The sequence below is a fragment of the Phenylobacterium sp. genome, from assembly GCF_046290725.1.
In the GTDB taxonomy this organism is placed as follows: Bacteria; Pseudomonadota; Alphaproteobacteria; order Caulobacterales; family Caulobacteraceae; genus Phenylobacterium.
Genome location: NZ_JBKBUH010000006.1, coordinates 1 through 40,818, shown reverse-complemented (window position 1 = coordinate 40,818; position 40,818 = coordinate 1). Strand labels below are relative to the sequence as shown.

41 protein-coding genes and 2 pseudogenes are annotated in these 40,818 nt (G+C 66.4%); 19 read left to right on the top strand and 24 right to left on the bottom strand.

The window, feature by feature from the left end:
* Positions 1-115: 115 nt before the first annotated feature.
* The 3 genes from ACK41C_RS20370 (at position 116) to ACK41C_RS20360 (ending at position 3,827) form a co-directional block, all read left to right on the top strand.
* Complete coding sequence (locus ACK41C_RS20370) at positions 116-454, top strand: restriction endonuclease (RefSeq protein ID WP_409658450.1); 339 nt, start codon at positions 116-118, stop codon at positions 452-454.
* Positions 455-566: 112 nt separating this feature from the next.
* Positions 567-839: a hypothetical protein gene (locus tag ACK41C_RS20365; protein ID WP_293467820.1), complete on the top strand. Its 273-nt coding sequence runs from the start codon at positions 567-569 to the stop codon at positions 837-839.
* 102 nt (positions 840-941) lie between these two features.
* A complete protein-coding gene (locus ACK41C_RS20360; RefSeq protein ID WP_409658447.1) occupies positions 942-3,827 on the top strand; it encodes a M16 family metallopeptidase in 2,886 nt (961 codons plus the stop codon).
* Between the two features lie 222 nt (positions 3,828-4,049).
* Here ACK41C_RS20360 and ACK41C_RS20355 read toward each other — a convergent pair whose 3' ends face one another.
* Together ACK41C_RS20355 and ACK41C_RS20350 are read right to left on the bottom strand one after the other, a co-directional pair.
* On the bottom strand, positions 4,050-4,385 hold the full coding sequence (locus ACK41C_RS20355; RefSeq protein WP_409658444.1) for a hypothetical protein: 336 nt from the start codon (positions 4,383-4,385) through the stop codon (positions 4,050-4,052).
* A gap of 199 nt (positions 4,386-4,584) precedes the next feature.
* A complete protein-coding gene (locus ACK41C_RS20350) occupies positions 4,585-4,908 on the bottom strand; it encodes a hypothetical protein (RefSeq protein ID WP_409658441.1) in 324 nt (107 codons plus the stop codon).
* Between the two features lie 64 nt (positions 4,909-4,972).
* On the opposite strand from ACK41C_RS20350, the gene ACK41C_RS20345 reads away from it, so the two are divergent.
* From ACK41C_RS20345 to ACK41C_RS20320, 6 genes are all read left to right on the top strand, one after another.
* A protein-coding gene (locus ACK41C_RS20345) for an IS3 family transposase (protein ID WP_409658438.1) occupies positions 4,973-6,141 on the top strand; the annotation gives its coding sequence in 2 pieces (ribosomal slippage) (positions 4,973-5,231 and positions 5,231-6,141; 1,170 coding nt in all).
* 39 nt (positions 6,142-6,180) lie between these two features.
* On the top strand, positions 6,181-6,528 hold the full coding sequence (locus ACK41C_RS20340; protein WP_409658453.1) for an ATP-binding protein: 348 nt from the start codon (positions 6,181-6,183) through the stop codon (positions 6,526-6,528).
* A gap of 543 nt (positions 6,529-7,071) precedes the next feature.
* Entirely contained in the window at positions 7,072-7,305 is a 234-nt protein-coding gene (locus ACK41C_RS20335) for a hypothetical protein (protein ID WP_409658435.1), read from the top strand.
* Between the two features lie 91 nt (positions 7,306-7,396).
* Entirely contained in the window at positions 7,397-7,600 is a 204-nt protein-coding gene (locus ACK41C_RS20330) for a hypothetical protein (RefSeq protein ID WP_409658433.1), read from the top strand.
* Positions 7,601-7,783: 183 nt separating this feature from the next.
* Complete coding sequence (locus ACK41C_RS20325) at positions 7,784-8,116, top strand: hypothetical protein (protein ID WP_409658430.1); 333 nt, start codon at positions 7,784-7,786, stop codon at positions 8,114-8,116.
* Between the two features lie 14 nt (positions 8,117-8,130).
* The gene (locus tag ACK41C_RS20320) at positions 8,131-8,712 is read left to right on the top strand and encodes a hypothetical protein (RefSeq protein ID WP_409658427.1); all 582 of its coding nucleotides are present in this window, start codon (positions 8,131-8,133) and stop codon (positions 8,710-8,712) included.
* A gap of 727 nt (positions 8,713-9,439) precedes the next feature.
* Here the strand turns inward: ACK41C_RS20320 and ACK41C_RS20315 are convergent.
* The 9 genes from ACK41C_RS20315 to ACK41C_RS20275 form a co-directional block, all read right to left on the bottom strand.
* A complete protein-coding gene (locus ACK41C_RS20315; protein WP_409658424.1) occupies positions 9,440-10,054 on the bottom strand; it encodes a DUF3800 domain-containing protein in 615 nt (204 codons plus the stop codon).
* Between the two features lie 34 nt (positions 10,055-10,088).
* Positions 10,089-10,727 (bottom strand): helix-turn-helix domain-containing protein, encoded by a 639-nt coding sequence (locus tag ACK41C_RS20310; protein ID WP_409658421.1) that lies wholly within the window; start codon positions 10,725-10,727, stop codon positions 10,089-10,091.
* 199 nt (positions 10,728-10,926) lie between these two features.
* Positions 10,927-12,861 carry a DUF3732 domain-containing protein gene (locus tag ACK41C_RS20305; RefSeq protein ID WP_409658418.1) on the bottom strand — a complete coding sequence of 645 codons (1,935 nt, stop codon included), beginning with the start codon at positions 12,859-12,861 and terminating at the stop codon, positions 10,927-10,929.
* A complete protein-coding gene (locus ACK41C_RS20300) occupies positions 12,858-13,370 on the bottom strand; it encodes a three component ABC system middle component (protein ID WP_409658415.1) in 513 nt (170 codons plus the stop codon). Before ACK41C_RS20300 ends, ACK41C_RS20305 begins: the two co-directional genes overlap by 4 nt.
* A 1-nt stretch (position 13,371) precedes the next feature.
* Positions 13,372-14,577 carry an ABC-three component system protein gene (locus ACK41C_RS20295; RefSeq protein ID WP_409658412.1) on the bottom strand — a complete coding sequence of 402 codons (1,206 nt, stop codon included), beginning with the start codon at positions 14,575-14,577 and terminating at the stop codon, positions 13,372-13,374.
* A 381-nt stretch (positions 14,578-14,958) separates the two neighbouring features.
* Positions 14,959-15,633 carry a hypothetical protein gene (locus ACK41C_RS20290; protein ID WP_409658409.1) on the bottom strand — a complete coding sequence of 225 codons (675 nt, stop codon included), beginning with the start codon at positions 15,631-15,633 and terminating at the stop codon, positions 14,959-14,961.
* A gap of 30 nt (positions 15,634-15,663) precedes the next feature.
* A complete protein-coding gene (locus ACK41C_RS20285; protein WP_409658406.1) occupies positions 15,664-17,499 on the bottom strand; it encodes a DUF4209 domain-containing protein in 1,836 nt (611 codons plus the stop codon).
* Between the two features lie 568 nt (positions 17,500-18,067).
* Positions 18,068-20,407: a S8 family peptidase gene (locus ACK41C_RS20280; RefSeq protein ID WP_409658403.1), complete on the bottom strand. Its 2,340-nt coding sequence runs from the start codon at positions 20,405-20,407 to the stop codon at positions 18,068-18,070.
* Positions 20,408-20,417: 10 nt separating this feature from the next.
* Positions 20,418-21,407 (bottom strand): AAA family ATPase, encoded by a 990-nt coding sequence (locus ACK41C_RS20275; RefSeq protein WP_409658400.1) that lies wholly within the window; start codon positions 21,405-21,407, stop codon positions 20,418-20,420.
* Positions 21,408-21,651: 244 nt separating this feature from the next.
* Here ACK41C_RS20275 and ACK41C_RS20270 point away from each other — a divergent pair.
* From ACK41C_RS20270 to ACK41C_RS20260, 3 genes and pseudogenes are all read left to right on the top strand, one after another.
* Positions 21,652-21,774: pseudogene (locus ACK41C_RS20270) on the top strand (hypothetical protein); the annotation flags it as partial.
* Between the two features lie 113 nt (positions 21,775-21,887).
* Positions 21,888-22,115: a hypothetical protein gene (locus ACK41C_RS20265; RefSeq protein ID WP_409658397.1), complete on the top strand. Its 228-nt coding sequence runs from the start codon at positions 21,888-21,890 to the stop codon at positions 22,113-22,115.
* A 337-nt stretch (positions 22,116-22,452) separates the two neighbouring features.
* A complete protein-coding gene (locus ACK41C_RS20260) occupies positions 22,453-22,608 on the top strand; it encodes a hypothetical protein (RefSeq protein WP_409658394.1) in 156 nt (51 codons plus the stop codon).
* Between the two features lie 70 nt (positions 22,609-22,678).
* On the opposite strand, the gene ACK41C_RS20255 is transcribed toward ACK41C_RS20260, so the two are convergent.
* Positions 22,679-23,191 (bottom strand): DedA family protein, encoded by a 513-nt coding sequence (locus ACK41C_RS20255; protein WP_409658391.1) that lies wholly within the window; start codon positions 23,189-23,191, stop codon positions 22,679-22,681.
* 104 nt (positions 23,192-23,295) lie between these two features.
* On the opposite strand from ACK41C_RS20255, the gene ACK41C_RS20250 reads away from it, so the two are divergent.
* The 4 genes from ACK41C_RS20250 to ACK41C_RS20235 all read left to right on the top strand — a co-directional run bounded on the left by ACK41C_RS20250 (position 23,296) and on the right by ACK41C_RS20235 (position 26,761).
* A complete protein-coding gene (locus tag ACK41C_RS20250; protein ID WP_409658388.1) occupies positions 23,296-25,038 on the top strand; it encodes a PHA/PHB synthase family protein in 1,743 nt (580 codons plus the stop codon).
* A gap of 2 nt (positions 25,039-25,040) precedes the next feature.
* A complete protein-coding gene (gene phbB / locus ACK41C_RS20245) occupies positions 25,041-25,754 on the top strand; it encodes an acetoacetyl-CoA reductase (RefSeq protein ID WP_409658385.1) in 714 nt (237 codons plus the stop codon).
* A gap of 80 nt (positions 25,755-25,834) precedes the next feature.
* Positions 25,835-26,590: a Bax inhibitor-1/YccA family protein gene (locus tag ACK41C_RS20240; protein ID WP_409658382.1), complete on the top strand. Its 756-nt coding sequence runs from the start codon at positions 25,835-25,837 to the stop codon at positions 26,588-26,590.
* Between the two features lie 39 nt (positions 26,591-26,629).
* A complete protein-coding gene (locus ACK41C_RS20235) occupies positions 26,630-26,761 on the top strand; it encodes a hypothetical protein (protein ID WP_293396551.1) in 132 nt (43 codons plus the stop codon).
* A 132-nt stretch (positions 26,762-26,893) separates the two neighbouring features.
* Here the strand turns inward: ACK41C_RS20235 and ACK41C_RS20230 are convergent, their stop codons facing one another.
* The 6 genes from ACK41C_RS20230 to ACK41C_RS20205 form a co-directional block, all read right to left on the bottom strand.
* A complete protein-coding gene (locus ACK41C_RS20230; RefSeq protein ID WP_409658379.1) occupies positions 26,894-27,409 on the bottom strand; it encodes an Hsp20/alpha crystallin family protein in 516 nt (171 codons plus the stop codon).
* Positions 27,399-28,118: an SMP-30/gluconolactonase/LRE family protein gene (locus tag ACK41C_RS20225; RefSeq protein ID WP_409658377.1), complete on the bottom strand. Its 720-nt coding sequence runs from the start codon at positions 28,116-28,118 to the stop codon at positions 27,399-27,401. The genes ACK41C_RS20230 and ACK41C_RS20225 overlap by 11 nt, the downstream gene beginning before the upstream one ends.
* A gap of 47 nt (positions 28,119-28,165) precedes the next feature.
* Positions 28,166-28,372: a hypothetical protein gene (locus tag ACK41C_RS20220; protein WP_409658374.1), complete on the bottom strand. Its 207-nt coding sequence runs from the start codon at positions 28,370-28,372 to the stop codon at positions 28,166-28,168.
* A gap of 48 nt (positions 28,373-28,420) precedes the next feature.
* Positions 28,421-30,478, bottom strand: coding sequence for a response regulator (locus ACK41C_RS20215; RefSeq protein ID WP_409658371.1), 2,058 nt, complete (start codon positions 30,476-30,478; stop codon positions 28,421-28,423).
* Between the two features lie 567 nt (positions 30,479-31,045).
* Positions 31,046-32,689 (bottom strand): alpha-D-glucose phosphate-specific phosphoglucomutase, encoded by a 1,644-nt coding sequence (locus tag ACK41C_RS20210; RefSeq protein WP_409658368.1) that lies wholly within the window; start codon positions 32,687-32,689, stop codon positions 31,046-31,048.
* Positions 32,690-32,894: 205 nt separating this feature from the next.
* Positions 32,895-33,143 carry a hypothetical protein gene (locus tag ACK41C_RS20205; RefSeq protein ID WP_313454219.1) on the bottom strand — a complete coding sequence of 83 codons (249 nt, stop codon included), beginning with the start codon at positions 33,141-33,143 and terminating at the stop codon, positions 32,895-32,897.
* 216 nt (positions 33,144-33,359) lie between these two features.
* On the opposite strand from ACK41C_RS20205, the gene ACK41C_RS20200 reads away from it, so the two are divergent.
* Positions 33,360-33,779, top strand: a complete 420-nt coding sequence (locus ACK41C_RS20200; protein WP_012520306.1) for a response regulator — start codon at positions 33,360-33,362, stop codon at positions 33,777-33,779.
* Between the two features lie 158 nt (positions 33,780-33,937).
* Here ACK41C_RS20200 and ACK41C_RS20195 read toward each other — a convergent pair whose 3' ends face one another.
* The 4 genes from ACK41C_RS20195 to ACK41C_RS20180 form a co-directional block, all read right to left on the bottom strand.
* Entirely contained in the window at positions 33,938-34,537 is a 600-nt protein-coding gene (locus tag ACK41C_RS20195) for an HdeD family acid-resistance protein (protein WP_012520305.1), read from the bottom strand.
* Positions 34,538-34,567: 30 nt separating this feature from the next.
* Positions 34,568-35,227, bottom strand: coding sequence for a hypothetical protein (locus tag ACK41C_RS20190; RefSeq protein WP_012520304.1), 660 nt, complete (start codon positions 35,225-35,227; stop codon positions 34,568-34,570).
* The gene (locus ACK41C_RS20185) at positions 35,224-35,961 is read right to left on the bottom strand and encodes a sensor histidine kinase (RefSeq protein ID WP_299004660.1); all 738 of its coding nucleotides are present in this window, start codon (positions 35,959-35,961) and stop codon (positions 35,224-35,226) included. Before ACK41C_RS20185 ends, ACK41C_RS20190 begins: the two co-directional genes overlap by 4 nt.
* Before the next feature lie 73 nt (positions 35,962-36,034).
* Entirely contained in the window at positions 36,035-36,697 is a 663-nt protein-coding gene (locus ACK41C_RS20180; protein WP_012520302.1) for a BON domain-containing protein, read from the bottom strand.
* A 181-nt stretch (positions 36,698-36,878) separates the two neighbouring features.
* Between ACK41C_RS20180 and ACK41C_RS20175 the strand changes: the two genes are divergently transcribed.
* Positions 36,879-37,808 (top strand): YfdX family protein, encoded by a 930-nt coding sequence (locus tag ACK41C_RS20175; RefSeq protein WP_409658361.1) that lies wholly within the window; start codon positions 36,879-36,881, stop codon positions 37,806-37,808.
* Positions 37,809-37,955: 147 nt separating this feature from the next.
* The gene (locus ACK41C_RS20170) at positions 37,956-38,654 is read left to right on the top strand and encodes a Crp/Fnr family transcriptional regulator (protein WP_409658358.1); all 699 of its coding nucleotides are present in this window, start codon (positions 37,956-37,958) and stop codon (positions 38,652-38,654) included.
* Positions 38,655-38,729: 75 nt separating this feature from the next.
* On the opposite strand, the gene ACK41C_RS20165 is transcribed toward ACK41C_RS20170, so the two are convergent.
* Both ACK41C_RS20165 and ACK41C_RS20160 read right to left on the bottom strand, forming a co-directional pair.
* Positions 38,730-39,434 carry a purine/pyrimidine phosphoribosyl transferase gene (locus ACK41C_RS20165; RefSeq protein ID WP_409658355.1) on the bottom strand — a complete coding sequence of 235 codons (705 nt, stop codon included), beginning with the start codon at positions 39,432-39,434 and terminating at the stop codon, positions 38,730-38,732.
* 634 nt (positions 39,435-40,068) lie between these two features.
* Positions 40,069-40,725, bottom strand: a pseudogene (locus ACK41C_RS20160) (AAA family ATPase); the annotation flags it as partial.
* Between the last annotated feature and the right edge of the window lie 93 nt (positions 40,726-40,818).

The window sequence follows — 40,818 nt, the reverse complement described above, 5'->3', positions numbered from 1 at the left end:
CGTTACGGTCTACAGCCTAGATAGGCGCGGCCGCCGGCGTGCAAAACCTACAGTGCCGAACAAGGGATGGTGAGAACAGGATTTTCGCCGGAAAGGCGGGGGGACGAGCGGCGTCGTGGAGCAGATCGACGGCGTCGTCGAGATCGATAACGACCTTTACCTGGTGGAGATGAAGTGGTGGGGCGTCGATCTGGGCCCCGGCGACATCAGCCCGCACATCACGCGGCTGATGATGCGCAACAGCGTCTCGGGCATCTTCATTTCCGCCTCCAACTTCACGCCCGCCGCTCTGGAGACCTGCCGCGACTTCCTGCAGCACCGCGTCCTGGTGCTCTGCACCCTGCGGGAAATCGTGGCGCTGCTGGAGAGGGAAGGGGACCTGCGGGACTTCATCCGCACCAAGGTGCGGGCGGCGAAGCTCGAGCGGACGCCGTTCAAGGAGATCCTCAACTGACCCAGTCCGTGTGAGGGCTCCCAACGTCCCCGGCCACGATTGAGCTTCTTGAAGAGGCTGACAGACGCCCCAGCTTACTTGGGACTCCGAGGCAAGATTCTGGAGAAGGCAGATGCTGGAGCCGCGAGATAGCGCTGCGGGCGGGCACGCCCGGTTCCTGTTTCTCACGCAGCTGATGCGCCCGCCGATCGGCTTCAACCGACCTGAAGACGTGGTGAAGGATCCGGGCCTGACGGCGGCGGAGAAGCGCGAAATCCTCGCCGCATGGGCCTCCGACGCCTTCGCGCCGGCGGATCACCCCGGCCTGCGCCAGCTTCCGGGGTCCGACGAGCCGGTTCCGCTCCTGGAGATCCGTGACGCGCTCCGTCGCATCGAGGAGGCATGACTCGCAGACGAGTCTTCCGCGCCGCTTCTTTCGCCCTACATCGCCGCCTCGGATGCGCGGCGTCTTGGCCGCCGTTTCAGATACATGTGCGGACGAGGTCGGATGCGCCGCTTGCTTATGGGATTACTGATGGTTTCGACAGTGATGGTCGCTGGCTGCGCGACGGCTTTAGCAGCCGAGGCTCGGCAGGCGCCGGGCGTCTCGATCTCCGATCCGCCGCCCGCGGCGGTCGCGGAGCTCTTGCGAAAGGTGGATATCCCTTACGAGCAGTTCACCCTGGCCAACGGGCTGAGAGTGATCGTGCACGAGGACCGCAAGGCCCCGGTGGTGGCGGTGTCGGTCTGGTACAACGTGGGGTCCAAGGACGAGGCGCCAGGGCGAACGGGCTTCGCCCACCTCTTCGAGCACCTGATGTTCAACGGCTCAGAGAACGCGCCCGGCGACTACTTCGAGCCGCTGCGTGAGGTGGGGGCGACGGACTTCAACGGGACCACTTGGTTCGACCGAACCAACTACTTCCAGACCGTACCGCGACCGGCGCTTGAGCGCGTGCTGTTTCTCGAGAGTGACCGGATGGGCCACCTGCTCGGAGCAGTGAACCAGGAGACGCTCACGAACCAGGTGGGGGTCGTCCAGAACGAGAAGCGCCAGGGCGACAACCAGCCCTTCGGCCTGGTCGAATATGCGCAGCTGGCGGCGCTGTTCCCTCCGGGACATCCATACCGCCACGCCACGATCGGCTCGATGGCTGACCTCGACGCCGCCTCGCTCGAGGACGTGGCGTCGTGGTTCCGCGCCAAGTACGGACCGAACAACGCCGTGCTGGTGCTGGCCGGCGACATCTCGGCCGCGGAGGCGCGGCCGCTGGTCGAGAAGTACTTCGGCGACATTCCTCGCGGGCCCGAAAACCGGCCGGCCGAAGCCCCGGTGCCGACCCTTCCGCGGCCCGTCACCGAGGAAATGAAGGACCGCGTCGCCAACACGCGGCTCTATCGCAATTGGGCCGTACCTGGGCTGCTCGATCCTGACAGCGCCGCCTTGACGGTGGCCGCCGGGGTCCTGGGCGGTTTGTCCAGCTCGCGGCTGGACAACGAACTCGTGCGCAAGGACCAGACGGCGGTGCGGGTGTCCGCCGAGAACCAGGCGTTCCACCGAGTGGGCATCTTTGAGGTTCAGGTGGACGTGAAGTCAGGCGTCGACGCAACCGCCGTGGCGCGCAGGCTCGACGCCATCATCGCCGAGCTTCGCGACAAGGGACCGACGGCTGACGAGGTCCAGCGGGTTGTCACGACAGAGGTCGCCGGTCGGATCCGCGGGCTGGAGCAGGTCGGCGGCTTCGGCGGGAAGGCCACGGCGCTCGCCGAAGGGGCGCTGTATGCGAACGATCCGGAGTTTTACCGCAAGCAGCTCCTGGCGCTCGGCCGGGTGACGCCGTCAGACGTGCAGCGGGTCTTGCAGAAGTGGCTGGCCCGCCCGGTCTACGCCCTCACGGTGGCGCCCGGCGAGCGGGGGCCGTACGAAGAGGCGGCCGCCGCCGGCGCTCTCTTGCGCGCAAAATCGTCTCAAACGCAGCGGGAGGCGGCCGCTGCGAAGCCGGCCGGGAATGGGGCGAACGGCGCTGTGCGCGCACGGCGGACACCGCCAGCGGTGGGCCAGATCGCCAATCTCGACTTCCCCGCGGTGGAGCGCGCGCGTCTCTCCAACGGCATAGAGGTCGTCTACGCCCGTCGGCAGACTGTGCCGGTGATCCGCCTCGCTGCGGAATTCAACGCGGGTGTCGCCGCTGATCCGCGCGATGGTTCTGGTCAGCAGACCCTCATGCTGCGGCTGTTGCCGGAAGGCACCACGACGCGTAGCTCGGTCCAGATCGCCGAGGAGCAGGAGCGGCTCGGCGCCCAACTCCAACCCGTGGTCACCCGGGACCGGTCGGCGATCATGCTCACGGCGCTGACGCCGAACCTGGGGCGCTCGCTCGACCTTCTGGCCGACGTCATCCGCAATCCGGCGTTCGCGCCGGCCGAAGTGGAGCGGCTGCGGGCCCAGCAGCTGGCGCTGATCGCCGAGGAGCTGACGCAGCCGTCCGGCCTGGCGCAGCGGGCGCTGCCGCCGCTCATCTACGGTCCGGATCACCCTTATGGACGCCCGCCGAGCGGCGTCGGAAACACGGCGGCGATCAAGGCTGTGACGCGCGACGACCTTGTCCGATTGCATCAGAGCTGGATCCGGCCTGACACGGCGACATTCTTCGCGGTCGGCGACGTCCCGTTATCGACGCTCGTGGCGGAGCTGGAGCGCCGCTTCGGCGACTGGCGGGCGCCCGCCTCGCCCATGGGCCGGAAGAGCTTTGCGGTCGAACCTCCAGTCGCCCGACCGCGGGTGGTCCTGGTGGATCGGCCTCAATCGCCGCAGTCGTACATTTACGCTGGGCAGGTTCTCCCTGTTCGCGGCGCCGATGACACGCTGCATCTGCGGGCGGTGAACGAGGTCCTCGGAGGCAACTTCCTCTCGCGGATCAACATGGACCTCCGCGAGACCAAGGGATGGTCCTACGGCGCCCGGAGCAGCGTCGACCTGCTCGAGGATCGATCGAGCCTGCTGCTGATTGCGCCGGTTCAGGCCGACAAGACTGGCCCGGCCGTGCAGGCGCTTCTGAGTCACGTCCGTGATCTCGTCGCCGAGAAGGGCGTGACGCCGGCGGAGCTGCGGCAGGTGGTGAATGCCAACACCCGCCAGTTGGCCGGGCAGTTCGAGACGTCGGCCGCCGTCCTTGGCGCGCTCCGGAGCAACGCCCTTTACAAACGGCCCGATGACTATTGGGAGAGGGTCGCGGAGCGCTATCGCGCCATGACGGCGCCGCAGCTCGACGCCGCGGCGCGCGCAATGATCGATCCGGGTAAGATCGTCTGGATCGTTGTCGGGGACGCCGCCCGCGTGCGCCCCCAGTTGGAGGGCCTCGGCCTTGAAGTGGAGGCGGAGCGGGTCGAGTGAGGAAAAGTAGAGCGCCTTGAGCACTTGCGCTCATCCCTCATAGCAGGCGACGGTCCGCGGCGCCGGGGCGCCGCGGACCCTGGCCTTTGCGCCCGTTGGTTGGGCCGCTTGAGCACGAGACCGGTATGTCCGCTGCGGGGCTACACGTCGCGTGGTCCGCCCGCCTGAGGAGCTAAGCGCAACTGACCTCGTTGCGCACAGCATCGGGTCAGGCGTTAGCGGTCAGGGTGCGCTGGGCACCGGGAGGCAAGGCATCACCTCGACGCCTAGCCCCGGGAAAATCCGGAAGTGGGGGTGGTCGATGAACATCTGCGCCGCCGTTTCGTGATCTTCAGCCTCAACGATGACGTAGGCCGCCATTGCGTTGTGCGTGTCCTCCACGCCGGCAGACGTGACCTTCTTCGTTGCGCCCAGGGGGCCGCCGGCATCGATGATCCGGCTCGCATAGCGGGCCATCCAATCGCCCCATGCCTTCATGCCTTCTGCGATTACCTGGTCGTCGGGTCGCGCACCGGGCTTGTCCGGCTCCCCCGTATAGATCGCCAAGAATTTCGGCATGCTGTTCTCCTCTGCCCGCGAAACGGTGGCTTTCGTCTGAAAGGACGCACGATACCCATGACATCCGACAACATCCGGTGCGCAGGTGACAATCGGGCTGGCCACCCCGAGGTGCGAAGGCGTGCCGAGCGCCCCCGCGGGACCGCTCCCGGGTTGCCTCCGGCCCGATCCCGCACCTCGGCGCGGGCACGAGGCCTGGTCAACGCATTGGCGCGCGCAGCCCGCGCCGCAAAGCCCAGATCAGCAGCAGGAATCCGGCGGACCAAAGCACAACATCTGCAGCGAACGGCGCCCAGTCGAGCTTGTCGCCAGCAAATATGACTTCGGTGATGTCGGCCGAGTTCACGACCGACATGCCGGTGTAGTCCCGAACGAACACGAACGGCCAGCCAGTCGCCACGACCTCGCAGCTCACCTCACAGCCCATGATGTCGGGATATGTGGCTTGAGCCCGGCGTTCGCCGACGAACGTCGACAGAAGCGTGGCCGTCAGACCTTCACCCGACGCGCCGAGCCCATGCAAGATGACCTGCCCCCTTCCTGATCCCTCGTTCTGAGTGAGAGTCCGTCCATGCAAGGAGACGGACGTGAAGAAGAGCAGGTTCAACGAGGCGCAGATCATCGGCGTGCTGCGGGAGCAGGAGGCCGGGAGCCCGACGGCGGAGGTGTGTCGGCGGCACGGGATCAGCGAGCAGACCTTCTACCGGTGGAAGGCGAAGTACAGCGGGATGAGCGTGTCGGACGCCCAGAAGCTGAAGACGCTGGAGGACGAGAACCGGCGGCTGAAGAAGCTCTTGGCGGAGTCGATGCTGGACGTGTCGGCGCTGAAGGATCTGCTGGGAAAAAACTGATCGGGCCTGCAGCGCGCCGGGAGGCCGTGCTTCGCCTGATGGCGGAGCGCGGCTTCTCGCAGAGGCGCGCCTGCGGGCTGGTCCAGGTCGATCCGAAGACGGTGCGTCGCGTGGCTGAGCCGGGCGATGTGGCGGTGCGCGAGCGGCTGCGGGGGCTGGCGGCGGAGCGACGCCGCTTCGGCTACCGGCGGCTCGGCATCCTGCTCGAGCGTGAGGGCGTCAGCATGAACAAGAAGAAGCTCTTCCGGCTGTACCGCGGGGAGGGCCTGGCGGTGCGCAGGCGCCGTGGTCGCAAGCGCGCCACAGGCACGCGAGCGCCCATGGCGCTGCCGGATGGCCCGAACCGGCGCTGGAGCCTGGACTTTGTCGCCGACACGCTGAGCTGGGGCCGGCGCTTCCGGATCCTGTGCATCGTCGACGACTTCACCCGCGAGGCGCTGGCGCTGGTGGTCGACACCTCGATCGGCGGCCATCGCATGGCCCGCGAGCTGGACGCCCTGATCGCCCGGCGGGGGAAGCCGGCGACCATTGTCAGCGACAACGGAACCGAGATGACCAGCCGGGCGATGCTGGAATGGACCAACCGCACCGGGATCGACTGGCACTACATCGCGCCCGGCAAGCCGCAGCAGAACGGCTTCGTGGAGAGCTTCAACGGCAAGCTGCGCGACGAATGCCTGAACGAGGAGGTCTTCGCCAACCTGGCCGAGGCCCGCGCCGTGATCGAGCGCTGGCGGCTCGACTACAACCACGTGCGCCCGCACTCGGCGCACGGCGGACTGACCCCGGAAGCCGTGCGGCTGAACCCCGCGGCCGGCCGGCTGCGCAACGTGATCAGCTCCACCGGCCGGCCGCTACCGCCGACGCTGGAGATCAACTATCAACCCCCAGGGCTCTCACAATGATCGAGGGACCGGCGGGGGGTAGGTCACTCGGTCGAACACATCGCCTTCGACCTGCACCTGGATCGACTACAGGTGTCGATCGAACAGGCCCTGCCGTTGGGCCTCATCATCAACGAAGCGATCACCAATGCGGTGAAGCATGCCTTCGGTCCCGACGGGGGGATCATCACGGTGGAGCTTCGAGCCACCAAGAACGAGAAGGCGCTGCTGCGGATCTCCGACAACGGCAAGGGGATCAGCGAGAAGGCGCCCAGCGATGGTTCTGGGCGCAAGCTGATCCGGGCGTTGACGGACCAGGTGCGCGGGCGGTTTGACTTGAGCAGCACGAGCGCTGGGACAACGTTGGAGGTCCAGTTCTTCCCGAGGCATGCGACCCTTCCGTCTTAGGGTCGCCCCAGCCGTATTGGGTTGCCGTGTCGCGGCCACCTTGGCCGCCTCTGCCTAAACCAGGCTAAACGCGGGGGGGGGTCGGGTCAACCTTCAGGCGTCGCCGGGCCACCTTTGCGGGCCCCCGCGCCAGAATGCGCGAGCTGGCGCCACAGCTCGGCGATCTTCATCAGGTGAGCGCGCTCCCCCGGCGTGCGAGCAAGTCGCGCAAGATGCTCGGCTTCATCCGCTCGCTTGACGTAGTCAACATCAGTCATCGACGGCCGACTTTATAGAGCTGAACCGCGACACCCGCTAAAGCCGTCACGGCTAAGGACGGTGACGATCTCGCCATCTCGCCAGACCTCGAAGCGCGTGCATGTGCCGTGCTCCCGAAGCAGCGCGTGGCCCAGGCGGATCGCCGTTTGATCGTCCAAGGCCGGGCGGAGATCCATGACGGGAACGCCGCCATCGGCGCGGACTCCCAGGAAAGTATAGAAGCGTTCGGTGACCTCGCACGTCATGGGAGCGTTATAGACAAGTCGCCAAGGTGAGGTTGTCGGGATGACTACACCTTGCGAGGGCCGGCTGGGCGTACAGCGCACCACGATCGCAGCCTCGATCTCCTCGCTGCAGAAGCGCCGCGTGATCAAGAGCGGTCGGGGGGTCGAGGTGCTCGACGCCGACGGCCTCGCCGATTCCGCCTGCAGCTGCAGAGACACCCTTGCCTTCCTCTGTTCTGACATCCAATCCGCGGCCGATACGGTGTGCGAAGCGGAACTGGTGATGCGAGGCTGAGGGCAGGGCGCGCCGCTGAGGGGTTGGCCCCGGTTGAAATCTACGGGTTGGGACGGTCTACGCGCCAAGGCGCGTGCCGGAGGTTGCGGGCGTGTTTGGGTACAGACTCTACTTCCTCAATGGTGCGGGACACATCACGAGCAGCGACGAGTTCATGGCATCCACCGATCACGCCGCCATTGAGCTCGCCGAGGAGCGGCGCGCCAACCAATCGGCGGAACTCTGGCAGGGGAAACGCCGGATCATCGTGTTCGAGGGCAGGGCGGCCACGGGACTTACGCTCTTCTCAGAGTAGGCGCCGTTGGCCCTCACCGAGTAGCCCCCTTCGCAAGCGAGAAGGATGGCGCCAGAGTGAGCCTGAGCGAAGCGCGAATGGAACCAGTCGACAGACGTGGATGCGCTCCTGACAAGCGAGCCGGACCCAAGGCCTTGTGGGGGCAGCAGTGGCGATAAGGCGACTATAACCGGGTCCGGTCGGGTGAGCTGGTTTCAGCTCGTCAAGAAATTCACCTTAATGGAACTGGAGGACGGCTCCGGCGGCACCTTCCTGCACGTCTCCGTCCTGAAACCGGCCGGGTATGTTTCTGTACCAGCAGGGACCACCATGCGAGGGCGCATCCAGGAAGATCGAAGAAATCGCCGAGTGGCTAAGGTGCTCCATGTGGACACCTCCGCCGCCTACGCCTTAGAGCCGCCGGCGGTGCTCAGGAATCGGACGGCGGAGCAGCCTGATAGTCCATTGATAGAATACTGCATTTCGATCGCTCTGAAACGTCCGTCGAACGTGGTCGGGACGGTCGAGATGCGCTAGGCGCAGAGGGATCGATGTCGGACGTAGCGGAGCGCACGAAGTACAAGGCTCAGGTTTACGACGTTCTCCTCAACGCCTTCTTCAGGCTGAGGGACTTTGATTCCGCGGTACTGGGCGAATCTCGCAACGAGGTGGGCTGGGACATCGCCGAAGCCTTTGTCGCCGCGGCTGTCAGTGGGCCAACCTACAAAAGCCGCAGCCAAGACCGATGGTTCGAGGCGGCGAGCCTGCTCCGGTCAATGGCCGATCGGGTTGAAGAAGACGGCCTTGCAAGTCTGGAGTGGGGCTACCACGGCAACCTCGATGCCCGGCACGCCTGGCGTCCTGACATCCGCTCTCCTGCAGGCCTGGCGGAGCTGGATCAGCGTACCGACGCCGTCATCGAGGGCATGATGCGCCCCTTGCGCGCGCTCACGTCGGCAGAGCGCCGCGCGATCGTCTGCATGTCATTCGTGAGGATGGCGCTCGCCCATGTCGGCGACCTTATCGCGCAGCATCCTGAGGAGGCGCAGGCGTTGAAAGCCTATGCCCAAGGAATGCTGAAATCTTCGTCGACCATGATCGGCTGCCAGGTCGCATGTGTCAAAACTGACTAGCCTTGGCAGCAGTGCCGGACCTGCGGGCTTGAGCTCTGGAGTTCTAGTTCATCCGCCCGCGCTATATCTATAGCTGTTCGCGCTCGGGCGCCTGCGCCCAGCTCTCAAACCTCTTGAGCGCCTGGCGGGGGCAGGTGCGGCGGATGAGTTCCGCGAGGTGGGGGTTCGGGACTACAACTCTGGCTTTCTAACGGATCAGAGTTGCTGTCCGCGGGCAGACCCCAACTACCCCTTGCCGCGAATTTCTGTCCGCAAGAAGAGCTCTTTTCTGGCTAGCGTGCTGCAAGTTGATGTCGCGGAGGCGAAGTGATTGCACGCAGACCCGCTCGCCGAACCGCCACTCGTGACTCTTAGCTGACGTTGGGAAGGTCGGCTCAAGTGAAGGGGTTGGGTTCGACCTTTGGCCGTCGTCCAAGCGTTGAAGCTTCGAACTTGGGTTGCCAGCTAGGCATTTGAGCACCATGTGAAGGGATGCAGACGCAACTTTGCGCGCGCTCCGATCGTTTGGCGCCTGGAGTGGTTTCGCCGCCCCACGAGACATCAGTGACCGGGCAAACTTGATTTTTCAGGCCCGTTTCGCTAGATTGGGAATGCAGGAAGTCCTGCAGGCGACTTGTCCGGCCGTGTGTTTGGCAAGCGCCGTGGTTACCCGAAGCCAAAAGCCTCGGTTGCCGACCACCGACTTCCTACACCTTTTCAAGGGCCGCCTTTGGGCGGCCCTTCTCGTTCACGGCAATTGGATTCCGAACTGCTCGCGCAGGGCGCGGGCGTCGAATGCGCCTTGATCGACCCATTTGCGCGCATAGCCCACGACGTCGGCAAGTTGGAGCAGGCGCGAGGCCGCCGAGTCCACTGTCACCACGCGCTTGACGCCCTTGAAACGGCCATCGTGCTGCTGCGAGCGTGCGATCTCCCGCCGGAAGTCGTCATTATCATTGTGATGGTTCTGATCGGTGATGACCTCAACGTTGCCGATGGTCCCGCGCTTCAACACGTCTTTCTGAAACCGCTTCAGGCCGATCTTTACGGTCTCCACCACCGCCTGCGCGTAGATCAAAGGCCCGGCGCCCTCTCGTGGCCCGATCCATTGATTGACCATGACAAGGCGGTCGGCCGGCGCGGTCTCCCGGAAGCGGTGCAGCAAACCTTGCAGGTAGCCGTCGTCCATGTCCGCAGCATGGATTTCGTTGGCGTTGGCTTCGAGCAGGCCAGTGAAGCACCGGTCGATGCGCCCTGCGTCGCGAGCCAGCACCAGCACTGCGCCTAGCGACAGGTCGCCGGCGCCGGCGGTGCCGTACTCGTCGATGAAGCACAGAACCTTCTTGTTGAGCGCGGCGGTCACGGCTGGGCGTGCCCCGCTTTCGGCATGAGCTGGGTCACGCCGCGTCTCCGGCCACGGGCTCGGCCTTCGCCTTGGACTTGGGCTTCGGCTTGTACCCCGGCGTCGACACTGCCTTCTTGCGCGCCTTGGCCTCCTCGGCCACCTCACGGAACTGCGGCTCCAGCACCTTCAGCTTCTCGACGAGACCCGACAGGTCGTACTCGTTGGAGATCTTCCCGCGGCGCCCGTAGGTCCGCTCGATCCGCTGGACAAAGCCGCCCTTCTCCAGATCGGCGATGTGCCGTTGGACCTGGCGCTCACTGAGCCTCAGGCGGGCGGCCAAATCAGCCTTTTTGGGAAAGGGCTTTCGCTCAGGCGACCACCAGAAGTCCGCAAGCTGAAGCAGCACCGCGAGTTGGGTCGGGTTGAGGCCGAGCCGCGCCTGGGCCCGCAGCAGCAGCGACGGCAGGACGCAGAAGCCGAGCGCCATCACCTCGGCACCCCACTTCTCTTCCGACTGCCGCGTGGTCTTCGCCCGACCGGTGGGGTGGGGCGTGACTTCTTCATCGCCTGTGTTAGTGTCTTCACTCATCGGGATCTCCTTGTCGCCCTGGACAATGTTGATCCCGGACAGGCATTTCAATGGTGGTCGACCGGTCATCAATGTCCGGTTCGACAGGACGTATATGTCCACTCCTGGTCCGGACGTCAACGTCCTGACAGAATCAGGATGCACCGGGAAGCCGGATAACCGGGAAACGCGGATAACGAGTAACGGGGTTGGACCGGTCACTCGCGACCGGTCGAATTCGCCCAAATCCGTCGTTTACGTAGCCCCATGCTGCTGCGCCGGCTTCGGAGGAGCGCCGACGCAGAAGATATCGGGGCGCGGCCTAGCGCAGCCAGTCGATGGGAACGAACTTGATGCCGTCGCGCCAGCGCTCACGGATCGACTCGCGGAACCACGGCTGAAGCAGTTCGACGTGGTCGGTGACGATCACCTGCATTTCGCCTTTCAGATCGGCCGCGAAATCGAACAGGGCCCGGTATAGCCGGGCCACCGCGCGCTGATCTTCGTTGTCAGCGCCGCTGATCTGCCCGACGTCGCTTTCGGGTGGGTAGTGAGCCTGAGACGGCTGGTCGAGCATCAGGAATGCCGGGATCGGCCGGTGGCGCAGCCGGAACAGCTTGTGCAGGGCCATGTGCGCGGCCAAGTGATAGCCGACCCAGTTTTCGCCGCTGCCGATCTGGGTCAACGGCAACGGTCCTTCCATCGTATCGGCGACGACGGTGAGGTTCTTCCGGTCCAGGCGCAGCGGGTTCTCGCCATGCTCTAGGGCCAGAACGCCGGCGTATCGCGTCAGCTCGCGAGCGATCACGCCGAGCGCCGTCGCCACACGCTCCTCCATCGCCTCACGGTCGATGGCCTTGGCCAACTCGTCGACCTCGGCGCCCGTTCGCGCCAGGGCGAGCCTCAAGCCCTCGTCTGCGGCGACGACCTGCACCTTCTCCAGATAGTAGCCGATCCGCCCGCGGACCCGCGCCTGCTCTGTGAACTGGGCCTGCTCCGTCCGCAGCCGTTCGTTCTCGGCGATACGCTGCGAGATGTCGCCCTGGATGGTGCGAAGGTCCTCCTCCAGCTTGGCACGCTGGGCTTCGAGGTCCTGGAGCCGGCCCTGCAAGCGCGGGCTGTCGCGCTCGACCGTCAGAAGCTGCGTCTCCAGGTTCCTCAGGGAGCGCTCGACATCCTCCACCGATGGCACTGGTGTCGCCAGGTGGCTGTCGCAGAGAGGGCAGACATCGTTGGCGGCTGCGTCGCCGGATACGAGGCCGATGGCCGCCAATCGCGCGCGCTGCTCGCCCGCTTCCTTCTCGAACTCCGTAGCCTCGCGCTGCAGCCTATGCAGGTCGTTGATTTCCTCCCGGACATCGCCGAGCTGCGCTCGGACGGCGCGGCGGCGCTCCTCCAGATCCGAAAGGTCCGCCGCAGGATCGTCTAACCCAGCGGTGGGCAGGGCGTTTCCAGCCGCGACGGTCGACAGCAAGGCGCGGATTTCCGTTACGCTGTCCGGCGCGCTATCGGCCGGCACAAGACCATGGCGCCGGGCCTCCGCGAGAAGGTTTCGGCCTGTGCCGGCCTGCTCGTCCGTCAGCGCCTTTGCTTCCTCGTACTGACGGGTGAGCCGCCGCAGGCGCAGCCGCGCGTCCTCGTATCGCTTCAGCTTGAGGAAGTGATCTTCCTCCATGGCACCCATGAAGTAGGGCAGCGAGTCCTTGATCGCGGCCGGCACGTAGTCGTCGCTCTGGCGGTGGAAGAGCAGTCGCGGATTGGCGATTTCATACTGGAACTGCAGGCAGAAAAGGATGGCGTGGCGTGAGGAGACCTCTAGGGGCAGACGCGTCGCGCCGGACTCCGGCTGGTAGAGGTTCTCGGAGATGCCCAGCAGACTGGATAGCCGCAGTTTCAGGCCATCGGCCGTGCAGTTCTTCGCCAGGCCAGAAGCGTCCACTGGCAGGCCCGCCACGCCGCGTTCGAAGTGAATCTCGTCGCTGACCTTCGCCGAACCTTCCGGGTTGCGGCGGGCGATCAGAACGTTTTCACCGTCCCGGTCGAGCAAAACAGCGAACCAGGAAACGGACCGGCGGATTTCGCCACGCGGGATGGTGCATTCGTCCCGTCCCCAGCAGTAGTCGAGGATGTCGAGCAGGGCCGACTTCCCCGTCTGCGACCCGCCGGTGACGATGTTTAACGCCCCGAGCTCGAACGTGACCTCGCGGCGCTCACCTGTGTGGGAATAGATCGCGATAGCGCGAAGTTGCAGCGTCAAGGTCTCACTCCTAGAGCTTGGAGTACGGCTGCGGCGCCGCCCTGGTTCGCGAACCAGCGTCCGAGCAAACCGGCGGCGCGGCGGATCTCCTCGGACTCAGGGGTCGCCGCCGGGCGCTTAGCCGACAATCTGAGTGGGGCGTCACCACGCTGAAGTCCGGCCGCTGTGACCGCCAAGGCCCCGGCCTGGGTCATGAACAGCAGCGCCTCGCGCGCGATTGGACGGAGCGCGAGCACGCGGTCGGGCAACTCCGCAAGATGTGGTCCACGCTCCGCCGCCCAGGTGACTAGGGTCGCGTTCGCTCGTCCCGGCAGGATGACGCGGGTCGCCGGATGCAAGGTCAGGGGCAGGACGACGAACGCCAGGGCGAGCGGCATGGGCGTCGCCCGGATGCCCTCGTACTCGAAGACGCAGCGGTAGATGAGCTCGCCGCAAAAGGCCGGATTAAACAGGGCCGCCTCCTCGGACGGCCGCTCGTTCCATCTCAAGCTCCAGCGGGTCTCAGCCACCTCAGTCCTCGTCCCGGCCGATCTTCTGGAAGTCGCGATGCCATCCGACGCGGAGTGCGTTGGCGAGCATGTGGTAGGAGCCGACGTTGAGGAAACGCTTCACGAGCGTGCGGAATGGGAAGCGGGCTTCGGTCTCTACCCAGTGATATACTTCCTGGCCGGCCTCCAGGAGCGCCTGGTCGTCCGGCGGGGTCGCCGGATGGCGATCGCACATGGCGTTGAACCGAGGCTCCCACTCCTCGACGAGGGTCGCCTCGAAGCGGGCCATCTCGCCGTCGAGGACTGCGTGCTGGCGGACCCAATGAGAGCGTTGCGAGAACGCTCGATAGTAGTCGCGTTTGGCGTGCTCGATCCGGTTGCCGCCGATGCCAATGGCCCGGAGCTGACGAACGAACCCATGACCCTCGTACGCCTTCAGTTCAGCGTCCGGCGGTGAAGCGTCCTCGAACTCCGTCGTCAGAGTCGTGCGTTGGAGGGTCTCGCGGATTTCGTCCAGCTTGGTTTCGATCTCCAGGATCGAGATCGGCTGCACTGGCGTCTGGACCAAGGCCTCGATGATCCGCGGCCACCACCAGCCCTCGAGTAACTCCCGCGCTCGACCCGCCTGACCACGTGGGGCGGCCATGCGAAGCGCCGCTTCAATCACCTCACCGACCTCGGCGACCATTGGCTGCCCGTCCAGAACTTGCACGGCGCTGATCAACGCGGCGCGCATACGAGGCGTCAAAGCCAGATAGGCGTCGAAGGAAGGCTTCAACGCGGTGTTCGCAGAGGACTCAGCGACAAGCGTCAGGCGTTCAGAGGCCTCGCGCGCCGTTTCGCCCGAGATAACGCCTCCGGGCTCCGCCGGCCGCAGCAGAGCGGCAATTGCACCGTCATCAACCACGCCGGTTGTCATGAGCACCAGCCGCGTTCGACTGGGCAGGGAGGGATCGGCCTTGGCCTGCTCACTCCAGATTCGCAGCGTCTTCCAAAGATCAGCCGAAGCGTCCGACAGGTCGCTCCTGCGCGTTAAGCGATGCTTTGTCTGAAGTAGTTCAATTGGCAGGCCGTCACTCTCGAAAGAGACGTCGTCCAGGCGCTCGACCGCCACTTCGACGCTTCCTTCGACATAGGCGTAGCGCAGGCATAGAGCGAGCGCGACACGGGCTTGGTAGAGGTAGCCCGCGAGCGACGGGGCAGCTGCGAAGGCGCTGTTGTCGATCAACCCCCAGCTCCATCGAATCGTGAAACATCGTTCTGAAAACGAGCTTAGCCACTAACAGGGGTTGCGCCAAAATGGATCGCTTCGAAGTTGTGCCCGTCTAGCTTGACGGTTCCACTAGTTCGGATCCGTTGTTTGCGCTTCTTACTTCACGGCCGGTCGACGTGCTCCCTTGCTGCCAGACGCTGATTGCGCAGGTCTCCATCGGCGGCTACCCCAAAAACTTTGACCTGTTAGAGGCTTAGAAGTGAATCCGCCTACCTGAAACTATTTGCGCCTAATATATCTTATCGGAAATATTGACAGAATCTCTTGATAATCTCAGGCAATGCTGATGAAGTCCTGGTATACCATTAAGCATGCCAGATCTTCACTGTCCGCGACTCATCCGCCGTGGCGGCTGCAGTAGCCGCCTTTTGCCTTAGCCTCTTTCCAAGCCTTCACAGGAAGCTGGCTCGAAACGCCGACGACGCCAGCCTTGCACCTGGCGCCGGTCAGAGTGACGCCCTCGCAGCGGATCGACCCCTCCGAAGAGAGCCACTCGACGAAGTCCTCGCGGCTGAGGCCAGCTTGGCGCGCCATGGCGCCCGTCGGATCCACCAGGTATTCCTCCGCCACTTGAGGCTCGAGGGCGATCCTGACGTTCCCCCATCCAAGGCCTTTATCGATCCAATAGGCTTGTCCATGTGCGATGTGGGAATGGATGAGCTCCCTCTCGAGCGCATCAGGCGCCGGCCACTCCGTCATCGGCTCCGCAGGTTGGACTGAACCGCCGCCGTGTCCCTTGGGCTGGTGCTCCTTGCGCCCTGCGCGTACGAGAAAGGTGGATTGGGCGCGCCGGCCTGGCAGACCCGTCGCAGCTTCAGCGAGCTGGAGGCTGAGCCCCTTCCCGAAATTGGCGTAGGCGAACAGCGCCGCCTGCCACCGCTCAGCCTCATCTTCAATTTCGGACAGCTGTAGAGCGCAGGCGCGCCTTTGGTCCTGGGCGGCCTCCAGCGCCTGCTGGGCCTTTGTCACTTCGGCGTTGGCTTCGATCAGCCGTTTCAGAGCAGGATGCATCAGGACCTCGATCGTCCGCTGAAGCTTAGTTCAGCCAGTGATTCGTGCCTCCGTGCCTGAGGTCGACGATTCTAACGATTGGTTGGCCGTCGCCGCGGCGCCAGGAGCCCGCCACAGGCCGAGGAGCACGACGGTCTGGACCAGCCAAAGGACTGTCTGTTGCTCCATCTGATCGCGAGCGAGCAGGCCATGGGCGACTTCGTTGCGTAGGTTCGGGCCGCGCGGATCGGCATAAAGGGTTGCGAGATGCACCGCGAGGTCGGGTCCGTGCCGGCCGAGCGCCGCCACGGTCTCCTTGCTGTAGAGCCCGTCCCCCATCGTCACCGCCACCTGCGCGCCCTTGAACTTGGGGTGCGGCTTGCTCGTCGGCCGACCAACCAGGCCCATCAGGTTGCGGAAACCGCGTTCGATCTGCGGCACCAGCACATGCACCGCCTTCACGTGGTCGCCCTCGAACCAAGCCTCCAGTCCGTCGGACAACAGCGCGCCGTCGCCAAACAGCCCGCCCCGATTGCTCCAGGCCACAAAGTAGCCAGCGTGCAACCGGTAATGCTCGATCGCGGCTTCGAACGCCCACCCCAGCCAGGGCGTATTCATGCTGAGGCTGAAATGGGCGTGCCGAAGGACGCGGCCATAGGGGTCGTCTTCGATGCTCCCGACGGTGGCGACGACGTGGTCCTCGCCGATGATCTGCTGCGGGATCATCGCCATAAGCGGCGCGGCGTCTCCGATGGTCGACAGCTGCTCCTCGAGCTGAGCTCGGCGCAGCATGAACTCAGCGCCGATGCGAGCGAACGCATCCACGACCGAGCCTTCGACGATCCGCGCCTGGAAGGCCTCCACCTCGTCGAACGAGATGCGGACCTCCTGACTGACTTCCGCCATCTGGTCGCGTGCTTCGCGGACCTTGGCCTGCATGAGGCGGCGGACCCGCTCGACGTCGTCGGCGAGCCCGGCCTTCCGATAGGACTCCATGCTGTCGTTCAGCACGCTCGAGGCGGCGAGCGCCTCGGTGCGACTGGCATGGTGTTCGCGGGCGCGGGCGATGATCGCGTGAATGCGCTTCTCCTCGGAGCCCTGCTTTGCCTGACGGTAGTGCTTGATAAGCCGCTCGCCCGTGCGTTCGACGAAATGAACGTCGAAGCGCTTCGGGTCTGCGGCGTCGGCGTAGCCGGCGAGCACGGTTTCCAGGTCCGCCACGAGTTGCGCCCTCTCCGCCTCGGTCAGGCCGGACTTCCGCTGCTCCGAGAGGATGTCATAGGCCTGCCACCAGAGCTCGCCTTCGCTCAGCGCCACCCCGTGGAGCTGCAGGATCTCGGCCCGGATCGCGTCCACAAAGGCTTGATCATCCAGCTGAATGGCAAGCCCGAGCGCGCGGCGCAGGTGCATGAAGGCGTGGAGACGCTGCTCGGAGGGAACGCCGCTCGCGGCGCGGTAAGCGTCGATGGCCAATCGCGCGAAGTGGGGTTCGCGCCGCGCGCCGGTCAGCACCTTCGGCCCAAGTTCCCAGATCAAGTCGGCGTAGTGGGCCTTCAAGGTGGGCGTCGTGAGCCCATCGGCGCGTAGCCGCCAAGCGTTCAGCACGTCCGCATCCACGGCCGCCAGAGGCGGGCTTTCCACGACCTCGCCATTCTCATAGGTGGCGCTGAAGCGGGGTCCGAAGTAGCCGCCCCAGGGGCTGGGGTTGCGGGGATACGGCCGGATTTCGGCCGCCAGCCGATCGGGCTTCCATAGCTCTGGCTCGCCTTCGGCTGCACCGACTCGCAGCGCCTCAGCCACGTCCGTCAGGTCGACAGGACCGCCGGCGCGATCGAACCGGGCCAGCACCTCGTCAGGCGTGTCACGCAGGGTCGATGATGATGCCATGGTCTATCTCGCGGGACTGACCGCCCGCGTAGAGACAGGCCGACGGCGACATGGGCGGGAGCCCGTAGAGGTATATAGGTATAGATGCGCGCCTCGGCGGGTCCCAACGCGAGAGACCTAGCGGCGTCGCCTCGCCCGACGGCCCTTTCCTCATGCCGCCGTGGCGAACTCTGGGAGCGTACACGACCCGTCGCTTACCGACGCTGGGGGACAGAGAAAGCGGCTCAGCCGCACGTAGTCGGGTGAGGTCACCTTGATCTCCGCCCAGGCGCCCTTGTCCGTGAGCGCCCGTGCAATGCGCCAGGCTGCGTCTTCCGCCATCGCGCCCGATCGGAAAACGAGCGGCGCGGCGAGCTGTTCAGACTGCACCATCCAACCCGCCTGCGTGGGGATGACCGAAATGGGATGAAGCACCGCTGTTCCTCCTCTCCTGCGCAAGCGTAGCCTTGGTCGATTTAGGTCGCTTGGGTGGGCCCACAAGAGGCTGGAGACGCAGATTTTGCTGCAGCTGAGCCAAGCGTGCGGAGGGGTAGATCAAGATCAGGCTGCAGCGCGACCCTGAACGCCTTTAGGCGGGCAGGCGAACCTGGGCGCGGAGGCGGGCATAGAGCTGAACCTCGGTCTGGTGCTGCATCTCGACCACGAGGGCGAAGCGTTGGCGCGTCTCGAACGAGGCCGCCCAGCCGGCTTCACATCGGACCACCAGGTGGTAGGAGCCGCCGTAGGCGTCGGTGTCTCGCGTGAAGGTCACGCTGGCGGTCTGGACGGTGTTCCGTTCGCGCTCGCGCGGCCCCGGCGCCATGCCGCAGTTGAACCGATTGTCGAGATCGGGGCGGCGACCCTCCGCCTGGGTGCGACGGCGAAAGTGATCGAAGATCAGCGCCGGATCACAACCGCGAACGAGGCGGAAGCTCATCCCGACGCCCGCATAGTCGGCGCGGGTATGGCGGACCGGGGGATCGTAGGCGAGGCTGACTCGGATGGTGCGGCGCCCTCCCGCCTGGAAGAGTTCGGGTATGGGGATCTGATAGACGGCGAAATGGTCGAGCGGCAGTTCGCCTTCGGCGAACAGGACCACGCGATGGTCGTCCGAGTAGGCAGCGCGTTCGGCGTCGGGCCGGCCATTCCCGCAGACCGCCCTTACCGCGTCATTGCCGAGCGGCTGCAGCCGCAGCTCCGCCGGCTGCGGGACCTCGCTGGCGCCGGCGAGAAGGGCCCGCATCAAATTGGCTGACGCGTTCGGGAACCGGCCCAGAAGCCGCGCCGCCTTCGACGCCACCAGGGGCGCTGCGTATGACGTGCCGGAGCCCGCGGTGAAGAGACGGTCCAGAAAGCGATGATGGAGGGTCAGCACGCCGGCGGAAGCGAGATCCTCGCCGAGGCGCAGCCGCCCGACCATAGGGTCGAACACCATCGTGCCGCCGACATCCACCAGGTCCGGCTTCGTGGAGCCCCCGATCCCCGGGCCGACGCGGGAAAACGGGGCTGGCTCCAGCTCCCGCGTAATCGGCCGAACATGCACGTCGTCGGCGAACTCTGGCCCCAGCCCCTCCCCATGCGCCAAGGCGCCGACGGTCAGGACGTTCATGGCGCCGGCGGGCTCGCAAATGCGATTGGCGGGTTCGGTGAGATAGCCCGGGTAGTCTGTCACCGCCTGCTCGATCCGATTGCCGCCGCGCGGCGCGCGGTTGCCGGCCGAGACGATGATCAGGACGTCGAGCTCGCGGGCCAACTCGTCCAGCGTCTGCGCCCAGGGACCGACCTTGCCGCCGTCATACGGACGCTTTGGATCGCCAAGCGCCACGACGAAGATGCGGCAGCCAAACCGTCCGTGCAGGCCGGCGATCGCCTCACGCATCTGGGTCGGCACGAGGCGACGGTCGTCGAAGCCGCCGCGGTCGTTGATCACCTTGGCGACGGCCAGCCTGGCGGTTCTCGCGAGCTGTCCGGCCTCGAGCTGCGCCCGCAGGTCGCCGAACAGCGCCACGCCGCTCACCCGGGTGCCGTGGCCCCACTCGTCGGCTGTGCCCAGGCTCTCCGGCGCACCTATGGCTCCCACAATGGCGTCGGCCAACAACGGGTGATCATTCACCCCGCTGTCGATGACGCCGACGATGGGCGCGTCGTCCGGCAAGGGGGCGAGGGCCGGAAGCTCTTCCAGCGTGAGGTTCAACGCCTCGCCGATGGCCACGTCCGGCTCAGGCGGGAGATCGAGAGCCGCAACCTCCTCTACATCGAGCAGCGTCCTGACGACCGCCCCGTCGGCGCGCAGCCTCAGCATGGTGATCGACGGGCCGACATAGCGGTCCAGGACCTCCCCTTCCCGCCTTTCGATGTAGTCCGCGATCTGGTCGAGCTTGCGCGTTCGCGCCTCGCGGCGCCCGAAGTCCCAGAGCTCCAGGTCCAGGACGAACTCGCGACCATCGGCGAAGTCCGCAGGCGCGGAGAAGCCCTCCTCGCGCAGGCGGATCCCGATGCGGTCCCGAGGGGTCACCGCGGCGATCTCTTCGACGCGATTGATGAACCCGCTGTACGCTGGTGAGGCCTGCCCGTCTGGGACGCCCCGCGCATAGGCGGCGAGGCGCTCGCGGAAGCCGCGCAGATCATCTTCGGAAGCGAACAGGACGAGCGTCTTGTCCTCATCGGTGGAGAGCACCGTCAGGCCGAGCCGCTCCCAGTCTTCCTCCAGCGTCATGCCGTTCATGCGAACGCGGAGGATCAGGGACGGATCGACGAACTCCGGTCGACGGCGGCGCTGCTGTTCTTCCACCGCCGCGGTGAGCTCGGCCTCGAGCCGGCCGCTGTGATGACCCGGATCCCGCGCGGGCGCGCCGCCGCCGCCAGGCCGCTTGCGGCGCTCCAGCTGCTCAGGCAGGCGGACAAGCCGCAAGTGGTCGTGTCGCGGCATGCCGGCTTGTTCAGTCCGAGGCCTTCAGGCGCGCCCTTCCGGATCGGCGGCGAACCTCATCGGCGATGGCGCGGCGGAGGTCCTGCTCGCGGACGGTCTTGCGCCGATGAATGACGGCCGACTTGATGGCCTGGACGCAGACGCGCTCGATCTCGGCATAGGAATAGCCTTCGAGCTTGCCCGCCTGGGCGAGCGGATCGAAGTCAAGGGCCACGTTCTTGAACTTCAGCTTAAGGAACCGCTCGATCATCTGCCGGTCGGGCCTGTCGAACCAAATCACCTCGTCAAAGCGGCGCCAGATCGCCGGGTCGAGCGACTGGTCGAGGTTCGTCGCGGCGATCATGAAGCCCTTGGGACGAATGCGGTCGATGAACAGCAGCAGGCTGTTGACGACGCGCCGCAGCTCATTGTGCTCGCTGGTGTCGTCGCGCGACCGCGCCAGAGCGTCGAACTCGTCGAGGAACAGGACGCAGGGCTGTTTCCGAGCGAACTCGAAGATCTTGCGGATGTTGGCCGCCGTCTCGCCAAGGTAGGACGAGATCAGCCGATCGATCTTGACCACGTAGAGGGGTAGCCCGAGCTCGGCTGCGAACACCTCCGCGCAGAGGGTCTTGCCGCACCCGGGAGGCCCGCAGAACAACAGCTTCGAGCGAACGTCGAGGCCGCGCCGACGGATTTCGTCCCCTCGGCGGAACTCGTGGATCAGGTCGACGAACACGCGCACGTTCTCATCGCTGAGCACGATGTCGCTCTTATTGTGCTCCGGCTCGACCCGCTCGACGAAGTCGCTGGCGGCGTCGGGGAACGGGATCAGGGGCGCCAGGGCCCTCGGGGCGGGCGTCGCAGGCTGGGCGTTATCCAGGGTCTTGCGAAGCGAGCGGGCGAGCACGCGGTTGTTCTTTTGTTCCTCTTCGAGGATGATCTGCTCGGCGACGGCCCGGAACTCGTCGTCCCGGCCGTAGCTCGCCAGCAGTTTCTTCATCAGCTCGCCGCGCGCCATGACGATTCGTCTTCAATGCCCCGCGGGACGTTAATGGAATTCCGAGACCCCGACCATTCGGCGCCAGGGCTTAAGATGGCGTCAACCATGCCGCTGCGCGAGGGGGCGGATGGCCGCGACCCTGCGCCCGACGAGCGATAGCGCCGTTTTGGACGAAGGGTTCACGCCCTGCGCCGCAGGGCTACTTGCGATGCCAAACGCCATCGACATCCCTGTAGTAGTCACCCGGCTTGAGCTTGGTGTCGCACAGCACATCGCGGGCGTCGCCTCCCGCTGGACCGGCATTCCGGTGGAGAAGATGCTGGAACGCAAGCGCGAGAAGCCCAACCACATGGAAGATACGCTCGGCAAGCGGGTTGTCGGGGAAGGTCGCCGGCGCCGGAGCCGATCACCGTGACCACCCCGGGCTGACGCGAGCCGGCGACCGCGAGCCCGGGATCGCCAGCTCCGGCCGCCAGAGCCTGGGTCACGAACTCGTTGATGAGCTGCTTGCGTCTCCTGCTCTACTCAAGCGACGGTCGCAGACAGATCGTCGGCTCTTGCTTCCCGGGCGACCTGTTCGGCTTCGCGCTCGACGACCGGGACTGCACCCCCGAGGCGAGGGCGGACCTCGAACTCATGGCCTATCCGGGTGCAGCCTTCGTCCGCTCGACGAAGGGCCGGCCTGATCCGCTGATGCAGGTCGCCCAGCGCTGCCTTGGCCACTAACGCGTTTTCGCCCAGCGCTTGCTCTCGATCCGCAGTCTGCCCGCCGCCGAGCGGATCGCCGCCGAGCGGATCGCCGCCTGTCTGGATGCCTCTTCGCATCTGCTGGTGGCGGGCGCGGCGCCCTCCCCCTGAGCCAGATCGAGCTCACGGACTTCATCGGCCTGTCGCCTGAAGCCACATGCCGAGAGGTGCGAAAACTCTGCGAGGCGGGGCGCCTTGCGCGGGCGTGTCGCAAGCTCCTCGTGCTTCCAGCTGGCCGACGCGGCGCCTCGAACCCTGCCTCGTCCGACGCGCGCCATATATCCTGATCGTCAGACACTAACCCTGGGTGCGTACGATGCCCGACAGCGAAAATCCCGAGATCGAAATCCTCAAGAGCTTCCAAGCGCCCATCGGCGCGATCCCTGACCGTCCCGTCGACACGCCACAGGATCTGCCGCTCGACGAACTGGTCGTCGTCGCGGAGGAGGCCTATCGCGCCCTCGACGCCTGACGGCCAATTGTGCAGACAGGGCTGGACGCCTACGGCGCCAGCTAAGCAGCCGCCCATCCGTACGGCCGGTCTACAGCGCCAGGATCGCTTCTACGCCGAAATAGCCGAGACTGGCCATCACCGAAGGCCAGAGTATGCAGGTCGTGGCGTTCGCCAGCAGGAAGCGCGAGCGGCGCATGGCGCTCCACCCGGCCGCGAACGGCGCGACCGACGCCGCCGGGCCCAGGAAGCGGCCGGCGATGATCGCCCCGGGGCCGCAGCGCGCGAAGAGGCCTTCCGTCACTTGGCCGACCTGATCCCCAAGACGGCTGGGGAGCCGCAGATTTCGCCGGCGCGCGGCGGCTCCCAGTTCGTAGGAGGTCCAGTTGCCCGCGAAGGCGCCGGCGGCCGCCCAGGCGAGCAGGGTTGGCGGCGCGTGCCCCGCGGCCATCACGCCGCCGATGACCACCAGTACGGGGGTCGCCGGCACGACTGCGCCCACCAGCACCAACGACTCCAGAAGCGCGCCAATCGCGAGAGCTGGTCCGGCCCAGCTGACCCCCGCGCGTAGCCACTGCTCGATGTCGATGAGTACGTCCTCCATCGGAGCTCTCCGACCATAGAGTTAGGTCGTCGTCGGCGCCTGTCCATACCTCTTGACTCTCCCGTGGCTTGACCCATTTCGCATCCGCGAAGTCGAGGTGAACCGTGGCTTTCGATGCTTCCTCTCAAGAGGCTGCCGACAAGGTCGCCGACGCTCAGTCGCCGACCTGGCCGGAAGCGCTGCGGCAGGCGCTGGCCTGCGCGACCGGCGGTGTGGATCCCGCGCCTACGATGGCGGCCTTCTCCAATTGGGCGCAGCAGGTCTGCCGACATCCCAAGCGCCTTGGCGAACTCGGCGCGGCGCTGGCCCGCGGCGCAGCCGCCATTGCGACCGCCCCTGCGGCGCGCGGCCAGTGGGCGTTCCAGCCCGATCGCGACGACAAGCGATTCGCTGGCGCCGGATGGGAGGCGCCGCCTTTCTCAGCCCTGGCCCAGACACAGCTCCTTCTCGAGCGCCTCTGGCGGACCGGATGCGCGCCCTTGCCGGGCCTTGCCGAACCGGATCGCCGCCGCGTCGAGCACCTGGGCCTGCTGAGCCTTGGGGCGATGTCCCCCAGCAACCAACCATGGGCCAACCCAGAGGTGCTGGCCGCCGCGGCGAGGAGCGGGGGCCGCACGCTCCAGGACGGCGCCGCGCTCTGGCTCGAGGACGCCGGCAGGCTTCTGCAGGGTAAGCCGCTTGCCGGCGAGGATGTGCTGAAGGTTGGGAGGGACGTGGCGGCCACGCTGGGCAAGGTCGTCTTCCGCAACCGCCTCATGGAGCTCATCCAGTACGATCCGGTCGCCCCGAGCGTGCGGCCGGAGCCGGTCCTGCTCGTGCCGGCGTGGATCATGAAGTTCTACATTCTGGATTTGACGCCGGAGGCGTCCCTCGTCCGTCACCTGCTCGAGCAAGGCTTCTCCGTCTTCGCCATCTCCTGGCGCAACCCCAGCGCCGAGGACCGCGAGCTCGCTCTGAACGACTACCGGCGCGAGGGCGTGGAGACCGCCATCGAGCTTGCGCGATCGATCTGCGGCGCGTCCGTACATGCGGTCGGTTACTGCCTGGGCGGGACGCTGCTGGCCATAGAGGCCGCCAGGCGCGGCCGGCTCGGCGACCCGGCGCTGGCTTCCGTGAGCCTGCTGGCCGCGCAGACCGACTTCGAGGACGCCGGCGACTACCGCAAGCTCCTCACCCAAGCTGACGTGGCCACCCTGGAGGCCGCGATGCAGGCGCAGGGCGTGCTCCAGGGCTGGCAGATGGCGCTGTCCTTCTACGGGCTGCGCGCCAACGATATGCTGTGGCCACGGATCGTGAACCGCTATCTCAAGGGTGAGGCAGCCGCGGCAGGTCCCCTGGAGACCTGGCTGGCGGACACGACCCGCATGCCGGCGCGCATGCACGCCGAATATCTGCGCGGCTGCTATCTGGAGAACCGCCTCGCGCGCGGCGAGATGATCGTCGCCGGCGCCCAAGTCGGCCTGAAGGATCTTCGGGCGCCGCTGTTCGTGTTGGGCGCCGAGCTCGACCACATTGCGCCCTGGCGATCGGTGCAGCGCCTTGAGCTCCACGCTTCGGGCGAGCGTACCTTCGTTCTCACCGGCGGCGGACACAACACCAGCGTCGTCAGCCCTCCGGGCAAACCCAAGGCCTACTACCGCATTGTGACCGCCGCGGCCGGATCGCCCTACATGCCGCCTCAGGCGGTGGAGAGCGCTCCGCGGCAAGAGGGCTCCTGGTGGCCGGCTTGGACCGGCTGGCTCGCCGACCGATCCGGACCCGCGGACCGCCCGCCGGCCAAGGCCAGGCCGCTCGGCGGACTCGCCGAGGTGGAGGCCGCGCCCGGGCGTTATGTCATGGAGCGCTGACCATGGGCCGCGTGGCGCTCGTGACCGGCGCCGGCCGGGGCATCGGCCGCGCCATCTGCGAACGGCTGGCGGCCGAGGGGCATCGCGTGGCGGGCCTCAACGTCCGGACGGCCACGGATTCCAGGTCCGATCTGGCCATGCCGCTTGTGACCTGCGACGTCGCCGATCGGGAGGCGTGCGCCCGCGCCGTCGCCCAGGTGGAGGCGCAACTGGGACCGGTCGACATCCTGGTCAACAACGCCGGCGTCACCCGTGACGCCATGCTGCACAAGATGGAGCCTGACGCCTGGGACACCGTACTCGCGGTGGACCTGACCGGGCTCTATAACGTCACGCGTCAGGTCCTGCCCGGCATGCGGGAGCGCGGCTACGGCCGGATCGTCAACATCGCGTCGGTCAACGGGCAGAAGGGCCAGATCGGCCAGACCAACTATGCGGCGGCCAAGGCCGGCGTCCTCGGCTTCACCAAGGCCCTAGCCCTGGAATGCGCGCGCAAGGGCGTCACGGTGAACGCCGTCTCGCCCGGCTACACGGACACGGAGATGGTGGCGGCCGTGCCGAAAACCGTGCTCGACGAGATCATCGCGCAGATCCCCGTCGGACGGCTGGCGCGGCCGGAAGAGATCGCCCGCTGCGCCGCCTTCCTTGCGGCCGACGAGTCAGGGTTCATCACCGGAGAGACGCTGAACGTGAACGGCGGGCAATACCTCGCCTGAAGCGTGGTCTTGTGCGTCCGCGGACCCGTCCTAGATTCAAAAAGCTGGAGGAAGACCTCTTCAATCTAGGGACCTCAGCAATGAGCGATCTTTATCGAAGCCAATACGGATCGATACCCGCTCAGCGCGCCGACATGGCGGTGGATGCGGGCCTTCGATCTTTCATGATCGGGGTCTACAACAAGGTGGCCCTGGGCCTGGTCGTCTCGGCCGCCCTCGCCTACCTGACCTCGAGCGTTGCGCCGATCCGCGACCTGATGTTCGTGGTGAGCGCAGATGGCCGACTGGCCGGCATGGCCCCGCTGGGCTGGATCGTCGCCTTCGCCCCGCTGGGCATTCTGCTGGTTTCGGGGTTTGCGATGCGAAACCCCACCAGCGGCGCGGCGAGCGCCCTCTACTGGACCATTGTCGCCTTGATCGGGGCGTCCCTGGGCGTGGTGGGCCTGATGTACACCGGCGCCTCCATCGCCTCGATGTTCCTGATTACCGCCACCGCCTTCGGGGCGCTGAGCCTCGTGGGCTACACGACCAAGAAGGACCTCACCGGTTTCGGCTCCTTCCTGATCGTGGGCGTGATCGGCCTGATCATCGCGAGCCTGGTGAACCTGTTCCTGCGCTCGGAAGCCGTGCAGTTCGCGGTCAGCGTGATCGGCGTGTTCGTGTTCGCGGGCCTGATCGCCTACGACACCCAGCGCCTCAAGCTGAGCTACTACGAGCTCGGCGGGATCGAGGCCGCGCGCGGGGTGGCCACCAGCTACGGCGCGCTCAGCCTCTACATCAACTTCATCAACCTCTTCCAATTCCTGCTGTCCCTGTTCGGCCAGCGGCGGGACTGAGGCGACCCCATAACCGGCACGGAAAGGAGGTGAGATCGGATGGCTGAAACCAAGACCCGCACGGCGACGTCGGGCATGTCGAAGGAGGAGGAGATCCTGGCCTACAGCGCAATCGCCGTCCTCATCGCCGCCATAGGCTTCGTCGTCGGAGCGATCTTCATGGGCGCCTGACTAGGCGCCCTTCTTTTTTGCACGCTTGGACGCCGGGCCACGCCCACAAAGAAGAAGGCCCCGGGAGAGGGCGGAACTGGCGAGAACCGCTCTCCCGGGGCTGTCCGGAGCGCTGAACGGCGCCCCGCCCGATCAGTGGACCGTCTGGCCCGTGCTGATCGGGATTCGCTTGGCCTGAGCCTCGGCCTTGGGCGACTTCGGCGCGGTGATGGTCAGCACGCCATTGTGGAAGCTGGCGGTGATCTTCTCCTCGTCGAGCTCGCCCAGGGACAGGCGGCGCTCGAAGCGGCCGTAGTAGCGTTCGCTGTAATGCCGCTCCTTGTCCTCGGTCTCCGCCTTCTTCTCGCCGCAGATGATCAGCACGCCGTCCTGCAGCGAGACCTCGACGTCTTTCTCGTCAAGGCCCGGTAGCTCCGCGCTGATCCGGTAGACGCCGTCCTTGTCCTGCACCGCGATGCTCGGCCAGTTCACGGCCGAGGTCTGGGCGGTGAGATCCTTGAAGACGGAATCGAAGAGCCGGTTCATCTGGTCGCGGAGCCCCGCCATCGCACCGAATCCATCGAAGGCCGGCCCGAACCAGTCCTGACGCGACTGAGCGGCGGGACTGCGGTCGTTCGCCCCTTGCGTGGCGAGATCCTTATGATCCATCGCTTGCCTCCTTGCTGGAACAATTCGCGAGGAGTCCGCGGCGCGGGGCGCGGGCGTCCGCCGGCTGGGAGACGCAAGCTTCGGCGCTCGCCTGACCGGCTGTCCATGACACCGGACCGTGCCGCGTCGCCACGTGCGGCGCGCCGGCCAGGTCCCCGGCCGACGAACTCCTCGGCCGCCACATCGGCGGCATACGGAGAACTAGGTCAAAGCCTTGGGCGCACAAGGGCCAACCTTGCGTCTTGCATTCACCCGGCGAAGACTGGGAGGGGCAGACCGGCGTCTCGACGCGCAGCTGCAGCTGGCGGCCGTCGGGCGCATAGCGGATCAGGCAATCCGCGCCCCATCTCGCGATCCACAGGAAGCCGTCCGCCACGCCCGGGCCTCCCTCGATGAACACCTCCTGGTCATGCAGCGATGGCTGTTCTGGCTCGTAGCGGCAGCGCCAAATCAGCTTTCGGCGGCTGTCGGCGAAATAGAGCCGCTCGCCCTCGGGGCTCCAGGCCAGGGTCTTGGCGACGCCGTTGTCGCCAAGAAGGCGATGGCTGCGACCATCTGGCTCCATGGCAGAGAGGCCGCCGGTGAACCGGGTGACCGGACGTGGGGCGCCGTCAGGAGCGATGTTGTTATGCATGGTCCCAAGCCAAAGGCGGCCCTGCGTGTCGCAGTGGCGCTCGTTGGACCGGTTCTCAGAAGGGCCCTTCCCCAAGGATGCAGGACGGCGCCTGCTGGATGGCCGATCGGCGTTCCCGAAGGCTAGGAAGCGAGGCGGATCTGGTCGCGCTCCGGCGGGAAGTAAGGCAGCAGCTCGACCTCATCTGGCCGCACGTGCGAGGCGGTCAGGTGCGAGAGGAGTTCGGCCCCGCGTTGCAGCAACTGCGCGCGATCGGTGCTCTCCGGCAGGATGATGCCGGAGATATCCTGCGAGCCCCGTAGCTTGGCGACAACAAAGCGGCGGTTCATGCCCGGAAAATGCGCTGGCCGCCAAACTGTTGCAGACCGGGCGGCGCTTCAAGCTGTGGCTGCGACGCTATTCTCGAGCGCCCGGCGCACACGCTGGGCGAGCTCCGCCTGCGAGAACGGCTTGGTGAGCACCTGTTCGGCGGCCAGGTGCTGGATCGCGCTGTGGTCGGCAAAACCAGTAGCCATGAGGATCGGCAGCTGCGGCCACTTGCCGGCCGCGAGCTTGGCGAGCTCGATGCCGTTCATCCCCGGCATGGCGAAGTCAACGATGAGCAGGTCTATCTTGTGGCGTCCTGCCAGCAACTCCAGCGCCGCGCCGCCGCTGCCTGCTTGCAGCACCCGATAGCCGAGTTGCTGGAGCATCTGGCATGTGATCTCGCGGACGAACTCGTCGTCATCGACAACGAGGACCGTTCCGCCCTTCTCCGCCACTTTCAAGCCGTCGGCCAGCAGCGAGGTATGGGGGTCTGCCCGGGCCGCGGTCGCCCGCGGCAGGTAGACCTTTACGGTCGTGCCACGGCCGAGCTCCGTCTCGATCGCCACGCCACCGCCCGACTGCTGGGCGAAGCCCAGCACCTGGCTGAGCCCCAAGCCCGACCCCATGCCCGCAGGCTTTGTTGTGAAGAAGGGCTCGAAAACGCGGGCCAATACTTCGGCGGGCATCCCCGAGCCTGTGTCGCTCACCGCCACCATGACATAATCACCCGGTTCCGGTTCTTCCGGCCGCACCCGGGCGCCGGTGATGGTGACGTTGCCGGTCCGGACAGTAAGGCGCCCGCCCACGTCCATGGCGTCGCGCGCGTTAATGGCCAAGTTCAAGACGATCATCTCGATCTGCGTCGGGTCGACCAGGGCCGGCCAGAGAGCTCTCCCGAGCGTCAGCTCAAGCGCCATGCTGCCGCCGATGGCGCCTTGCAGCAGGCTGCGCATGCTCTCCAGCGCCTCGTTGAGGTTGACCGGCTGGGGCGTGAGCTTCTGGCGGCGAGAGAAAGCCAGCAGCTGCTTGGTCAGCATCGCGCCGCGCTCGGCGGCCTGCCGCATCATCTGGATCCGCGCCTGCGCCCGGTCGGGATCGCCGCCGCGTTCGAGCATGCCGAGGCCGCCTACGATCAACTGCAGCAGGTTGTTGAAGTCATGGGCGATGCCAGCTGTGAGCTGACCAACGGCCTCTAGGCGCTGCGTTTTCAGCAGCGTCGCCGCCATCTTCTCGCGCTCAGCGATCTCCGAGAGCAGCTGGCGGTTTGCGGCGGCGAGCTCCGCCGTGCGCTCCTCCACGCGGCGCTCGAGCAGCTCCGCTGACGTCTTGAGCGCGGTGATGTTCGTGGCCGAGGCGACATGGCCAAGGTAGGCCCCGTCGCACTCGCGCGGGGCTGCCTCGCAGTGCAGCCAGTGCAGGGCGCCGTCCTTGCCCCAGACCCTGTACTCGAGATTGAGCGTCGCACGCGCCAGGCGGGCCTGGCGCCAAGCCGCCTCTACCGCGGACCGGTCCTCATCCAGGATCGGGATCTGCCAACCTGAGCCAGCGAACCCCTCGGGCGGCTCGCCGAACAGGTCCGAATGCCGCCTGTTGGCATAGATAACTTGGCCGTCCCGGTCCGTCATCCAGATCAGCGATGGGGCGTTGTCGGCAAGGCTGCGGAACCGGCCTTCAGATTCGCGCAGCGCCTCGGCGTCCCGCAGGCGTTCAAGCATGTAGGCCTCAGCCTCGCGCTGCCGGAGCCGCGCGCGCAGGGCCGTGTTCGCCGCGCTCACCAACGTCGTCGGGTGCAGCGGTCGCTCGAGGATCGTTAGATTGCCCAGACGTTCGAAGCGCGCCTCTATCTGACCGGTGACGCTGCTCTCCCGGTTGCGCAGCAGGATGATCGGATAGTCGGACCAGGGCGGCTGCGTCTCAAGCCAGGAGAAGAGCGGCTGCGGATCGAACCGGTCGAAGGCTTCCTCGGCGACTAGCAACCCGCCGGTCTCAGCATAGCCGCCTGGAATGGCAAAGCCGTCGATCACCCGCACCGGCAGGCCGCGGTCGCGCAGAAGTTCGCCGTTAACGTGTCCCTCCTGGCCGATCGGACACAGAACCAGCATGGGATCCTGGACCGGATCGGGCCTCATCGGTCCTGGGCTCCGACAACGCTCAAGGCGGGCCGGCGAAAGCCGGCGCGCCGATCAACGTACGGTGGGTTTGCTCCGACGCCGGTCTCACGCCACAGTCCGTGCAAGCGGATGCGGCGCCCGTGCGACGCAATGTCCACCACTTCCTCCCACCTTCTGCCCGCGGACGGGTGCTCTCGGGCTCGGCTGCATGCCTGTGCACTATAGAGCACAAGCGAGCGGGCCATGCCAGCAGGGGGGCTTCGCAACGAGTGCTATCCTGCTGGTTCACTACGGATAATCGCGGCGTTCAGCAATATTTGGACCGCCAGTAGGATAGGTCGGCCGCCGCTCGCCGACGTCGTCTCGGCCTCCGGATGCGCCCAAACAGTCGGATCGCCGGCGGTTTCGAGCGCGGCTGTTTGTGTCCCGCCGCACAGCCCAAGACGCTTCAGCCGAGGATCAGCCAAGCGCCCGAGCTCGCGTTCGAGGCGAATCAGAGACGTCGATTGCGAGCACCGTTTGCTTCCGGGTTCGGAACCTGCGCCTCGATCTGGTCGACCCAGCTTCGAGCGTCGCCGCCGGGACTCAGGTCACGAGAGAGGGCTTCGAGCGGCCGGTCCACTGTTCGACTTCGGCGATATCTCGAGCGGCTGCCGCCAACGAGGCCAGTGCGGAGCCGACGGTCATGGCCTGGCGCGCCGGGTGAGCCTCGAATCGTTCCACGTAAACGCGCAAGGTCGCACCTTTGGTGCCGGTGCCGGACAACCGATACACTATTCGCGATTGGTCGGCGAAAACGATCTGCGCGCCCTCATGCTCAGACACCGTGCCGTCGACGGGATCGACGTAGCGAAAATCGCCGGCATGGAGGACGCGCCGTCCGGCAATCCAACGATCCTCGAGTGTCGGAAGACGGCCGTGCAGCGCCGCCATCATTCCATGGGCGCTCTGCGCGGGAAGATCCTCGTAGTCCAGCCGAGCATAGTAGTGACGGCCAAACTGTCGCCAGTGCGACTGCATAACTCTGGCTACGTCCCCTTCCCGCGCCGCCAGGATGCTGAGCCAGAACAGCACCGCCCACAGACCATCCTTCTCCCGGATGTGACTGGAGCCCGCGCCGAAGCTCTCTTCGCCGCACAGGTTGATCAGACCCCGGTCAAGCAGGGCGACGAAGTACTTCCAGCCGGTGGGGGTAACATAGCAGGGCACGCCGAGGGCGCGGGCGACATGATCCACAGCCCGGCTCGTCGGCATCGACCGTGCGATGCCCGCGATTCCACGTGCGTAAGCCGGTACGGCCGTCGCATTGGCCGCCATCACCGCAAGGCCGTCGCTCGGCGTAACGAAGACACCGCGACCGAGGATCATGTGCCGGTCGCCGTCGCCGTCGGAAGCGGCCCCGAAATCGGGCGCGTCGCTTCGGAACATGGCCTCCAGCAGGGCGCGCGCGTGTGTCGGGTTAGGGTCGGGCTGCAGACCGCCGAAGTCGGGCCTTGGCAGGCCGTTGACCACGGATCCGCAGGGCGCGCCCAGCCGCCGCACAAGGATTTCCTGAGCGTAGGGCCCTGTAATGGCGTGCATTGCGTCATAGCGCAGCCGGAACCTGTCACCGGACAGCAGTCGGGAGAGCCGGTCGAAATCAAACAATGATTCCATCAGCGCCGCGTAGTCGGCCACGGGATCGAAAATCTCAACCCTTGTATGCCCGAGCGTCGTCAACCCAATCCGTTCGAGGTTCAGGTCGGATTGATCCATGGTCCTGTAACTGCGAATGCGCTGTGACGCCGCGAATATGGCCTGCATTATGGGGTTGGGCGCTGGTCCGCCATTGGCCAGGTTCACCTTGACCCCAAAGTCACCCCCGGCCCCCCCTCGGTTGTGGCTGGCCGTCAGCAGGATTGCGCCCGCCGCGGCGCGCTTGCGGATGACGCAAGAGGCTGCAGGCGTGGAAAGAAGGCCGCCTTGGCCCACCAACAGCACTGGGAAGTCGTTCGCGGCGGCCATCTTGGCGACCGTCTGGAGTGCTGGGCCGCTGTGATAGCGGCCGTCGCCGCCGATCACGAGAGGGGCGGCTCGCGAGAGGGCTCCGGAGTCGAAGATCGATTGTACGTAATTCTCAAGATAATGGCGCTGCTGGAACGTCGAGACCGGCTTGCGCAATCCCGAGGTTCCGGGCCTCTGATCGTCGAAGGGGCGCGTTGGGACGGATTTGACCCCAGCATCCGCCATTTCGAGCCTCCTTCGGAAAAACACACGACACATCGGGCGGCGTGAACGACGTCCGAGAAGACCTCGCTCGCCGCGAACGGAACGTCTGCCAGCGCCGTCGCGCATTCTAGGCTTCTGGGGCTCGCCCGACGGCGCTTCCCGTGGAGAGCCGTCCATCGGCGGCGCGGAGCACAGCGATTTGGGTGTCCGCCCCTTGACCGGAGCCCTACGGCTCGACCCCGCCAGCGCCAGCATCAGGCGCCAGCGGCGGACACAGGAAGCGGCTCGCTTGCCGGCAATCATGCGACATCAGCTGTATTTCCGCCCAGCCGCCGTTGTCCGCGATCGCGCGTCCGACACGGCAGGCCGCGTCCTGCGCTTTCGCGCCGGAGCGAAAGACGAGCGGTCCAGCCAGAAGGTCGGAATGAACCAGCCATCCGGCGGCTGTGGGAACTATGGAGACGTTGTGAAGCATGGTCCCCTCCCGTCCTGTACTTCCACGATCTAGGTCGGCGAAGCTGGCGGACAAGTCAGCGTATGGCGCGCGCCATCGGCTTGATGGCTCTTGGGCCGCCTGATCGGGGGCCCGGCATGCCAGCGGGCCAGGTGATTGACCGTCGGTGCGACGCCTTCGCCGCATTCGAGCCGATCGACCGTGCACTATATTGCTCGAGCTGGCGGGGGCCGGCAGATGAGGGCCAGCGCAATTCCGCTCGCGCACGCCAAGGCGACAGTGTTCCAGCACGTTCTTCTTCTCGATCCCGATCAAGCGTTCCGCTCACAGTTGGCGACCTGTTTGAGGAGCGCTGGCTTCGCCGTTCGAGAGGGGGAGGACGGCCGCGCCGTCTCCACGACGCTCACCCCGGCCGAAGTGCTGATCGTAGAGATGCTTATGCCAGAGACAGATGGCGTCGAGGCGATTCTCAAGGCGCGAGCGCTCTGGCCCGAGGTCGCGGTCGTCGCCACGACGGCGGGATGTGGCGCGTTGCAGCCCGACTATCTTCTGTCTCTCGCGCTTCACCTTGGAGCCGATGCTGCGGTCAGCAAGCCTGCACCGACCGCGGCCTTCTGCACCGCCATCAAGGAGATCGGCGCCCGCCGCGGCCGCTGACTCATTGGAGAGCCGCCACCCGCTGCGGGATAGATGATGGCCGCGGATGGGCGCGCGCGCCCGAATCCGCCGGTCGCGATGCGCCGGCGCTCGCGGCCACCGTCGAAAATCCCTAGCGAGGCAATGCACGAGATCAGTTTCGCCGGCGGCCTGAAGCACTATGTCCGCGGCGCCACTTGGTCCCAGGCGGCCACAGATCGGCTTCGCGCGAACGCCAACAAGCCCGCCCCCGACAGGACCAGATCGACCCCCAGGAGATACCCGAGGAAGATTGGCGCCGCGATCGGGGCGATGAGCAGCGCTAAGGCCGCCAGAGCTATATCCACTGCGGCCGCCACCAGCAGCCAATACCAGCCCCGAGCCTCGACGCGTCGCATCCGGAACGCTGCGACGGCGGCCGTGACCCCGGAGGCGATGAGGTAGGCCGCTACCAACAGCGTAATCGTCCAGGCGCCGAGAAAGAGATCGAGCAGGAGCAGCACGCCGGCAACGAACGCCGCGATTGTCGACACCAGCCGCCAGCCCCAGGCGCCGCGGCGCCCGCTCCGAAAAAGCCCGACGAGGCCGACAACGCCGGCGGCGATCAACAAGACAGCGAACAGAGCAACCGTGGCCAGGCCGGCGATCAGCGGCGCCACAATGGCCAGTACGCCCAGCAATATCCAGAGCACGGCGTCGAGGGAAAGCCAGAACCTCACGCCGAAGCGGCGGGGGCGGCTCGCTCCGACGGTCGTCGCCGTGGCGTTCTTCATAGTCATGTCGGGGTCCTCCGTGTCGGTCTTTACAGCTCAGCTGTTGGGTGGGGCGGCCAGAGGCCGATCATCCAACCACGGGTCGGGGCGAATCCGCCCCAGCGGGATGTCCAGCAGGGTCTTGGCGAGGTCGACCTCGTGGACGTGGACATTGCGCGCATGCTCGCGAAGTATGGCCAGCGCCCTGGCCTCCTCCTGCCCGTCATCGACGCGCACGAAGATCGCCAAACCGCCCATCGCCAGGTCGTGCTCGAGCATGTCGGGATCGGCTTCGCCGAGAACGCGGCGGCGGATGGATCTGGCGAGCGTCGTCGCCAGCACGCCGCCACCGACGGCCGCGCTCAGCGCCGCCGCCGCAGCGCCGCCGGAGGCCACCACGATGGCGCCTGCGCCCAGCGTGGCGACCGCGAGCAAGGTGCCAAAGACCAGCACGTTCAGAGCGGCCGCATCGTCGCGAGTGACCAGGTCACGCCTGGGCAACTGGTCGACTTCCGCTAGCGCGGTGGGCTCGACATAGTAGTGGTGCAGCTTGTCCAGGATCGCCTCTCGGCTACCCATCAACGAGATGCGCGCGCGATCCACGCCGGCCAGGAGCAGAGCCTCGACGATGCGATCGAAGGCGTCTCGCGAGTCGGCGATGCCGACGACTTCGCGCACGCGCGCGACCTCGATCGGCGGGGCGTCGGGTTGGCTCATGGGTAGTCCTCCATCGGCGCTCCAGGCGCCACATCGTCGAGCGGCAGGATGAGAACGGCCGCCGTCCCGCGTCCGGGCCTTGAGCGAAGCCGCAGGCGTCCGCCCGCGGCCTCCGCAAACTTGCGGGCGCGCCACAGGCCAAGGCCGCGCCCTTGACCCTTCGTCGAGAAACCGAAGCTCGTAGCCCTGGCCAGGTCGTCCGGACGGATTCCCGGGCCGGTGTCCGCCACCACAATTCGCACACAGCTCCCGACGGGCTGGGCTGGCTGCCGGAGCGCACGGGCGCGGATGACGATGCGCCCTGGCCGCTCGTCGAGCGCCTCCTTGGCGTTCTTGAGGAGATTGATCAATACGGCCACCAGCTCTGCAGAGCCCGCGCCGAGCGGCGAGAAGCGACCGAACACCTCGCAGTCCAGACGCTGACCTGCCGCCAGGCAGGGCTGGAAGGCCGCCCCTGCCGCATAGAGGGCGCGCGGCAGATCGGCGACGCCGCCGCTGAGATGGGGGCCGCCGTTCGGATGCAAGGAATCCGACCAGCCGGCGAGAAGCGCGGCCGAGTGGGAAACGGCAAGATCGAGGGCGCCGAACAATAGCCCGGGCGTAAAGGCTGACGCTTGGGCTTCGTCCGCCTCGCGGTTCGACCAGGCGCGGCGCAGGGACCTTGTCGCAGCCTGGATGATCATCAGGTCGTTGCGCACATCGTGGGCGATCCCGTGCAGCTGCTCGACGTTCATGGCTTCCCTCCCCGGTCTGCGCGCCTGTTGCGGTCGTCGGCCGACCGCAACAGGCGCGGACCGGCGCCGACGGTCAGGCGATGACGATGCGGTTGTCGACGCTGGTGACGCCGGGGGCGGACCAGGCGGAGCGTTCCGCCTCCTGCCGTTCCGCCCAGGAGCGGACGGACCCGCGCAGGATGACGCGGCTGCCGTCGACTTCGACCGTGACCTTGTTGGCGTCGAGCTGGGCGCTGCGCACGAAGGCGTCCTCGATCTTCTTCTTCACGTCCGACGGGGTAACCTTCGGTTTCACGGTGATCAGGTTGCTGATGGACTTCACGCCCCGGATGGTGCGGACGGCCCGCTCGGCGGTCTCCTTTTGGTAGTTCCACTCCACCTCACCTTCGAGGGTGAGACGGCCATCTTTGGCGATGACCTTAAGCTTCTCGTGCGTCAGCGGGAGGTCCCGCTTGAGCGCCTTGACCGCCTCCTCGGCGATGTCGGGGTCGGGCCGCTCGCTGCCGGTGTCGTACTTGATCTCCAGCTCGTTCGCGACGCCCTTGACGCCCTGGACACGTTTGGCGGCCCGCTCGGCGTAATAGGAATCCATGTACTTCTTGGTGTAGCCCGTGAGGGTGACCACCCCGTCGTTGACCGCCACGGCGATGTGGCTGTCGTCCTCGATCGAGGGATCCCAGCGGATCTCGTCCTCGACGTCGCGCTTGATGTCGGTGTCGGTTCTGAAAAGGGCCATGGTCAGGGTTCTCCTATGCTTTAGCGCCGGCGGGGGGCCGACGTCAGGACAGTCCCACCCCCCGCCAGGGGCATCTTGACGACCATCAAGACCGGCCGCGCGGGCTCCGCCATTCTCCGGTCCACGGCGCGCAGAGGTCGCAGCGGCGATCGCCTGACGGCCGCTTGAAGGAGAAGCAAGCATGCGATCGAAGCGCGTCTGGATACTGCTCGCGATTGCCGTGGTCGTGATCGTGGCCCTGTTCATTTGGAAACCCTGGCGAGAGGCCGCGCCGACTCCGTCGCCGCAGGCCGGCCCCGTGGCCAGCCAGACCCCGTCTCCTGCCAACCGCTATGAGCCTGAGCGTGCGCAGGCGGAGGCCGGCGCCCAGCAGGCGCTGGACGCCGAGGCCGTCGCGGTGCTGGCCAAGACCGACGAGGCGCAGAGCCGGATCGCCGCCAAGGACAAGGCGGGAGCGATCCGGGCCCTTGAGGAGGCCGCCGGCAAGGCGGATATACTTGTCGGCCGAAATCCAGCGGCCGCGCTCATTCCGGCGGCGACGGAGGTACAGATCATCGACGTGGCGCCGGCCGACCTGGGCCAGGTGCGCAAGCTTCGCCGCGCGGTCGAGCTTGCGGTGCTCACCGACGACTTCCCGAAGGCGCGGGTGGCCCTGGATGGCATGCGCAGCGAGATTCGAGTGCGCACTTACTATCTGCCCCTCGCCACCTACCCCGCGGCGCTCGCCTCTGCGGCCGGGCTGGTGGAGCGCGGTGACTTGACTGGGGCGGCCGAGGCTCTGGATCGCGCCCGAAGCACGCTTGCCATGACGGATGTCGCCATACCGCTGCCGCTGCTGGCGGCGGAAACGGCCGTGGAAGCCGCCAAGGCGGATACGGACGCCCAGAAGAAGCTTGGGCATGTCGAGGCGGCGCGGGCCGCGCTCGAACGTACCGAGGCGCTCGGCTACGCCAGTCGCGACGTCCGTAAGGCGCTTCTGGCCGAGATTCGTGAAGTCGAGCGCCAGGCCAAGGGCGGCTCGGACATCAAGGCCGGGCTGGAGCAGTTGCAGGAGCGGATTTCGAAGGCGATCGGTGACCTGAAGGCCGAGCGCAAGAGCGCTGAAGCCTGAGGCGGCGCCGCCTACGCGACTAGCCGTGCCCGCCGTCGGCGCCGACGGCGGGCCGGACGCGATAGCGGGAGCGCGAGCCGGTTCGGATGTTGACCGTCGTCAAGGACTCGTCGCGCGCAGCCTGTGTTAACCTTTCAAGAGGCAAACATGGAAGGCGTGAGGGACATGTCTAAGCTTGCTCTCGTAAACGACGATCAAGTTGGGGCCTTTGTTCAGCAGCTTCGCCTCTGGCGGATTCAGCGGCGGCCGGGGCAAAGCCTCTACCATGAGGGCGATCCTGCCGAGTTCGTCTACCGCGTCGACAAGGGCTGGGTGCGGCTTCTGCTCGATGGTGAAGACGGGCTGCGCCGGATTTTCGCGTTCGTGGGCCCAGGCGATTACTTCGGGGCGAACCTGCAAGTGCGAGACTGCACCGCAGAAGCTTGCACCGACCTGCAACTGACGGTGATCCCCGTCGCCGGGCTCCTGCGGATCGGTCGAACCGATCCGGTCGCGCTACTGGAACTCTTCGAGGCATGCACGAAGCACTACCGTGAGCGCGTCGAGGTCGGGCGCGGGCAACCGTCGGCGGCCGAAAAGCTTCGCGCATTCATCGCGCGGATGGGCGAGCGCATCACCAGCGGTGGCCGAAGCGGGATCTGCCTGCCCTTCAGCCAGGTTGATCTCGCCAACTATCTCGGCGTCGCGCCCGAGACCCTGTGCCGCGCCGTGGTCCAACTTTGCGAGCGCGGGGAACTGGCGCGTCACGGCCGCCGGCTCTGGATTGGCGGATGCCCGCCCCCCCGCCAGAAAACAGGAAAGCAAGCCAAGGAACTTGGGGCCTGCGACGCCGCCCATGCCTGGTGACGCAGGAATCCAGCAACGCTGACCAGGCCATTGGGGGCTGATCCCGGTCGCGGATCGCGCCTCCAGCCCACGTCGCTAGTGGAGCGGTCCCCCCTGTCGATAGGCGGTCAGCAATCCGATGGCCTCGCGATCACTGATCTGGGATTCCGTCCCAACGTCGAGCTCGGCGGTCCTCGGCAACGGCTGCAGCACGATCAACTCGTCGGCCTCGATGCTGAGGGCTTGCAGGTCTTCATCGAAGGCTCGGCGGGCGATAAGCACCAGTCGGGCCGGACTTCGCCGCCGCGCCGCGGCGATGGCAGCGAAGGCTAGCGCGGCTGGCGCGGCCGTATCAATCACCAAGATCGCAGTCTTGCCGGCGGCTCCAAGGCTGCGCCGAAAGGGGGCGTAGAGCGTCTGGCGACGCTGTAGGGCCTCGAGCGCGAGTCGCCATTGCGCGGCGAAGACGTCGGGGGCCAAGTCGTCGCCGGGCGCCTTGAGAGTGACGAGAGAGCCTGCATCGGCAATGGCGCCCACAAGCGCGCGCGGGGCGGAGGGCGAAGCGACCCCTTCCACGAACATGAGATCCAGGTCGCTGCCGAGGGCGCTGGCGATCTCTACCGCGGTCGCCACGGCTTCGGGCGCTGCGGCCAACACGATCGACGGCGTGCCGATCAGGTGCTTCAGCCGCTCGGCGGCGAGAGCGTCTGCGGCTCCTGTCTTCGACGGCATGGGGCGGGCCGTTTGCTCGGCGTCTCGCAATGAGACATCTTCCAGTGGTGCCTGCAGCTTTCCGGCCACGCCGCCGATTCCCTCATCATGCTTTGGGTTTGGAAGCTGGACGTAGAGGTCGGGAAGCGCCAGGGGACTATCGTGCACACTGGGGTTCTAGGGTTTGATTGGTCTCAAGCCGGACTGCGGCGGCACGCCCACCAAACGGCTCCGTTCCGACCGCCGCAGAGCCCGCCCTATCGAGTTCATCCAGGTGTTCGTTGCCTCGACCGATCGAGGGCGAGGACGCTTGACGGCATGCGGCCACGCAGGCCCCGGCCGCTAGCCGAGTTGCAGGCTGCTCAGGAAGGCTTGCGCATCGTCAACCGTTGAACGAGTCTGTCAGTGGCACGTCAGGGCGTCCCTTTCAGGATATGTCATCATCGATGCCAGCAGCGTCGTCCCAATCCTCGGCCGTGTGCGCCGCAGCGCGGCAGCGCTTGCTCGCCGCTCAGCCGCCGACAGGCCCATCAGGCATGCCGTCGGCTCCAAGAGCGCCTCCGCCTCGACCCTCTAACCTTCGATCGATCCGCGACATCAATATGGCGCGACCACGCCGAGACAGCACCGCATTCTTTTGCATATTCAACCAGGGATCGCCGGAGTGGTTTGCGGGCTTCGCAACCCCAGCGACTTGGGTGCACTACCTCTTCGGCGACGACACCTAGGCGGCCATTTGTGAGGACGACGTAGCCGTCGCCGTCAGCTGAAGGTAACCGTCGCCCTCGGTGATGCGGACAGTCGCGCCGTCGCCCACCTCGCCCTTCAGGATCATGTCGGCCAGGGGATCCTGCAGGTGTCGCTGCACCGTTCGCTTGAGCGGACGCGCGCCATAGACCGGGTCGTAGCCTACCCGGCCGAGCCAGGCGCGCGCCTCTTCGCTCAGTTCAAGCGTGATCTTCCGATCCGCCAGCAACTGCTGCAGTCGGGCGACCTGGATGTCCACAATGGGACCCATGTGCTCAAGGCCGAGGCGATGGAACAGGATGATTTCGTCGAGTCGGTTCAAGAACTCGGGCCGGAAATGTGCGCGCACGACTTCCATGACCTGTGGTTCCACGCTCTCGACATTTTCGCCTTCCGCCAGGCTCGAGAGAAACTGGCTTCCGAGATTGGAGGTGAGGATGATGAGGGTGTTGGAGAAGTCGACCGTGTGGCCCTGCCCGTCCGTCAGCCGTCCGTCGTCGAGGACCTGTAGGAGAACGTTGAAGACGTCGTGGTGCGCCTTCTCGATCTCGTCGAACAAGACCACCTGGTAGGGCCGTCGCCGCACCGCCTCGGTGAGCACGCCGCCCTCCTCATAGCCGACGTACCCCGGTGGGGGGGGGGGGGGGGGGGGGGAGGGGGGGGTTTGGGGGGGGGGGGGGGGGGGTGGGTGGGAAACCTGCACGTGGTCATTGCATAGGAGGAAAGA

Excerpts from the sequence above, each read along its gene's own strand:
- ACK41C_RS20195 (WP_012520305.1), bottom strand. The coding sequence starts at position 34,537 with ATGACTATGAAGAACGCCACGGCGACGACCGTCGGAGCGAGCCGCCCC.
- ACK41C_RS20360 (WP_409658447.1), top strand. The coding sequence starts at position 942 with ATGCGCCGCTTGCTTATGGGATTACTGATGGTTTCGACAGTGATGGTC.
- ACK41C_RS20185 (WP_299004660.1), bottom strand. The coding sequence starts at position 35,961 with ATGAACGTCGAGCAGCTGCACGGGATCGCCCACGATGTGCGCAACGAC.
- ACK41C_RS20180 (WP_012520302.1), bottom strand. The coding sequence starts at position 36,697 with ATGGCCCTTTTCAGAACCGACACCGACATCAAGCGCGACGTCGAGGAC.
- ACK41C_RS20240 (WP_409658382.1), top strand. The coding sequence starts at position 25,835 with ATGAGCGATCTTTATCGAAGCCAATACGGATCGATACCCGCTCAGCGC.
- ACK41C_RS20280 (WP_409658403.1), bottom strand. The coding sequence starts at position 20,407 with ATGCCGCGACACGACCACTTGCGGCTTGTCCGCCTGCCTGAGCAGCTG.
- ACK41C_RS20175 (WP_409658361.1), top strand. The coding sequence starts at position 36,879 with ATGCGATCGAAGCGCGTCTGGATACTGCTCGCGATTGCCGTGGTCGTG.
- ACK41C_RS20285 (WP_409658406.1), bottom strand. The coding sequence starts at position 17,499 with ATGGCATCATCATCGACCCTGCGTGACACGCCTGACGAGGTGCTGGCC.
- ACK41C_RS20235 (WP_293396551.1), top strand. The coding sequence starts at position 26,630 with ATGGCTGAAACCAAGACCCGCACGGCGACGTCGGGCATGTCGAAGGAG.
- ACK41C_RS20170 (WP_409658358.1), top strand. The coding sequence starts at position 37,956 with ATGGAAGGCGTGAGGGACATGTCTAAGCTTGCTCTCGTAAACGACGAT.
- ACK41C_RS20255 (WP_409658391.1), bottom strand. The coding sequence starts at position 23,191 with ATGGAGGACGTACTCATCGACATCGAGCAGTGGCTACGCGCGGGGGTC.
- ACK41C_RS20275 (WP_409658400.1), bottom strand. The coding sequence starts at position 21,407 with ATGGCGCGCGGCGAGCTGATGAAGAAACTGCTGGCGAGCTACGGCCGG.
- ACK41C_RS20365 (WP_293467820.1), top strand. The coding sequence starts at position 567 with ATGCTGGAGCCGCGAGATAGCGCTGCGGGCGGGCACGCCCGGTTCCTG.
- ACK41C_RS20200 (WP_012520306.1), top strand. The coding sequence starts at position 33,360 with ATGAGGGCCAGCGCAATTCCGCTCGCGCACGCCAAGGCGACAGTGTTC.
- ACK41C_RS20290 (WP_409658409.1), bottom strand. The coding sequence starts at position 15,633 with ATGCATCCTGCTCTGAAACGGCTGATCGAAGCCAACGCCGAAGTGACA.
- ACK41C_RS20265 (WP_409658397.1), top strand. The coding sequence starts at position 21,888 with ATGAGCTGCTTGCGTCTCCTGCTCTACTCAAGCGACGGTCGCAGACAG.
- ACK41C_RS20260 (WP_409658394.1), top strand. The coding sequence starts at position 22,453 with ATGCCCGACAGCGAAAATCCCGAGATCGAAATCCTCAAGAGCTTCCAA.
- ACK41C_RS20320 (WP_409658427.1), top strand. The coding sequence starts at position 8,131 with ATGTCGGACGTAGCGGAGCGCACGAAGTACAAGGCTCAGGTTTACGAC.
- ACK41C_RS20335 (WP_409658435.1), top strand. The coding sequence starts at position 7,072 with ATGACTACACCTTGCGAGGGCCGGCTGGGCGTACAGCGCACCACGATC.
- phbB (WP_409658385.1), top strand. The coding sequence starts at position 25,041 with ATGGGCCGCGTGGCGCTCGTGACCGGCGCCGGCCGGGGCATCGGCCGC.
- ACK41C_RS20210 (WP_409658368.1), bottom strand. The coding sequence starts at position 32,689 with ATGGCGGATGCTGGGGTCAAATCCGTCCCAACGCGCCCCTTCGACGAT.
- ACK41C_RS20355 (WP_409658444.1), bottom strand. The coding sequence starts at position 4,385 with ATGCCGAAATTCTTGGCGATCTATACGGGGGAGCCGGACAAGCCCGGT.
- ACK41C_RS20215 (WP_409658371.1), bottom strand. The coding sequence starts at position 30,478 with ATGAGGCCCGATCCGGTCCAGGATCCCATGCTGGTTCTGTGTCCGATC.
- ACK41C_RS20190 (WP_012520304.1), bottom strand. The coding sequence starts at position 35,227 with ATGAGCCAACCCGACGCCCCGCCGATCGAGGTCGCGCGCGTGCGCGAA.
- ACK41C_RS20205 (WP_313454219.1), bottom strand. The coding sequence starts at position 33,143 with ATGCTTCACAACGTCTCCATAGTTCCCACAGCCGCCGGATGGCTGGTT.
- ACK41C_RS20230 (WP_409658379.1), bottom strand. The coding sequence starts at position 27,409 with ATGGATCATAAGGATCTCGCCACGCAAGGGGCGAACGACCGCAGTCCC.
- ACK41C_RS20220 (WP_409658374.1), bottom strand. The coding sequence starts at position 28,372 with ATGAACCGCCGCTTTGTTGTCGCCAAGCTACGGGGCTCGCAGGATATC.